This is a genomic window from Pseudomonas sp. ARP3 (assembly GCF_001029595.1).
Lineage (GTDB): Bacteria > Pseudomonadota > Gammaproteobacteria > Pseudomonadales > Pseudomonadaceae > Aquipseudomonas > Aquipseudomonas rhodesiae.
Genome location: NZ_LEKF01000015.1, coordinates 1 through 57,671 on the forward strand (window position 1 = coordinate 1; position 57,671 = coordinate 57,671).

The window sequence follows — 57,671 nt, forward strand, 5'->3', positions numbered from 1 at the left end:
GTTTTTGCCAAGTCAACCGAAACAGTCGTAAGCTGCATGAGGACGCTCCCTTCCGCTAAGTGTGGGTAACACTTTAACTTTGGCACATAGATGCCGTTAGGAAGGGGGCGTCCATTCCATTACCACAGGGAAGCGCGGTGCCACCAATCTTTGCTGAGTGGTTTCTTGTGCTGAGCGGTTTCTTTTGCCGCGCAGGCCTTTTGTGGTGAACAGAACTTTTGTGGTAAGCAGGACTTCTGTGGTGAACAGACCTTTTGTGGTGAGCGGGCTTGCCCCGCGCTGGGCTGCGCAGCAGCCCTCTCCCACCCACCGCGTCCTTTCAGGTCAAACCCACCGCCAGGCTTTGGGGGCCGCTGCGCAGCCCAGCGCAAGCAAGCTTGCTCACCGCAGGGTGGCGCGGTGCCACCAATCTTTATGCTGACCACAGGGAATCGGGGCAAGACACACTCATTGCGGCGAGCCTGCTTTTTTTGGTAAGCAAACTGCGCAAAAGGCTTATCGGATGGACACCGCCGCTCGCGCGCTATGCAGTTTTTTATAGCTGTCGATCAGGCGCAAATGCCGGTCCAGCCCTTCGAGCTTCATGCTGGTCGGGGTCAGGCCATGGAAGCGCACGCTGCCGTTGACCGAGCCGATCACAGCGTCCATGCGTTCGTCGCCGAACATGCGCCGGAAGTTAACTTCGTAGTCCGCCAGTTCCAGATCGTCGTCCAGTTCCATCTCCAGCACGGCGTTGAGCGCCTGGTAGAACAACCCGCGCTCGGCGGTGTTGTCGTTGTATTGCAGGAACATCTCCACGCACTCCTTGGCCTCTTCGTATTGGCGCAAGGCGAGGAAGATCAGCAGTTTCAGTTCCAGGATGGTCAGTTGGCCCCACGCGGTGTTGTCGTCGAACTCAATGCCGATCAGGGTAGTGATGTCGGTGTAATCGTCCAATTCGCTTTCGATCAAGCGCTCAACCAACGCCTCAAGCTCTGCGTCGTCCAAGCGGTGCAGGTTGAGGATATCGGCGCGGAAAAACAGCGCTTTGTTGGTGTTGTCCCAGATCAGATCTTCCACCGGATAGATTTCCGAATAGTCCGGTACCAGAATACGACAGGCCGTGGCGCCGAGGTGTTCGTACACCGCCATGTAGGACTCTTTACCCATGTTGTCGAGAATGCCGAACAACGTCGCCGCCTCCTCGGCGTTGGAATTTTCACCCTGGCCGGAGAAGTCCCATTCGACAAACTCGTAATCCGACTGCGCACTGAAGAAGCGCCACGACACCACGCCGCTGGAGTCGATAAAGTGTTCGACGAAGTTGTTCGGTTCGGTCACCGCCTGGGCTTCGAAGGTCGGCTGCGGCAGGTCGTTCAGGCCTTCGAAACTGCGGCCTTGCAGCAGTTCGGTGAGGCTGCGCTCCAGCGCCACTTCCAGGCTCGGGTGTGCGCCGAACGAGGCGAACACGCCGCCGGTGCGTGGGTTCATCAGGGTCACGCACATCACCGGGAATTCCCCCCCCAGAGACGCGTCCTTGACCAGCACCGGGAAACCCTGGGCCTCCAAACCTTGAATACCCGCCAGAATGTTCGGGTACTTGGCCAGCACCTCGGCAGGCACGTCCGGCAGGGCGAATTCGCCTTCGATGATTTCGCGCTTCACCGCCCGCTCGAAGATCTCCGACAGGCACTGCACCTGGGCTTCGGCCAAGGTATTGCCGGCGCTCATGCCATTACTGAGGTAGAGGTTTTCAATCAGGTTGGACGGGAAATACACCACCTCGTCATCGGAGCGACGCACGAACGGCAGCGATACGATGCCGCGCTCCTCGTTGCCGGAGTTGGTGTCGAACAGGTGCGAGCCACGCAGTTCGCCATCGCGGTTGTAGACCTTCAGGCAATAGGCGTCGAGGATTTCCGGCGGCAGTTCATCGTTCGGGCCGGGCTGGAACCAGCGCTCATCGGGGTAATGCACGAACGCCGCGTTGGCCAGCTCTTCGCCCCAGAACTGGTCGTTATAGAAGAAGTTGCAGTTCAGCCGCTCGATGAACTCGCCCAGGGCCGACGCCAGAGCGCTCTCTTTGGTCGCGCCCTTGCCGTTGGTGAAGCACATCGGCGAGTGCGCATCGCGGATATGCAGCGACCACACGTTCGGCACGATATTGCGCCACGACGCGATTTCAATCTTCATGCCCAGGTCAGCCAGGATGCCGGACATGTTGGCGATGGTCTGTTCCAGCGGCAGGTCCTTACCGGCGATATAGGTACCGCCGTCGGACAACGCGCTGGGCATCAACAAGGCCTGGGCGTCGGCGTCGAGGTTGTCTACTTCTTCGATCACGAATTGCGGCCCGGCTTGCACCACTTTCTTCACGGTGCAGCGGTCGATGGAACGCAGGATGCCTTGACGGTCCTTATCGGAGATGTCCGCCGGCAACTCGACCTGAATCTTGAAAATCTGGTTGTAGCGGTTTTCCGGGTCGACGATGTTGTTCTGCGACAAGCGGATATTTTCGGTGGGGATATTGCGCGTCTGGCAGTACAGCTTCACGAAGTACGCCGCACACAGCGCCGACGACGCCAGGAAATAATCGAAGGGGCCCGGGGCCGAGCCATCGCCTTTGTAGCGAATGGGCTGGTCGGCAATCACCGTGAAGTCATCGAACTTGGCTTCAAGTCGGAGGTTGTCGAGAAAGTTGACCTTAATTTCCATACGGGCACACCAGAATAACGGGCTAAACAAAAATGGCCGCCATTATGGGGTTTTTCCTCGGGAAGTTTCAGGCTTTTGACCAGCGGCGGATCAATTGCCAAATGAATATTAACTTTTTGTGACTTGCCGCCGATGGAGTGGGCGCAACCAGGGAGTAGTCCGAATGCGCAACAATCAGCCCGTAACACAACGCGAGATTTCCCTCGCGCCGCAGCAGAAACTCATCTCCGCCACCGATGTGCAGGGCATGATCACTTACTGCAACGATGCCTTTGTCGAAATCAGCGGCTTTGAACGTGACGATCTGATCGGTGCGCCCCAGAACATCGTGCGTCACCCCGACGTACCGCCGGCCGTATTCGCGCACATGTGGAGCGCGCTCAAACAGGGCTTGCCCTGGATGGGCATCGTCAAGAACCGCTCGAAGAACGGCGACCATTATTGGGTCAACGCCTACGTCACACCGATATTCGACGGCAGCCGGGTGGTCGGTTTCGAGTCGGTGCGGGTCAAGCCCACTGCCGATGAAATCCGCCGCGCCCAGGCCCTCTATCAACGGATCAGCCAAGGCAAAACCGCTGTACCGCGCCAGGACGCCTGGCTGCCCCATCTATTGAGCTGCGTGCCCTATATGGCCAGCGGTATTGCCGGCAGCCTGGCCGGGTTGTTTCTCAGTGCGCCAGTGGCGGTCGCGGTCGCCGTGGCGGTGGCGGTGCCCATCGGCCTGCTTTGTTCGAGCGCGCGCCAAGGCAGCACCTTGCGCCTGCTGCAAGGGGTCGAGCCGTCCACCTCGGATGCGTTGATCGCGCAGATGTACAGCGACGCTCGCGGCCCGCAGGCACGTTTGGAAACCGCCTTCCAGAGCCAGAACGCGCGCCTGAAAACGTGCCTCACCCGCCTGCAGGACAGTGCCGAAAAACTCAGCGCCCTGGCCGCTCAATCCGACCAACTGGCTTCCGCCAGCTCCCGGGGCCTGGACCGTCAGCGCGTGGAGACCGAACAGGTCTCGGCCGCCGTCAACCAGATGGCCGCCACCACTCAGGAGGTCGCCAGCCATGTGCAACGCACCGCCGACGCCACCCAGCAAGCCAACGTATTGACCGGCCGTGGCCGCGACGTGGCGCGCGATACTCGCCAGGCCATTGAGCGTTTGTCGGCGGTGGTCGGCGAGACCGGCGTCACCGTGGCGCAACTGGCCCGCGACAGCGATGAAATCGGCAGCGTGGTCGATGTGATCAAAGGCATCGCCGACCAGACCAACCTGCTGGCACTCAACGCCGCCATCGAAGCAGCCCGCGCCGGTGAACAGGGGCGCGGCTTTGCCGTAGTGGCCGACGAAGTCCGTCAGTTGGCCCAGCGCACTACGCAATCGACCACTCAGATCCATGGGCTGATCACGCAGTTGCAGGCGTCCTCCAACAACGCCGTGCAGAGCATGCAGAACGGCCAGCGCCAAGCCCAGGAAGGCGTGGCGTGGGTGCTGGAGGCCGACCAGGCGTTGGTAGGCATCAGTGAGGCGGTGTCCCATATCACCGACATGACCACCCAGATCGCCGCCGCCACCGAGGAGCAAAGCGCGGTGGCCGAAGAGATCAGCCGCAATATCACCACCATTGCCGAGCTGGCCGATCAGACCTCGGTGCAGGCCCGCCAATCGACAACCCTGAGCAAGGAGCTGACCGACACCGCGTCGACTCAGTACGCGTTGGTCGAGCGGTTCAATCGCTAGGCCAAACCTGTAGCGGTGCGCGGGGGTGTATCCAAGGCAGCGTCAAGGCTGCCGGCGATACATCCCCGTCAGGTAGTCTGGAAAGTCCGGCTCCGCGTTGTGCTTGATCACTGCAAAATCTCTTACCAACTGAATGTGGTACGGGCCAGTGCCTTTGGCGGCCAGGGGCGCGCGCACAATGATCAGGTTGTCGGTTTCCATCGGCACACGCTGTTGCGTGGTGACAATGGGTTTGCCGGTGCCGGTGTCGTTGAGGGTCACACTGAATTCAGCCACTTCCCGGCCTTGGGCGTCGCGCTGCGGCAGGATCTTCAGGTCGAGGTCACCGTCGCGGCCCAGGTAGTCGTTGCGCATCTGATAGTGGCCGCTGCGTTGGTCGCGGGCTACGTCGCCGTACTTGGCGTACTCCGGCTCTCGGTCCACGGCGTGCAATTGCACCGTCAGCTCAGACGCGCCCTTCTTGCCGCTGCTGACCCAGGTACCGCTGTAATCGAACGGTTCGACGCTAGCGCGGGTGATTTGCCAGGTGCCGCTCTGATGCCCATCCTCGGTCGATTCGTGCAGGTAAACGAAGGGTTTGTCCTCGTAGTCGCCCATAGACCCCACCAGTTTGATCGGCTTGCCATTGCCACTTTTGGTGTAGCGCACTTCGCCGATCAGTACCTCGCCTTGCTGCTGATACCAGAGCTGCACCGGGATCTTGCCGTTGAGGGTGCCGGCGAGCATCTGTGGGTCTTCGTTGACCGGCCCTTCCAACCGAGGGGTTTCGTGCCATTGGCCGTCCTTCCATTCGCCAGTGGTGCGCAGCATGTAGCCCTTGGGCATGCTGGTGTCGTCATCGTCGCTGGCGGGGACTTCTTGTTGCGTATAGGCGCTGAGTCGTACCAGCTCGCCGTTGCGCATTTGCCAACGGCTGGCGCGGGTCCAGCAGCAGCCACGGTCGGTCTGCGAATGGATGATGCCGTCCTTGGGGGTGACCGAGAACATGCCGCCGGAGGTCCCGTTAGCCAGGTCCGTAAGGGGGCGGTTGAGCACCCAGCGCGGTTGCTGGGGGTCTTGCAGGTACACATCGTAGTTCGACTGAAAGCCTGCATCGGCGCCGTCGCCGTTGCGAATCGCCAGGTCCTGGCGGCCGTCCTGGTCGATATCGGCGAAATACACCACGCCGTTTTCGCCGACCAGGCGCCAGTCCAGGGTCTTGCCGTCGCCATCGAGCGGCACTCCGGCGGCGGGTGTGGAAAATTGCTGGAGGATCGCCAGGGAGGTTTTGTCGCGCAGCGTAATCAGCGCCGGCGCCAGTTGCTGCAAGTCCTGCGGCACATCCGGGAACAGCACTTCGACAAGAAACTGGCCGCTGGGGTCATTCAGCGAAAACGAGCGGGGTTCGGCCATGGCCGTGGCCGCGAACATCGTAGAGACAAGCACTGCGCTGACGAGCGAACGCATGTAAAGCATCCTTGCTGAAATCCGGGGGCCGCAGTGTAAAGGCAAACCGTGAACAAATCGCTGATGGCGCGCGGTGCGCTGCTATGTTGCGTGTTTCTGACGCGAAGGGGATGCCATGGAACCGTTAGCCGACAACAAGCCCCACACAGATAAAACTGTGGGAGGGTCTTGCCCCCGATGGCGGCGTGTCAGTTGGCTTATCCATTACTGAGCCAGCCTGATCGGGGGCAAGCCCCCTCCCACATTGGGCTCTGTGCTGTCTGGGCTCATTGCGTTTCAAAGGCTAGGTTTGCAGCAGTCCAGCTCCGCCCAGCACCAAGCCAGATGCAGATAAAAACTGTGGGAGGGGGCTTGCCCCCGATGGCGGCGTGTCAGCTGGCTTATCCATGACTGAGCCACCTTGATCGGGGGCAGGCCCCCTCCCACCTTGGGCTCTGTGTAGGTCAGGATTCAGCAAGACACTTGCACCTCCACCACCCCACCCTTCAACCGCGCCGGCCATACCCGCAGGCGTTGGTGCGGGGTTTCCAGGCACTGGCCGTCCTGCAAGCGGTAATGCTGTTTGTAGATCGGCGCGGCCACCACCAGCTCGCCCTTGATGTTGCCCACCAGGCCACGGCCGATCACGTTGGCGCCGGACTCCGGGTCGTGGTTGTCGATGGCGTAGAGCGTCTGCGCTTCGGCGTCAGGCAGGTAGAACAGCGCGACTTGCGCGCCATCAAGCCACACCACCACGCCGGAATTGCGGACCAGGTCGCGCTCATGGCAGACGTTTTTCCAAGTGGCAAGTGTGCGTTGGGTATTGGACTGGCTCATCATGCAAGTTCCTCGGTGACAGCAATCAAGTTGAGTTCGGCGGCCATGATCGGGCGGCGCTGGCCGCGTTCCTGGACGAAGTGGATGTCCGGGTCTGGGCGCTTGTCGTTGACGAAGGTGCGGAAGCGTTTGAGTTTTTCCGGGTCCTTGAGGGCGTTGGCCCATTCGCATTCATAGCGGTCGACCACCAGTTGCATCTGCGCTTCCAGCTCGGCGCCCAAACCCAGGCTGTCGTGCAGGATCACGTCCTTGAGGAAATCCAGCCCGCCTTCCAGGCTTTCGCGCCAGACCGAAGTGCGTTGCAACTTGTCGGCGGTGCGGATGTAGAACATCAGGAAACGGTCGATGTAGCGGATCAGCGTGGCGTCGTCGAGGTCGGTGGCGAACAGTTCGGCATGGCGCGGGCGCATGCCGCCGTTGCCGGCGATGTAGAGGTTCCAGCCCTTCTCGGTGGCGATCACGCCCACGTCCTTGCTCTGGGCTTCGGCGCATTCGCGGGTGCAGCCGGACACCGCGAACTTGAGCTTGTGCGGCGAGCGCAGGCCCTTGTAGCGGTCCTCGATCAGCAGCGCCATTTTCACGCTGTCTTGCACGCCGTAACGGCACCAGGTGCTGCCGACGCAGGATTTGACCGTACGCGTGGACTTGCCATACGCATGCCCCGTCTCGAAACCGGCGGCGATCAACTCGCCCCAGATATCCGGCAGTTCGTGCAGTTGCGCGCCGAACAGGTCGATGCGCTGGCCACCGGTGATCTTGGTATAGAGGTTGTATTTCTTCGCCACCTCGCCGATCACGATCAGCTTCTCAGCAGTGATCTCGCCCCCCGGAATGCGTGGCACCACCGAGTAGGTGCCGTTCTTCTGCATATTGGCCATGAACGTGTCGTTGGTGTCCTGCAACGGCACCAGCGACGGGTCCATGATCGGCTGGTTCCAGCACGACGCCAGGATCGAGCCCACCGCCGGTTTGCAAACATCGCAGCCGGTGTGGCCACGGCCATACTTGGCCAGCAGTTCGTCGAACGTGATCACCCCTTCCACGCGCACCAGGGCGTACAACTCCTGGCGGGTATAGGCGAAGTGTTCGCACAGACTCTTGTCGACACTGACGCCACGGGCCACCAGCTCATGTTCGAACACCTGCTTAAGCAGCCCGGCGCAGCCACCGCAGCCGGTGCAGGCTTTGGTCTGCGCCTTGAGCACGCCGAGGTCGCCGCAGCCGCCATCGATGGCCGCACAGATCGCGCCTTTGGTGACGTTGTGGCACGAACACACCGTGGCCGATTCCGGCAACGCACCAGGGCCGAGGGTCGGTGCGCCGGCCGACGACGGCAGGATCAGGCTGGCGGGCTCGGCCGGCAAGGCGATGCCGTTCTGCAGATATTGCAGCAGGGTGTCGTAGTAGCTGTTGTCGCCGACCAACACCGCGCCGATCACCTGCTTGCCGGCCGCGTCCACCACCAGGCGGCGGTAGCTGGCGGTGGCCTCGTCGATAAACTGATAGCTGCGCGCGCCCGGTGTGTGGGCGTGAGCATCGCCGATGGAGCCCACATCCACGCCAAGCAACTTGAGCTTGGTGGACATATCCGCGCCTACAAACGGCTCGGCGCCCTGCCCGCACAGCAACGCCGCCACGCCACGGGCCATCTGGTAGCCGGGCGCAACCAGGCCGAACAGGCTGCCGTTCCACGAGGCACACTCGCCGATTGCATAGATATGCGGGTCGCAGCTCTGGCATTCGTCGTTGATCGCCACCCCGCCGCGCGGACCGATTTCCAGCCCGGCCTGGCGCGCCAGGGCGTCCTGGGCGCGGATACCGGCGGAAAACACGATAAGGTCGGTTTCCAGATATTCGTCGTTGGCGAAATTCATGCGATAGCGGTATTGCTCACCGGCGCTGATCGACTGCGTGGCACGGGACAAATGCACGCCGACGCCCAGCCGTTCGATCTGCGCCTTGAGCGCCAAACCGCCGAAGTCATCCAGTTGCACCGGCATCAGGCGCGGCGCGAATTCCACCACATGGGCTTCCAGGCCGAGGCTTTTAAGGGCGTTGGCCGCCTCCAGGCCGAGCAATCCACCGCCGACCACCACGCCGCGCCGCGCATTGGCAGCGGCGGCACGAATAGCGTCGAGGTCTTGCAGGGTGCGGTACACCAGGCGCGAGTCACCTTCGGCGCCTTCGATGGGCGGCACAAACGGGTACGAACCGGTGGCCAGCACCAGTTTGTCGTAGGTCACGCGGCCCTGGGCGGTGACCACCTGGCGCTGGGTGCGGTCGATGTCCAGCACTTGCACGCCAAGGTGCAAGGTCACCCCCGGGGTCTGGTACAACGCCGCGTCGGATAACGCCAGCGACTCGGCATCGCGGCCGGTGAAGTACTCGGACAAATGCACGCGGTCATAGGCACGCATCGGCTCTTCGCTGAACACATGCAGTTGGTAGTGATCCAGCGCGCCGCGTTCGATCAACTGCTCCACGCAGTGATGACCGACCATGCCATTGCCGACGACGATCAGGGTTTGCAGCTGGTTCAAACTGGCGTTATTGGCGTTCATATAAGCACCCGACAAAGCTCATCACGGTTTGAAAAAAAGCAAAAAAAAACGCCTGAAACCTTACGGTTCCAGGCGTCTTTGCCTGTTCTTATACGGTTGGCATCGGACGACTTCGCCGATTCCACCGCTATTGCCCATGTTGTCGATCGTCGTTGACCGAAGGGGGTTGTCGGGGATCTTGCAGGCTCTGTGCCAACCTGTCGTGACCCCGTACTCACGGCCTCAACGCCGGTTCAAGCCTTGCGACCACGCCTCCAACTGGTGCGCGGCGCGTCATAAAAGGGCACGGGACGCTTGCTCCCGCGCGTCGGCACAACGGCAGCAAGCGCCGTCGGCACCGTCAGTAAGGCCTGTGCAGGAACATGGCGCGCCGCTTGCTAGGTACAGCGCAACAGAGCAGTCAACGCTGATTGCCCATCCACGACAAAGGCGCCGTGTAATCCCCGTTTCCAACGGAGGGTTACGCGGCGCTTTTTTTTGCCGGGCAGAAAAGGTTCGAGGGTTATCGATGGCAAACCAACACGTACGCAGTGTGTGCCCCTATTGTGGCGTGGGCTGCGGCATCATCATGCAGGTCCAGGACAACACAGTGGTCAAGGTGATCGGCGACCCTGACCACCCCACCAACGCCGGGCGCCTGTGCACCAAGGGCACTACCTGCGGGCAAGCCATCGCCGAGTCCGGGCGCATGGAAAACGCTTACTTGCGCCAGGCCCGCGACCGCGACCCGGTACGCATCGCCATGGACGAGGCCATCGCCAAGACGGCCGGGCGCCTGCGCAACGTGCTGGAGCGACATGGCCCCGATGCCTTGGCGTTTTACGTCTCCGGGCAGATGTCACTGGAGGCCCAATACCTGGTCAACAAGTTGGCCAAGGGTTTTGTGGGCACCCGCCATATCGAATCCAATTCACGGCTGTGCATGGCCAGCGCCGGCAGCGGCTACAAACTGTCCCTGGGTTCCGACGGGCCGCCGGGCTCCTATGAAGACTTCGACCGCGCCGACCTGTTCTTCGTAATCGGCGCCAATATGGCCGACTGTCATCCCATCCTGTTCCTGCGCATGATGGACCGGGTCAAGGCCGGGGCGAAGTTGATCGTGGTCGACCCACGGCGCAGCGCCACCGCCGACAAGGCGCACCTGCACCTGCCGATCAACCCCGGCACCGACCTCGCATTGCTCAACGGCTTGCTGCACCTGCTGGTGAAAAACGGCCACACCGACCCGGCCTTTATCGCCACCTTCACCGAGGGTTGGGAGGCCATCCCCACGTTCCTGGAGGACTATTCGCCGCAGCAGGTCGCCGCCATCACCGGCCTGGCCGAAGCCGACATTCGCCAGGCCGCCACCTGGATCGGCGAGGCCGCCGAGTGGATGAGTTGCTGGACCATGGGCCTCAACCAGAGCACCCATGGCACCTGGAACACCAACGCGCTGTGCAACCTGCACTTGGCCACCGGCGCCATCTGCCGCCCGGGCAGTGGGCCGTTTTCCCTCACCGGCCAACCCAATGCCATGGGCGGGCGCGAGATGGGTTATATGGGGCCGGGCCTGCCGGGGCAACGTTCGATGCTGGTAGACGCCGACCGCGCCTTTATCGAAGACCTGTGGCAGATCCCCGCCGACCGCCTGCCGCGTCAGGCCAGCGACGGCACCGTGGCGATGTTCGAGCAAATGGCCGCCGGGCAGATCAAAGCCTGCTGGGTCATCTGCACCAACCCGGTGGCCAGCGTGCCGAACCGGCAAACCGTGATCGATGGGCTGCAGGCCGCCGACTTGGTGATTACCCAGGACGCGTACCTCGACACCGAAACCAACCGCTATGCCGACATCCTCTTGCCCGGCGCGCTGTGGGCCGAAGCCGAAGGGGTAATGATCAACTCCGAGCGCAACCTGACCCTGATGCAACCAGCCGTACAGCCGCCGGGCGACACCCTGGCCGACTGGCAGATCATCGCCCGGATCGCCTGTGCAATGGGCTATGCCGAGGGGTTCACCTACGCCGACGCCAGTGAGGTGTTCGAAGAACTCAAACGTGCCGGCAACCCCGCCACCGGCTATGACCTGCGCGGCGCCAGCTATAAGCGTCTGCGCCAGACACCGCTGCAATGGCCGCTGGCATCGGCCGAGTCGGCGCCACGCAACCCGATCCGCTACCTCGCACACGGCACGCTGCGCTTCGCCACCGCCAGCGGCAAAGGTCAGTTCTTCGCGCGCCCGCACATGCCACCGGCGGAGCTGCCCGACGATGTCTTCCCGTTCGTGCTCAACACCGGGCGCTTGCAGCACCAATGGCACACCCTGACCAAGACCGGCAAAGTCGCCACGCTGAACAAACTCAACCCCGGCCCCTTTGTCGAGATCCACCCCAATGACGCCGCGCGCCTGGGGCTTCAGACCAAGCAGCCAGTGCAAGTGCGTTCGCGGCGCGGCTACGCGGTATTGCCTGCGTTGATCAGCGACCGCGTGCAACCGGGCCAGTGTTTCGCGCCCTTTCACTGGAACGACGTGTTTGGCGAACATTTGGCGATCAACGCGGTGACTTCGGATGCGGTCGACCCGATGTCGTTGCAGCCGGAATTCAAGTGCTGCGCCGTCACCCTGGAACGTGTCGAGCTGATCGACCATCAGTTCCTCGACTCGCCCACCCAGGCGACCACCGACCTTCCCCTTTGCGCAAAGGAACCCGCCATGTCGCGCATCGACGCCTTCGCCGAAATCGCTGGCCTGCGTAGCGTCATCCCGCCGCCACTGAGCGACAGCGAACGCACCTACCTCGCCGGCTTTGTCAGCGGCCTGCGCGCCGACAACGCACGCCAGGCCGGTGGTGTGCCGGTGCTACCGCCCACGGCGCCGTTGGCCGACGAGGCGCGGCTGTGGGTCGACGGTTTGCTCGGCGGGCTGTTCAGTCGCGCCTCGCCGGCCAGTGTCGGCACACTGCCCGCCTCCCCCGCCGTGACCTTGCTGTGGGCTTCCCAGACCGGCAATGCCGAAGCATTGGCCGAGCGCTGTGCCCAGCGCCTGCGTGAGGCTGGGATCAGCGTCGAGCTGAGCGCAATGGCGGATTTCCCGGCGAGCCGACTGGCAAGCACCCAGAACCTGGCATTGATCAGCAGCACCTTCGGCGACGGCGACCCACCGGACAATGGCGAAGGTTTCTGGCACAGCCTCAGCCGTGTCGAGACGCGCCTGGAGTCCCTGCGGTTTGCGGTGCTGGCCCTGGGCGATCCGAACTACGAGCAGTTCTGCAAGCACGGCAAACGCCTTGATCAACGCCTGCTGGAGCTGGGCGCCACCCGCCTGTTGGAGCGCGTCGATTGCGACACCGAATTCCAAGCGCACGCCGATGCCTGGCTGCTGCGCTTGCAGCACAGCCTCAACCCGGCCAAGGCGCCGGCAGCCGCCACACCCGCCGGCAAGACCAAGCTGTACGGATCGCGCCTGCTGCTCAACCGCCATCTCAACCCCCATAGCCGCCATAAAGAAACCCGCCAGTTCGCCCTGGACCTGGCCGACTCCGGGCTCAGCTATGAAGCCGGCGATGCCCTCGGCGTACGGCCGCGCAACTGCCCCGAACTGGTCCACGAACTGCTCGAATTGACCGGCCTGAAGGCGTCGGCCAGCGTCACTATCGACACCTTCGGCGAGGTCTCGCTGCAACAGGCGTTGACCCAGCACTTCGAAATCGCCCGGCCCAGCAGCGAGACCCTGGCGTTTATTGCCGAGCGCAGCGCCGATGGAGGGCTTGAGCAGTTATTGCGGCCCGAGCACAAGGCCGAATTGAACGACTGGCTGTGGGGTCGGCAACTGGCGGACGTGCTACACGCCTACCCCATTGAGTGCTCGGCGGACGATTTGCTGAGCACCCTGCGGCGTCTGCAACCGCGCCTCTACTCGATTGCGTCCAGCGCCAAGGCCCACCCCGGTGAAGTCCACCTGACCGTCGCAGCCGTGCGCTATGGCAAACGCAAAGGCGTATCCTCGACCTTTCTCGCCGACCGCGTCGGCGACGGTGAAGTGCCGGTGTTCGTGCAGCCGTCCAAACATTTCCGCCCCCCCAGCGACGGCGATGTGCCGATGATCATGATCGGCCCTGGCACCGGCGTGGCGCCGTTTCGCGCGTTCTTGCAGGAGCGCCGCGCCCTCGGGCACCCGGGGCGTAACTGGCTGTTCTTCGGCGAGCAGTACGCCGCCAGCGACTTTTATTACCAAGACGAGCTGCAAGGTATGCAGCGCGACGGCCTGCTCACCCACCTGAGCCTGGCGTTCTCCCGCGATCAGGCGCAAAAAATCTATGTGCAGGACCGCATCCGCGAGCAAGGCGCCGAGCTGTGGCGCTGGCTGCAGGACGGCGCCAAGGTATACATCTGCGGGGACGCCAGCCACATGGCCAAGGATGTTGACCAGGCGCTACGCCAGATCGCGCAAACCCACGGCGGGCTGAGCCCGGAGCACGCCGTGGACTACTGGCGCCAACTGAGTGAGCAAAAACGCTATCTGCGTGATGTGTACTGATTGGATACAGAACAATCGTCGATTGTATTGTGTACAAAAACCCTAAAGGTTTACCAAGAGCGCGCCGAAACAGCAGTGATAGCAAATCGCCTCGCCTCGTTCAGGGGGCGTGGCGATTTGGCCGCCCTCCACGCTGATGGTCGTCTCGATGAAAATAAAAAATAAGCTTGTGCTGGCTTTTGTCTCGGTTGCGTTTATCCCAGTGAGCCTGGTGGCCGTGATCTCAGTGATGAACACCCGGACCCAGGCGGTGGATCAGTTCATCGACGGCAGTACCCGGGAAATCCGCCAGATCGATGGCAATATCCGCCAGTTCTTCGACGGCACGCTGCAGAACGTCGATCAAATGGCCACGGATTCTGTATACACCTCGGTCAACACTCTAAAAAATTACCAACCCGCCGACGCGGCCGCCCAACCGCTGCCCGCCGAAGCGCAAACGGTGATCGAGCGCTTCGCCCGCTATGGCGCCACCCACCCGGCGGCGGCGATCCTGTCCATCGGTCTGGAAGACGGCACCTACGCCAAATGGCCGGACGATCCGCAACTGGCCAAATACGACCCGCGCGCACGCCCCTGGTACAAAGCGGCGATGGCCAGCCCCGGCAAGACCGTGCGCACGCCGGCCTATTACTACGATAAAGACGACGTGGCCCTGGTGGGCACCGCGCGCGCCATGCTCGACAGCGCCGGCAAACCCAAAGGGGTATTCGTCGTCAGCGTGTCGCTGAAGAACCTGACCGAACTGGTCAAGAGCATCAAGCTCGGCGACAGCGGTTACGTGATGTTGATCGAGGACGGCGTGGTGCTGGTCGACCCACGGGACGCCGCCCACAACTTCAAACCGCTGAAAGATTTGGGTACGGCCTACGCGCAATTGGCGCAAACCACGCAAGGCTCCACCGAAGTTGAGATCGACGGCGTGCGCTACATGGCCAACGTGTGGACTTCTCCCGGCCTGGGGTGGCGTTATATCGGCCTGATCGAAAAAAGCGAAGTGATGGCCGAGGCCACGCGCATGACCTACCTCACCGCCATCATCGTCGGCGTGCTGGTGTTGATTTTCGGCCTGATCGCCGCAGCGTTCTCCAAAGTGATCGTCAAGCCGATCGGCCAGGTCAGCACGGGCTTGCAGTCGATTGCCGAGGGCGAAGGCGACTTGCGTCATGAGCTGCGGGTACACGGCAAGGACGAAACCGCCGAACTGGCCGGCTGGTTCAACAAGTTTCTCGCCGCCATTCGCCAGTTGATCCAGCACATCGGCGCGGCCTCGGCCAATTTGCATAACGCTTCGAAGGTCAACAGCGAGGTGGCCCAAAATATGAACGAGGCTGCCGGTCGCCAGCGCGAGGCGGTAGAACTGGTGTCCACCGCATTCAATGAAATGGTGGCCACCGCCAACGAAGTCGCCCGCTCCTGCAGCGGCGCGGCCGAATCCGCCGAGAATGGCCACCGCCGCGTGGCCGAGGGTAAACAGCAGATCGAAGCGACCACCGACAACGTCAACCGCCTGGGCCGCCGCTTGAGCGAATCGTCCCAGGCCATGGTCGAGCTGGAGGCCGGCAGCCGCAGCATCAACCAAATCCTCGGCACCATCCGCGCGATTGCCGAACAGACCAACCTGCTGGCACTCAACGCTGCCATCGAAGCGGCCCGTGCCGGCGACCAGGGCCGCGGCTTTGCCGTGGTGGCCGACGAAGTCCGCGCCCTGGCCAAGCGCACCTCCGACTCCACGGGCGAGATCGAGCACCTGCTCGGCACCCTGGAAACCAAAACCCAGGAAGTCACCCAGAAGATGGACAGCTGCATGGACCTGTCCAAGGCCAGCGTGTCGTCCATCGAAAACGCGCGGGACAGCTTCGAAGGCATCCAGACCTCGGTCAACGAAATCCGCGACCAGAACCTGCAAATCTCCGCCGCCGCCGAGGAACAACACAGCGTGGCCGAAGAGATCAACCGGCATATCCAGCAGATCTACGACGAAGCGCGTTTGGTGGAAAGCCTGGCCAACTCGGCCCAGGATGACTCAGGGCGCCTGTCGAAGCTGTCGGATGAGTTGAACGGATTGGTGGGGCGGTTTAAGTCCTGAGGAGGGTTTCGCGCTGGCGTGAAACTCGCCAGAACAGAAATACCCAGCGCATGCAGGAGCAGGCGGTCTTCTGCCCTGCTCCGACCCTGCGTGCAAAAACGTGCGACGCTGAGCGCTCTCCAAGTAAGTGAAAGTATTTGCTGGGTGACGTTTACTGCCCCGTCAACAGTATTTAGATCCATTCACCCTGCGTTTAGATTCAACAAAAGCATCAGTTATTTCGAAAAAAGCTTACACCCTGTCAACTATGACAGTAGTTGCAACCTTATAGATTGAGTACTTTACAAGGGACGAAAAAAATCGTCTCACCACTTAAAAACTCATGTTAAAAGGATAATTGCCATGACACTCTCAGCCCCCGTATTCGACCCGCCAGGTTATAAAAGAGACTGCGTTTACGTCCAAGGAAAGGGCACTCCCAGAACTAACATCGCTATCTTTCAGGCCAATAGCGGCAACCAACTCGCCAATGTTTTTTGCGATGAAAACGGGCACTTTTCGGCCATACTAAACATCAATGCCATCCCCGGTTTCACGAGCGGCGAACTGACTATAACTGCTAGATCGGCACTCGCCAGTGACCAATCAAACTGGGGACCAAACCAAACCTTAATCGTCAGATAATAACATCAACCAAAACCACCTGAATGGCGACTATCGTAGCCCTGCCTATGTCGATACGGGCCTTAGTTGTAAATTGTAGAGCCTGATTGTTAGCTGCATCTTCAAGGCAGAGCGTTTTATAGCTGAACGTTTTTTCATCAATCATACGGAGCCTTCAGCTTTCGTAGCCGCCATTCAACTTTCTGCTGGACAAATAGTACTGACTGTTGCGCCTTGAGTGATCCGACGCAGGCCTTATTTACATTCATACGAGGAGACTCTGTTATCTTCAAGTGGCCTGGGATTGCCAATACTCGTAGAACGCCAACGATGCCCTCGGCACCATCCGCGCGATTGCCGAACAGACCAACCTGCTGGCACTCAACGCTGCCATCGAAGCGGCCCGTGCCGGCGACCAGGGCCGCGGCTTTGCCGTGGTAGCCGCCGAAGTCAGCGCCCTGGCCAAGCGCACCTGCGACTCCACGGGCGAGATTGAGCACCTGCTCGGCGCCCTGGAAACCAAAACCCAGGAAGTCACCCAGAAGATGGACAGCTGCATGGACCTGTCCAAGGCCAGCGTGTCGTCCATCAAAACGCGCGGGACAGCTTCGAAGGCATCCAGACCTCGGCCAACGAAATCCGCGATCAGAACCTGCAAATCTCCGCCGCCGCCGAGGAACAACAAAGCGTGGCTGAAGAGATCAACCGGCATATCCAGCAGATCTACGACGAAGCGCGCTTAGTGGAAAGCCTGGCCAACTCGGCCCAGGATGGCTCAGGGCGCCTGTCGAAGCTGTCGGATGAGTTGAATGGATTGGTGGGGCGGTTTAAGTCCGGAGGGTTTCGCGCTGGTGTGAAACCAACCACTCCACAAATACCTGCAACCGCGCGCAGAACTGATCGCCCGCGGCGCCAGGGTTGCGCGCTTCAAACAGAAAGAACGCTACCTGGGTGACCATCGCCGGGTGGCTCTGGAGGAACATCGCCACATGCTCTTCCAGTGTTTGTGGCCACATTGTTGCCGCTTCCGAGCGCAATATCTGCGTCGCCCTGATCAGTTTGCGCGACGCTTCACGCTGCAAGCGCAGCCGATCCGCCTCGATAACCGTTTGCCCGATAGCGCAGATATAGGTGTTCAATACCGAATAGACGTCACCATTTAACGCCAGCGCGATTTCACGGCATGGGCGAAACCGCTCGAAATGGACGCAGAGGTCATTGCCCCAAATACAACGACACTGATGCTTGAGCCAGAACCCCCAAAGGTTGCGGTTTTCAACCGCCATTACCTGCGCACGCTCGCCGATATCGAAGTCGACTTTGGTGACGTGCGGGTGACGCCGTTCAAGTTCACGGCGAACGCGTTCCAATTGCTCTGCTACCTGCGGGGTCTGCGGCTCGCGCAGCACCAGTGTAAGGTCCAGGTCGGACTGACCGGGCGTCGCGTCACCCCGTGCGACGCTGCCGTAAACGTACAAGCCATCGAGCCCCAACGTTTGCTGGGACAGCAGTGAGCAGGCATCCGCCAGCACCGGCTGATACTCAGGCTGCACGGGCGCCTGCGCAACGGAGCGGATAAAGCCCTCGGCGTCCAGGCCTTGTGATACTGCAACGCTCACGGCCGATGCACCTCAATCACCAGCCCCTCGCCCTCGCTCGGCACACAGAAGTGCCGGGTGATCAGGTCAAACTCGGCGTCCGTGGCGGCAAAGTCGTGTTCGCCGCCGGCATTGCGCGCATGCAGGCGGGCGCGGCAGGTAGCGTCGTCGAGTTCCAGGTAATGCAGGCAGTGCGGCACTTGGGCGCTGTGGGCCAGGCTCAACAGCCATTCGCGATTGGCCAGGGTGTTGGCCGGAAAATCCAGCACCACATTGACGCCGGACTTGAGCAGGTCGATTACCAGTGGCCCCACCACCCCACGCATGCGTTGCGCACAGCGCAGGTAGTCAGCGATGGACAACACCTCACCGGGGTACAGTTGCGCCAGCCACGTGTCTTCGCTGAGCAGGATCGCACGGTGTTCAGCCACCAGGCGCCTGGCCAGTGTGGACTTGCCGGAGGCTATCTTGCCGCACAACAAGTGCAGAGTGGGCATGGGAGCAAACTCCTTTTTCTTCACGTGGCCTGGGATTGCCAGTACTCGTAGAACGCCAACGATGCCACGTTCTTATCCTTGGCCTCCAGCATGATGTCGAAGCGATCCAGAAACTGCAGGGCGTAGTCGTTGGTCCAGCGGTTCCACATCTGTTCGCTATGGGCGTACAGGTCGCGCTTGGACACCACCTGCAACAGCGCATCCATCTCCAGCTTGCGTTCGGCGTCGAACCCCAGGTCTTGCAGACGCTCCTGAGGCTGAGAGTAATGCATGGTCGGGCGCACGCCGCGCCAACTGTCGATCACTCGGGCGACCCGTGGGGAATCGGGGTCGATATAGGCCTGCTCATGAATCCAGCAATGGTGGATATCGAGTACCACCGGGGCCAGATCGGCAACTTGCAGGCAGTGGTCCAGGCCGTAGGTCTTTTCATCGTTTTCGAAGGTAATGCAGTGACGCGCCACCTCCGACAGCCGCGCCCACACCGCGCGTGTACCTTCCACGCCCAGGCGGCCGGCGATATGCACGTTGCATTTGAGATCCTGGAAGCGCCGGCCATAGCCCATCATGCGGATCATATCGGCGTGGTACTCAAATTCGGCCACGCTGTTTTCCACCACATTGGGGTTTTCCGAGCCGAGCACGCAATACTGGCCGGGATGAAACGACAGGCGAATGTCCGAGGCCCGCGCCAACTCGCCGATGGCGGCGAAGCCTTCGATCAGTTGCTGTTGGATGGCCGGGTCGTGGTAGACGGCCGCCACTTTGGGGTGGCTGTAAAACGGCAGCAGATCGCTGCTCAGGCGCAACATGCGCAGGGTCGGCGGCAGCGTGGCGACGTACGCCAACAGCTGCAATTGCGCCGCCAGGTTGTGGGTGACCACCTCCACCAATTTGTCCCGGGCGACGCTGGGGTCGACGCTGTCCATCCAGCGCAACGTAGTGGTGCGCGGGTTGAATGGGCCTTCGATAAGTTTCAGGGCGCCGGTCGAGAGCTGGCGGTCGGGGTGCTTGTATTGGCAGGCAAAGCCGATGCGAGGGTAGGTCATGGAAGGGCCTGGGCTGAGTGAGGGCGAGATCATAAGGGCTTGGGCCGAGGAACACGCAACGCGGTTCATAATATTTCGACACGTATCCTCGGCATAACATCTATGAACTTTCCTACAAATGACGTGCTCCTTTCCTATGCGAAGTCATCGCATCCCTGAGCCCAGGGCGCCGAACAAGTAAGGAGCCGCTTACCCCATGACTACCCTCCCCACCTACCCCGATAGTCGGCCAGGTCCGTTGCACGCGACCTTGCTGGCCGGCGGCGTGCCGCTATTTTTGGGCGCGTTGCTCAGTGACATTGCCTACGCCCAGACCTTTCAGATTCAGTGGGCCAACTTCGCGTCCTGGCTGATTGCCGGTGCGCTGGTTTTCTGTGGTTTGGCGCTGCTGTTCGCGTTGGTCAACCTGCTGCGCGCGCCCCACAAAGCCGGGCGGCCCGTCATTTATGTGCTGCTGCTGTTGGTCACTTGGGTGCTGGGGTTGATCGATGCGTTTCAGCACGCCAAGGACGCTTACGCCATGATGCCCGCCGGCCTAGTGCTGTCGTCCATTGTGACCGTGCTGGCGATCCTCGCCACCTGGACCGGCCTGCGCACCGGAGGTGCCCGATGAAAACCTGCTTCCCATTGACCGTGCTCAGCGCCGCCCTGCTGCTGAGCGCTTGCGGCGCCGAAGGCGACAAAACCCAGGCCCGCGGCCCCGATCCCAAACTGCCGGAACAACAGAGCAGCCTGCTGCCGAGCATGAAAATCGCCGAGCCAACCCCGTGGGGCGAGCAAAAACCCACCGTACCGGAGGGTTTCAGCATCACGGCGATCGCCACTGACCTTGCCATCCCACGCCAGACCCTGGTGCTGCCCAACGGCGATATCCTTGTCGCAGAAGGCCGTGGCGGCAGCGCGGCCAAGCTCAAGCCCAAGGACGTGATCGCCAGCGTGATCAAGGCCCAGGGCAACACCCAGGTCAAGAGCGGCAACCGCCTGACGCTGCTGCGCGACGCCGACGGCGATGGCACTTATGAACTCAAGACCGTGTTCGCCGACAACCTCAACGCGCCCTACGGCCTGGCCTTCGCCGACGGCAAACTGTACGTGGCCAACCAGGATGCGCTGGTGCGGTTCGACTACAGCGATGGCCAGACCAAGGCCAGCGGCGCGCCGGTCAAAGTCACCGACCTGCCGGCGCAGATCAACCACCACTGGACCAAATCCCTGGCCGTGAGCGCCGACGGTCGTCAGTTGTATGTGGGGATCGGTTCCAACAGCAACATCACCGAGCGGGGCATGGAAGTGGAGATCGACCGTGCCATGGTCTGGCAGATCGATGCCCAGACCGGCGCGCATAAACCCTACGCCACCGGTTTGCGCAACCCCACCGCGCTGACGATCCAACCGGATTCCGGGCAATTGTGGACCGTCGTCAACGAGCGCGACGAACTCGGCCCCGACCTGGTGCCGGATTACCTCACCTCCGTGCGTGAAGGCGCGTTCTACGGCTGGCCCTACAGCTACTGGGGCCAGAACGTCGACCCACGGGCGCAACCGCAGAACCCGGCTAAGGTCGCGGCGGCGATCAAACCCGACTACAGCCTGGGTTCCCATGTGGCCGCCCTGGGCGTGGACTTTTCCATCCCGGCCATGGGCGAACGCTTTGCCGACGGTGTGTTCGTCGGCGAGCACGGCAGTTGGAACCGCGATCAACCGGTGGGCTACAAGGTGATCTTCGTGCCGTTCAAGGACGGTAAACCGGCGGGCGAGCCCGTGGACTTCGCCACCGGTTTTCGCGGTGAAGATGGCAAAACCCGAGGGCGTCCGGTGGGGGTGACGGTGGATCCGAAAGGCGCATTGATCATCGCCGATGACTTGGCCAACACTGTGTGGCGGGTAACGCGCAACCGTTGATCGCGCACTGCCGGAGCGGTCCGATCGCTCCGGCAGGTTCACTTACAGGTCAGTGATTTCCTTGTGGCGCGGCACCAGCGCTTTCATCACGCTCCAAGCGGTGAGGTAAGCCAGGGCGCAGATCGCGAACATGATCATGTAGCCGGTGTGGATGTCATTGATGGACTTGTAATAGTCGAACACCCAGCCGCCGATCTTGGTCATCACCACCCCACCCAGCCCACCGGCCATGCCGCCGATACCGACCACGGAGGCCACGGTCTTTTGCGGGAACATGTCGGAAACCGTGGTGAAGATATTGCACGACCATGCCTGGTGCGCCGAGGCGCCCACGCCGATCAACAGCACCGGCACCCAGAAGCTGATATAGCCCAAAGGCTGCGCCAGCAACACCACCAGCGGGAACAGTGCGATCACCAGCATGGCCTTCATGCGGCCGTCATAAGGCGCGTCGCCACGGGCCATAAAGTAGCTGGGGAACCAGCCGCCGCCGATGCTGCCGACCATGGTCATGCTGTACAGCACGGCCAGGGGCATCACGATATCGGCGCCTTTCATGCCGTATTGCGCCGCCAGGTAGGTGGGCAGCCAGAACAGGAAGAACCACCACACGCCGTCGGTCATGAACTTGCCGAAGGCAAAGGCCCAGGTCTGGCGGTAGGTGAGCAACCTGAACCACGAGACTTTTTTGCCAGTGGCCGGTGCAGTGGCGAACGGCTGCACGGTCTGGTCGCTACGGATGTAACCCAACTCCTCGGCCGAAAGGCGCTTCTGATCCTCAGGCTTTTTGTACAGCCCGACCCAGACCGCCACCCACACGAAACCGAGCATACCGATCACCATGAATGTCGCTTCCCAGCCCCACAAACCGGCGATCAGCGGCACGCAGATCGGCGCCAGGATCGCACCGACGTTGGCACCGGAGTTGAAGATACCAGTGGCTAGGGAGCGTTCTTTCTTGGGGAAGTATTCGGCAGTGGCTTTGATCGCAATCGGGAAATTACCCGCCTCGCCAATGGCCAGTACCGCGCGGGACAGCATAAAACCGGCGATCGACACCGGGATCACTGCCAGGCCGATAGCACCGCTGATAGCGGCGATGCCCTCGCCCATCGGCACGGAAAACGCATGCATGATCGCGCCGGTGGACCAGATGCCGATGGCAATCACGTAAGCGGCCTTTGTGCCGATCTTATCGACGAAGCGCCCGGCGAAGAGCATCGAAATCGCGTACACGAACTGGAACACGGCGGCGATGTTGGCGTAATCGGTATTGCTCCAGCCGAACTGCGTCGACAACTGCGGGGCCAGAAGGCTCAGCACCTGGCGATCGAGGTAGTTGACGGTGGTGGCGAAAAACAACATCGCGCAGATGGTCCAACGATAGTTGCCGACGGCCTGGCCGACACGATGGGCGTTGATGGGCTCGCTTAGATTCATGGCATCACTTTTTATTTTTGTTAGATAGGACATATGTAACGTCATATGTCGTCGTACAACTGCGACTTTTATATCGGGCCGTGTGGATGCTGTCAACGTGGTTTTGCGGGTAGAGGAGTCGGTCTCGCGCAGGCAAAGTCATATGATGACGAGGCTGATAATCACCGTTTCAACCTGTTTAGGCGATTCTCAGGGTTGCGGACGCCTTGGGCATCGCCAGCGGGAGAAACGCGGTGTGCTGTCGAGGGTCTGCTGCGCAGCCCAGCGCAGGGCAAGCCTGCTCACCACAACGTTATGTGTCAGCCTCTGCGCCTCTGATATGCCCTTATCCGAGCATCGGTATCCACACATCCTCGGTGAAACATAACCTGAGAAAATGCGATTTTTGTGGTGAGCGGGCTTGCCCCGCTCTGGGCTGCGAAGCGGCCCCAAAACCAAGCCCCTCGGTGTGCCCGATAAAACCACAGAGTCTGAAGTGGGGCCGCTTCGCAGCCCAGCGCAGGGCAAGCCTGCTCACCACAAATGAGTGTGGCGTGTATATGACCCCCTGCTGCATAGCGCCGCGGGGTTCAACAGGGTCGCCGAAGATCGCGAATAATCCCTGCACACTGTTACGGCCTGACTCGCAGCGGGGCATTCGGTGCCTGCTGCTGAGGGGTAAGGCCGCCGACCTCATCCATAAAAAAACCCAAATAGCGGTGAATTATTTCGCATGCACTTGTATCTGAATTGACAGAGCGGTGCTGTCGCAGTGATAGCACCTCCCCTGTTCTGTTTTAGAGTGATCCGCATGAAATCACGTAAGAAAAGCGTCAATCCCATCGGATTGAATGACATCACCATTGTCGATGACACCAAGATGCGCAAGGCGATCACCGCCGCTGCACTGGGTAACGCCATGGAATGGTTCGACTTTGGCGTCTACGGGTTTGTCGCCTATGTGCTGGGCAAGGTGTTTTTCCCGGACGCTTCGCCCAGTGTGCAAATGATTGCCGCACTGGCTACCTTCTCGGTGCCGTTCCTGATCCGTCCTTTGGGTGGCCTGTTCTTCGGCGCCCTGGGGGACAAATACGGACGACAGAAGGTGCTGGCGGCGACCATCGTGATCATGTCGCTGAGTACCTTCGCCATCGGTCTGATCCCCGGCTACGCCACCATCGGTATCTGGGCGCCGATCCTGTTGCTGCTGTGCAAAATGGCCCAAGGTTTCTCGGTAGGCGGTGAATACACCGGCGCGTCGATCTTTGTTGCCGAGTATGCGCCGGACCGCAAGCGCGGCTTTCTCGGCAGTTGGCTGGACTTCGGTTCCATCGCCGGTTTCGTGCTCGGCGCGGGTGTGGTGGTGCTGATTTCCAGCATCCTCGGCGAAGAACAGTTTGAATCCTGGGGCTGGCGCCTGCCGTTCTTCCTCGCCCTGCCCCTGGGCATCATCGGCCTTTACCTGCGCCACGCGCTGGAAGAAACCCCGGCGTTCCAGCAACACATGGACACCCTCGAACAAGGCGACCGCGAAGGTCTGTCCCACGGCCCGAAAGTGTCGTTCAAGGAAGTCGCCACCAAGCATTGGCGCAGCCTGTTGACCTGCATCGGCATTGTGGCGGCCACCAACGTGACGTACTACATGCTGCTCACCTACATGCCGAGCTACCTGTCCCACAACCTGCACTACAAAGAAAACAGCGGTGTATTGATCATCATCGCAATCATGGTCGGCATGCTGTTCGTGCAACCGTTCATCGGTTTTGTCAGTGACAAAATCGGCCGCAAGCCGTTCATCATTGCCGGCAGCGTAGGTTTGCTGTTGCTGGCCATTCCAGCCTTTATGCTGATCACCAGCGGCAAGATCGGGCTGATCTTCGCCGGCCTGCTGATCCTGGCCGTTGTGCTGAACTTCTTTATCGGCGTGATGGCGTCGACATTGCCGGCGATGTTCCCTACGCACCTGCGCTATAGCGCTCTAGCCAGCGCCTTTAACGTCTCGGTGCTGATCGCCGGCTTGACCCCGACCGCCGTCGCCTGGCTGGTGGAAACCACCAATGACCTGTACATGCCCGCCTACTACTTGATGGCGTTTGCAGTGGTCGGCCTGATCACCGGGGTGACCATGAAAGAGACCGCTAACCGCCCCCTGCGCGGCGCGGCACCGGCGGCCTCGGACATGGAAGAAGCCAAGGAGCTGCTGCAAGAACACCATGACAATATCGAGCAGAAGATCGAAGATATCGACGCCGAGATCGCCGAACTAGAAGCCAAGCGCGAAAACCTGGTGCAACAGCATCCTCGTATCAACTAAGACCTGTCCGCGCGCGGTGGCCCCAGCCACCGCGCCTTTGGAGTGTTCAGCATGCTTTCCAGCGTCACCGCACCACTGTCATTGCTCAGCCCAGAAGAACGCGCCGCCATCGCCGAAATCGAAGCCACTACCAGCATCCTGCAACTCGTCACCCGCCTGACCGGCATGCGCTTTGCCGGCATCGCCAAATTCACCGACCTGGAATGGGTCGTGTGCTCGGTGCATGACCCTTTCGACATGGGCATCCACCCGGACGACGTGCTCGATCTGGAAACCACCCTGTGCAGCGAGTTCTGCATCAACCCGCAGACCCTGTTCATTCCCCAGGTCAGCCAGAACGGCCGCTTCGCCGCGCGCCCGGTGGTCAAGCAGTACGCCATCGAAAGTTACGCCGGCACGCCCATCTTCCTACCCGATGGCCGCCTGTTCGGTGCGCTGTGTGCGCTGGACTCCAAGGCGATGCTGTTCGACGACCCCAACCTGGCCGAAACCCTTAGCCTGTTTGCCCGCCTGATCGGCTGCATCTTCTTCGCCAACCTGACGGCCCATGAGCGCTAGTCGAAGCTGCGCCTGAGCGGCTAAATATTTCGCCGAGGGCGCCGATAGCCTGTCATATCCATGACTTGCAGCGACGCTCTGCGGGAAATAATGCCGAATACTCTCGCCCCTATCGTCCGTACCCTGTCCACCCGCACCAGCCTGTCGCTGACCCGCACGTCACTGCTCAATTTCATGGCCTTGCTGGCCTGTGTATTCGCGGCGGCGGCTTACTCGCTGGTGTACATCGCCCACGATCTGGACCACACCGAACAGTCGGAAAGCGCTTTTTATACGCGCAAAGCCGTGCAATCGATGGAGAAGTCCCTGCGCCTGACCGTCAAGGACTATGCGTTCTGGAGCGATGCCTACAAGAACCTGCACGTCACGGTAGACACCGATTGGGCCTTCGTGCGTGAAAACGTCGGGCCGACGCTGTATCAGGACTTCGGCTTCCAGGGGCTGTTTGTGGTCGACGATGCAGACCGCACGGTGTATGCGGTGGTCGAGGGCCAGATGCAACACCTCGAACTGAGCCAATGGCTGGAGCAGCCTATGGCCCAGATTCTGGAACAGGCCCGCACCGGCGCCGATGAAGAAATCCCGGTGACGCGGTTTATAAATGTGCGTGGCACCCCAACACTGATAGCCGCTGCGGCGATTACCCCCGGCACCGACCCCACCGTGGAAAAAGACGGCCGAAAGCCTTCTGTACTGGTGTTTGTAGACCTGCTCACCGCCGACAAACTGGCCCTGATCGGCAATGAGTTCGGCATTCACAATCTGCACATCGCCACGCCTGACGACATCGGCAATGTGTTGCTGGTGCCCCTGGGTAACAACGGCGACGCCGGCAGCCTGCATTGGGAGCCGGAGCGCCCCGGCCTGCGGCTGATGGCGGTCGGTCTGCCGCTGCTGGGCCTGGCGGCGCTGCTGGTGTGTCTGATGGCCTGGGTGATTTCCCGCCGGGCCACGGCGGCGGCGCAGGCGCTGGACGCCAGCCACGCCTCGCTGCAAGACAGCCAGAATGCCTTGGCCACCAGCGAAGCGCGATTTCGCGATGTGGTGGAGGCCAGTTCCGATTGGGTCTGGGAGATCGATGGCCACTGGCGGTTCACCTACCTGTCGGAACGTTTTCAGAGCGTCACCGGCCTGGACCGTCACGCCTGGATCGGCGCGCCCATGCTCGACCTGCTTGGCTCCGAGGCCGGCGTGCTCTCGCAATGGCTGGGCAGCCCGGACCGGCATCCAGACCTCAGCGTGCAGTGTCGTTACCTAGACGCTCAGGGCCAGGAACGCATGACGCGCCTGGCCGCGCGACAAATGCCTTGCGGCGGCTTCCGTGGCACCGCCACCGACGTCACCGAAGAGGTCGAGGCCCGGCGGCGCATCGAGTTCCTGTCCCAACACGACGCCCTCACCGGGCTGGCCAACCGCACGCGGCTGCAAGCCTTCCTCAATGGCAAGCTCAAGACCCTGCCGTCGCCTGACCACCCGCTGGTAATGCTCAGCCTCGACCTGGACCGCTTCAAACCGGTCAACGACCTGCTGGGGCATGCCGCCGGCGACCGGGTGCTCAACGAAGTATCCCGGCGCCTGGCCGATTGCGTGCGCCACGGCGACTTGGTGGCCAGGGTCGGCGGTGACGAATTCGTGCTGATCCTCAGCGATGCCGGCAACCAGGACGAAGTCGAGAACCTGTGCCGGCGCCTGATTGCCTCCATCGAACAAGCCGTGCGTATCGATGAGCAGGAAGTGTTTATCAGCGCCAGCATCGGCATCGCGCTGGCGCCCAACGACGCCAAAGACGTTACCGAACTGCTGCGCTATGCAGATATCGCGCTGTACGAAGCCAAGTCCGCCGGGCGCAGTACTTGGCGCTTTTATTCCGGCGAAATGAACACGCGGATCATCGAGCGGCGCCGCCTGGAAAGCGATCTGCGGTTCGCGATCAAGCATGCAGAACTGCGTTTGCACTTCCAGCCGCGCTATCGCATCGCCGACGGGCAAATGGTCGGGGCCGAAGCCCTGGTGCGCTGGCAGCACCCGGTGCGCGGCCTGATCGCGCCGGACACGTTTATTCCGATTGCCGAAGAGTCCGGGCTGATCCTGGCGCTGAGCGACTGGGTCTTGGAAACCGCCTGCGCCTATGCTGCGCGCTGGCCCGACCTGTTGTTTGTGTCGGTCAACCTGTCGCCCACCGAGTTCCGGCGCGGCAACCTGGTGGAACGCGTGAGCCTGGCGTTGCAGGCGTCGGGGATCGACCCGGCGCGGGTCGAGCTCGAAATTACCGAGAGCGTGATGCTCGAAGATGCCGCCGTTGCGCTGGAGGTGATGCACGCCCTCAAGCAGCTCGGCGTGCGCATCGCCATGGATGATTTCGGCACCGGCTATTCGTCCCTCAGCTACCTGCGCGCGTTCCCGTTCGACGGGCTGAAGATCGACCGCAGCTTCCTCAATCGTCTGGAAGAAAGCGAGGACGATAAAGCCATTATTCAGGCCATCGTCGGCCTGGGTCGCGCGCTGTCGTTGACGGTGACCGCCGAAGGCATCGAGACCGCCGAGCACTTGGCGATGCTTAAATCGGTGGCCTGCGACGAAGGCCAGGGCTACTACCTGAGCCGCCCGCTGGATATCACTGCGTTCCATGGTTTGCTGGGCTGACCCGCCGAGCTAGGTGAAAAACTGACTCGGCGTCTTGCCGAATTGCTTTTTGAACATGCTGGTAAAGGCGCTGGGGCTTTCGTAGCCCAGCGTCAGGGCCACGTCGATAATCTTCTCGCCCAGCGCGATGCGCTCCAACGCCAACAACAGGCGCGCCTGTTGGCGCCATTGGCCGAAGGTCATGCCGGTGTCCTTGCGGAACAGACGCTGGATGGTTTTCTGGTCCAGCGCCAGGCGCGCGCTCCAGTCGGCCACGGTGGATGCATCGCCCGGATCGTGTTGCCAGGCCGCGCAGATCTGCTGGATACGCGAATCGGCCGGCTGCGGCAGCGACAGCGGCAAGGCCGGTAACAGGGCCAGTTCATCCAGAATCAGGTGCATGATGCGCGCATCCCGCGAATCCTCGGCGTACGGCGGTTTAAGGCTGACCGATGCCTTGATCAGCTCGCTCAGCAGTGGTGAGATGCTCACCGCTTTGGTCTCGCTCGGCAAATTCGGGAAGCTGCCGGGGCGCACGAATACGCTGCGCATTTTCAGCGCGCCCACACAGCGCAGGGAGTGAACGTGGCCGCTGGGCATCCAGAAACCGCGATGGGGCGGTACCGTCCACTGGTTGTGCGCCGAACGCACGACCATCACGCCCTCGGTGGCGTACAGCAGTTGGTGCTTCTCATGACTGTGGTCGGGGATCACCCAGTTTTCCGGGTAGTCGGTGGCCGAACTGATGACGGCCCAGTCGCCTTCATCGATCTCCCGCAAGAATGTATCCAGTGATTTGATCATTTCGCCCTTTTTGCGATGATTGCTGCCCCAATTTCGCGAGACAGGCATTTGCGCCGAATCTAGCATAAACACCGCGTCTAGATATGGAGCAGCGGTTCATAGCACCGCTGCCCGCTTTCACTGTTTGCTGCCTTGTATGGAATGCCTGCATGTCGACCCTGACCGCCTCACCTGCCGCCGCCTCAAGCCCACCCCAAGCCAGCCCACTGGTGTTGCGCGTTATTGGCGCGTGCGCCCTGGCGCACTTGATCAATGACCTGATCCAGGCCGTGCTGCCGTCGATCTACCCGATGCTCAAGGCCAACTATGGGCTGAGCTTTACCCAGGTGGGCATGATCACCCTCACCTTCCAACTCACCGCGTCGCTGTTGCAGCCGTGGATCGGCTACCACACCGACCGGCATCCCAAGCCATGGCTGCTACCGGCCGGCATGGTATGCACCTTGGTCGGCATCCTGCTGCTGGCGTTTGTCGGCAGCTTCCCTGCAATCCTGCTCGCCGCCGGCCTGGTAGGCGTAGGCTCATCAACCTTTCACCCGGAAACCTCGCGCGTCGCGCGCCTGGCCTCGGGCGGGCGCTACGGCCTGGCGCAATCGACCTTCCAAGTCGGCGGCAATACCGGCAGCGCATTCGGCCCGCTGCTGGCGGCCGCGATTATCATCCCCTACGGCCAGGACCATATCGCCTGGTTCGGCCTGTTTGCCGTATTCGCCATCGGTGTGCTGTATGGCTTGAGCCGCTGGTACCGCAACCACCTCAACTTGTTCAAGCTCAAGCAAGGCAGCCAGGCCACCCATGGTCTGTCCAAAGGCCGCGTGACCTTCGCTTTGGTGGTGTTGGCGGTACTGGTGTTTTCCAAGTACTTCTACATGTCCAGCCTGACCAGCTACTTCACCTTCTACCTGATCGAAAAATTCCAGCTGTCGGTGGCCAACTCCCAGTTGTACCTGTTCCTGTTCCTCGGCGCGGTGGCGGCGGGCACGTTCTTCGGCGGGCCGATCGGCGACCGCATCGGGCGTAAGAAGGTCATCTGGTTCTCGATCCTCGGCGCCGCGCCGTTCACCTTGGCCCTGCCCTACGTCGACCTGTTCTGGACCGCCGTGCTCAGCGTGGTGATCGGCTTTATCCTGGCCTCGGCGTTCTCGGCCATCGTGGTGTTCGCCCAGGAACTGGTGCCGGGCAATGTGGGCATGATCGCCGGTATCTTCTTTGGCCTGATGTTCGGCTTCAGTGGGATCGGCGCAGCCTTGCTCGGCCTGCTGGCGGATAACCACGGTATCGAATACGTCTACAAGCTGTGCTCGTTCCTGCCGCTGGTGGGGATACTCACGGTGTTGCTGCCGTCGACCAAAGGGGTCTGACCGCCGGCCATCGGATGGCGGTATGCCATTACGGTTTGTGTTCTGAAAAACCTGTGTGTGCGCTTACAATTCGCGTTTAAACGCACACCAGGCAGTTCTGCACGATATGACGCTCGACCCTCCCACGATTCTGGCACTGACCGTCGCCCTGGCGGCCGCGGCTGCGCTTTACCTGTTGATTGAATGGCGCAGTGTGCGCGAACCGTCCTTGCTGTATTGGAGCGCCGGTTTCGCCACCATCACCGTCGGCTCCACCCTGGCGCTGCTGCGCATAAACGGCTACCTGGTGATCGGCATCTGGTTCGCCAACGGTTTGCTGGTGAGCGCACATTTTCTGTTTTTGCTCGGGGTGGCGCGGTTCACCCAGGTGCGCCTTTCACCGCTTTGGGCACTGATGCTGGTGGTGTGGCTTGGCATGCTGATGCTCCCGGCCGACCTGCCGTGGTCCAAAGCCATGTTGGCGGTGCAGTCGCTGTTGGTGGCCTTGCCGACCTTGCGCGCCAGTTTCCTGCTGCGTCCCCATGGCAAATCCCTGAGTGTCGGTGCGGTGCAACTGCGCTATGTGCTGCTGATTCATGGCGCCTTCTACGTGGCCAAGGCCGTGTCGGTGGTGATCCCCGGCACGTTGATCGACCTGGCGGCGTTCAAGGGCGAAATCATCCAGGTGTCGCTGGTGGAAGGCGCCATGGCGATCATGCTGATCGCGTTGTCCATGACCGGCTCGGAACGCTACCGCCGCGAACAGCACATCGCCCGCCTCGCCGCCCGCGACCCACTCACCGCCCTCTACAACCGCCGCGCCCTCGACCTGCGCGCACCACGCCTGCTGGCCCAGGCCTCGGCGGCGCAACCGGGGGCGTTGCTGCTGATCGACATCGATCATTTCAAAGGCGTCAACGACTTGCACGGCCACACCGCCGGTGACCGGCTGTTGATAGCATTGAGCGAAATGATCCGCAGCGTCACCCCCGACGGCGCCCTCGCCGCGCGCCTGGGCGGCGATGAATTCGTCATCCTGCTCAACGCCACCAGCGCCGAGCGGGTCGTCGACCTGGGCAACCGCCTGCGCGGGCAATTCCAGCAACTGGCCGGCCAACACTTCGCCACGCCGCAACCGGTCACGCTGAGCATCGGTGCCCTGCTCTTCGAGCAACCACCGGCCAGCCTGGCGGCGTTGATCGAACAGGGGGATGCCACGCTGTATGAATCCAAGCGAGGTGGGCGTGACCGGATTCAGTTGGTGAGTGGGACGGGGGCTGGCGCTTGAAGCGCCGACTGTTGTGCTGAGCCTGTTCGCTACCGCAAGCAGCATCTGCCAGACCGGAGCTATCTGCGCGCCGGCGGAGTAAAACCCTTCACCACGAGATACAACAACGGCCCCACCGATACGAATACCGCCGTCAGCAGCCAGTACGGCAGCACCGACATCATCGGCCGCCCACGCCGACGCGTATCGCGATACATCCACACGCACGCCAGCACCGCCATCAAGTACAGGTCAATAACCACCTGCGCCGTGTCCGGGCGCGACAGCAGTTCCCGGCCAAAAGCCCATAGCGATTGCTCGGCAGTGAGCAGAATCACAAGGGTATACAGGGAAAACCCCAGCAACGCGGCGAGGGCAGTGAAAGGTTTGTGCATGGTCTGCTCCTTGATGTGATCGAGCATTACCCTAGTGATAAGGTGACGCTCCTCGCAATGACCAAGGAGGTCATGAATTGTCCATGGACACCCCGTTGACTGCCGGCGCACAGCTGCGCCAATTACGCCGCCGCGCCAAGCTAAGCCAGTTGGAACTGGCGCTGATCACCGGAGTGTCCCAGCGCCATCTCAGTTGCGTCGAAACCGGTCGCGCCAAAGCCAGCCCCGGCACTTTGCATAACCTGCTGACCGCGCTGGACGTACCGCTGGAGCAGTGCAACCGCGTGTTCCTGGCCGCCGGCTACGCACCTCGCTACAACGCCACCCCGCTTGCCGCGCCCGGCATGGCGGCGATTCGCGAAGCCGTCAGCCATGTGCTGCACGCCAACAACCCCGCGCCGGCGATCCTGTTAGGCAGTCATTGGGAGGTACTGGCCGCCAATGCAAGCACCGGAGTGTTGTTTGAACTGGTCGGGATCGCGCCCCCAGCCACTGACGGCCTGAACCTGCTGGCCACCCTGCTACAACCGGGCGGCCTGGGCGACCACTTGATCAATGCCGAAGAGATCCGCAACGTGGCTTGGCAACGCGCCAGTCGTGAAGCAATGGGTAACCCGGGGTTGGCCGCGGTGCTGGACGGTTTGCCGGCGCCGGACGTCACCGAATTGCCAGCGTCTATGCCGCCGCTGGTGTTGACGCGCATCCGTTCGCGTCGGGGCGGGTTGAACTTTCTATCGACCTTCACCACCTTCGGCATGCCCCAGGACATTACCCTCACCTCCTTACGCATCGAACACCTGATCCCCGCCGATGCGCACACTTGGGAAGTAATGCGCGGCGCCTATGCGCACTATTCCGCGCTGGTTTTGTGAAATATCTGTCCGTAGACTGCCGCCATACCTCCCATCTGAAGGCGGCGAAAAAACGTGATGCAAGTTACCGAAGTTTCCATTGCCCAACTGCGCGCGGCGCTTGAATCCGGCCAGACCACTGCCGTTGAACTGGTCAAGGCTTACCTGGCGCGGATCGATGCCTATGACGGCCCGCAAACGGCTACCGCACTTAACGCTGTGGTGGTACGCAATCCCCAGGCTCTGGAAGAGGCCCAGGCGTCCGATGCGCGCCGGGCCAAGGGCGAAACACTCGGACCGCTGGATGGCATTCCTTACACGGCCAAGGACAGTTACCTGGTCAAAGGCCTGACAGCGGCCTCCGGCAGCCCGGCGTTCGCCAAGTTAGTGGCCTATCGCGACGCGTTCACCATCGAACGCCTGCGCGCCGGGGGGGCGATCTGCCTGGGCAAGACCAATATGCCGCCGATGGCCAATGGCGGCATGCAGCGCGGTGTGTACGGCCGCGCTGAAAGCCCCTACAACGCTGACTACCTCACCGCGCCGTTCGCCTCCGGTTCGTCCAATGGCGCCGGCACCGCGACAGCAGCCAGTTTCGCCGCGTTCGGCCTGGCTGAAGAAACCTGGTCGAGCGGCCGCGGCCCGGCCTCCAACAATGGCCTGTGCGCATACACGCCTTCCCGTGGGGTGATTTCGGTGCGCGGCAACTGGCCGTTGACCCCAACCATGGACGTGGTGGTGCCGTTTGCGCGCACCATGGCTGACCTCCTGGAAGTGCTTGATGTGGTGGTCGCCGAAGACCCCGATACCCGTGGCGACCTGTGGCGCCTGCAACCCTGGGTGCCGATCCCCAGCGTCGCCTCGGTGCGCCCAGCGTCCTACGCACAATTGGCCGCCAGCCCGTCGGACCTGGCCGGCAAGCGCTTTGGCGTGCCGCGCATGTACATCAATGCCGACCCGGACGCCGGCACCAGCGAAAAACCCGGCATCGGTGGCCCGACCGGGCAGAAGATCCACACCCGTGCCAGCGTGATCGATCTATGGCAGGCCGCGCGCCAAGCCTTGGAAGCCGCCGGCGCGGAAGTGGTCGAGGTGGATTTCCCGCTGGTCTCCAACTGCGAAGGCGACCGCCCGGGCGCACCCACAGTGTTTACCCGTGGCCTGGTGTCCAAGCAGTTCCTGCACGATGAACTGTGGGAGCTTTCCGCCTGGGCCTTTGACGATTTCCTGCGGGCCAATAACGACCCGGCACTCAACCGCCTGGCGGACGTAGATGGCCCGCAGATCTTCCCCCACGACCCCGGCACCTTGCCCAACCGCGAAGACGACCTCGCCGCCGGCATGGACGAGTACGTACGCATGGCCCAGCGCGGCATCACGCCATGGAATGAAATCGCCAGCGTGCCCGACGGCCTGCGCGGCCTGGAACAAACCCGGCGCATCGACTTGGAAGACTGGATGGACAACCTCGGCCTCGACGCGGTGCTGTTCCCCACCGTGGCCGACGTTGGCCCGGCGGACGCGGATGTCAACGAAACCAGCGCCGACATCGCCTGGAGCAACGGCATCTGGGTGGCTAACGGCAACCTCGCCATCCGCCACCTGGGCGTGCCCACCGTCACCGTGCCGATGGGCGTGATGGCGGATATCGGCATGCCGGTGGGGCTGACATTTGCCGGGCGGGCGTACGATGACTCGGCGTTACTGCGCCTCGCCTCGGCCTATGAAGCAACCGGCAGCAAACGCCTGATCCCGCCGCGCACCCCACCACTGAACACACACTAACGGGTTCGATGCCTCGAACGCATTTCACGTCAGGCCACGTAGGGCACGGCAATCAGCAGGATTGCCGTGCCATGGCAGGTGGTTGCAGGCACTACCCCATAACGCATGCGCACCAGGGCACAGGCCAACCCTTCCACAAGGGTAAACAGCAGCACCGGCCATCCCAGTTGGGTCACGCTAAGGGCCAGGAAACTATGGCACGCGGCGAAGGCCACGCCGCTGATCAAGGCCGCACGAATCGGCTCGACCTGCTGCTCCAGGTGGCCCTGTAAAAAACCGCGAAACAGCACTTCCTCCAACGCGTTGGCGCCGTAAGCCAACACGATCATGCCCGGCAACCACAGCCAATAGCCTGGGATCTGTTGGGCGTCGATCCCTTGGTAGGCACGCAATGGCACGCCGATCAGACATCCCACCGCCAACCCCATCAACAACCCCGTTAAGCGGGTTCCTCGGTACCACACCACCAGTGCCCACAACTGCGGGGCCACGCGCGCAAGGCCTGCGATCAGCAGCAACGACAGCCCGCCTAACGTCGCGAGCACGACCGGGTTCGCGCTGAACGCGATCTGCATCTCGCTGCCAAGGGCCCACATGCGCAGCGGCGTCATTGCATCGCGCATCAGCACAAATGCCGCCAGCAGAATCAGGATGCGCATAGCCACCAGCGTTCTGGGGGTGAGCGCGAACCACAAGCCGAATAACAAAAGGCCTGGCGCCAGGTACGCTCCAAAGTCCAGCAGAACCACGATTGCCTGGGCGATCATCGGTTCTCAAGCGCCGACCTGTTCACATCGTGCAAACGACACCACTGATCGGCTACGTCGCCCAAGGTGCTGGGTTCGCCGTTACGAAGCCACGCCATAAAGGCCCGGTCGAACTTAAACGTCGGCCCACACTGATCACGCATAAAACGCCGAACGTTCTGGGTGCTTTTGTATTGCGCGGTGATGGGGGTGGCGCGGGTGAGAACGTCACGATGCCAGTCAATGTCCATTTTGAATCTCGGCTGAGTGATATTAAGGCGCTAGCATAACGGTGCGCGGTCCGCACAGGAAAGCACCAAGCCCTGAAAACCTTTCGACACCCACTGTTAGGACGTCACATAAATAAATCCCCTCATACATCTCTCTATTTCTCTAGATAACCCAAATTTTACTTTCCATCCCAAGCTGATTTATTGCATGGTTGTACGACGACTTAATCGTCGTCTCGCCTCCATAAGAATAAGGACCTCTCCATGCAAAACATCAAAGTGCTGATCGGCTTTCTATGTCTGTTCAGCGGCTACGTCGCCGCCGGCCCTGCCGCCGACGACCAGGATGTAGCCCAAGCCGTCGACCACCTGACCCAAGCCATGCTGCATAAAGACATCAAGCAATTGCAGGCCCTCACCGCCGAGAAGCTGACCTACGGCCACTCCAGCGGCAAGATCCAGAACAAACAGGAATTTATCGCCGACATCGAAACCGGCCGCAGCGGCTTCAAGACCCTGGAAATGCAGAAGCAGACCATCACCTTGAACGGCGATACGGCACTGGTACGCAACCACTTTCACGCCCAAGCGGTGAACAGTGGCGTTGAGGTGCCGACCGATATCGAAAACTTCCAGGTTTGGCAGAAGCAAAAAGGCCACTGGCTGCTGATCGGTCGCCAAGCGTTCAAGTTCTGACGCACCCGGTGAGCCCAGCGCGGCTCACCACGCGACGATGTTGCGCACCTTGAGCAACGCCTCGCGCAGCGCCGGCATGTCCACCGACCCCAGGGCCAGGCGCAGCGCATGGGGCACATGGGTCGAGACCGCGAACGGCTCGGCGGTGGACACCGACACGCCCTGGCGCTGCAAAGCCATTGCCACTTGATCGGCACGGGCATCTTCGGCCAGCGGTAACCACAAAAAATACGAAGACGGATGACAGGTGTAATCCAACCCCTTGAGCACCTGTGCCGCCAACGCCTGCCGCGCCTTGGCGTCCTCGCGCTTTTGCGCTTCCAACTGCGCCACAGTGCCGTCTTCGAGCCAGCCCACGGCGATGGCGCTCATGATGCCGGGCACATTCCAGGTCGTGGCCATCACCCTGCGCTCCAGCGCGCCGACCCACGCCGGCGGTGCCGCGACAAATCCAACGCGCAAACCGGTAGCGACACTCTTGGATAACCCGCCGACATATACCGTGCGCTCCGGCGCCAGGCTGGCAACCGGCGGCGGTGCGTCTTCGGCGAGAAACGCGTAGGCCGCATCCTCGATGATCATCAGATTGTGCTGGCGGGCGATGTCCACCAACCGCTCGCGCTGCGCCAGGTCCATCACCCAACCGAGTGGGTTATGCAGGGTCGGCATGCTGTACACCGCGCGCACCGGGCGGCGGCGACACAACTGTTGCAGAGCGTCCAGGTCCGGACCGTAGGCGGTGACCGGCAGGGCAAGGATTTCCAGATGCAGGGTTTCGGCCAGCACCTTGAACCCCGAGTACGTCAGCGCATCGACGGCAATCACATCGCCCGGTTTGAGCAGCGCCATCATGGTCACCGCCAGGCCATGTTGCGCACCGCTGACCACCAGCACCTGTTCGGCCGCCACCGTTAAACCGCGACTAAGCAAGTGCCGAGCGACGGCGGCGCGCTCATGTATACGGCCGGCGTGGGGCTGGTAACGCAGTAATGCTTCCAGGTCGCCGGACAGCGCCAATTGGCGCAGAGCCGTGCGCAGCAAATCAGCCTGGCCGGGCAAGGACGGATAGTTGAAATTCAGATCGAGCAGGCCCGCCGCCACGTTCATCTGCCCACTGCCCTGCCCCGGTGGCAAGGCGATTTCACGGACAAAAGTGCCCCGTCCCGTTTCGCCACTGACCAGGCCCATGGCCTCCAACTCAGTGTACACGCGGCTCGCCGTTGCCAGCGCCAAGCCATGTTCGGCGGCCAACTGACGGTGCGTAGGCAGCCGGGTTCCGGGCGCCAACGCACCTGAGCGGATGGCGTGGGCGAAGCGGTCGACCAGCAGTTTGTAACGGGCTCGCGGCATGGCGGCTGTATCCATGACAATTTTTTGATTGTCCCAATCCTCGCTCCTAGGATGACGCCCACGCAACTTCTCTTTTTCAGGCAGACCTCATGGAACGTTCCCTCGACACCCCGCACACCCGCACCCAGGGCTGGATCAACGGTTTTATCGGCGTGGTGATCTTCAGTGGTTCACTGCCGGCCACGCGCCTGGCGGTGATGGAATTCGATCCAGTGTTCCTGACCATGATCCGCGCCACCCTCGCCGCGCTGCTGGCGGTGTTGCTGCTACGGGTATTCAAGGAGAAACGCCCCACCCGCCAGCAGTGGCTGCCTCTGGCGATCGTCTCGCTGGGCGTGGTGATCGGTTTCCCCCTGCTCACCGCCATGGCGTTGCAATACGTGACCTCCGCCCACTCCATCGTGTTTATCGGCTTGTTGCCGCTGGCCACTGCGGTGTTTGCGGTGTGGCGCGGTGGGGAGCGGCCGCGCCCGGTGTTCTGGTTGTTTTCGCTGCTGGGCAGCGCATTGGTGGTGGGTTACGCCTGGTCGCAGGGCCTGACCGCCGCTCCGGCCGGCGATTTGCTGATGCTGCTGGCGGTGCTGGTGTGCGGCCTGGGGTATGCCGAGGGCGCCACGCTGTCGCGCAGCCTCGGCGGTTGGCAGGTGATCTGTTGGGCACTGGTGGTGGCACTGCCAGTGGTGGCGCCGCTGAGCCTTTTACTGGCGCCGTCGAGCGTCTCCGGGATCAGCCTGTCGGCGTGGCTGAGCCTGGGCTACGTGGCGTTGTTCAGCATGCTGATCGGCTTCGTATTCTGGTATCGCGGCCTCGCCCAGGGCGGTATTGCGGCTGTCGGCCAGTTGCAGTTGCTGCAACCGTTCTTCGGCCTGGCGCTGGCGGCTGGGTTGCTGCATGAACAGGTCAGCCTGGGCATGCTGCTGGTGACGCTCATGGTGATCGCATGTGTGGCGGGCGCCAGGCGCTTTGCGCGGTGATCCGTCGTCGCGCAACAGCACCATTAGCTCAGCGTTCTGTTCCCATTCGTCGTTTGTCCTGCTAAACAGAGCTATCGCCACAGAATAAAAGGATGCGACATGCACGCCCCTTCACTGCAGGACACTACCGCGCCGGAAGGCGTCTGCTACGGCTGCGGCAGCAGCAACCCCCATGGTCTGCACATCAAGAGCCGCTGGGACGAAGACCGCATCCATGTGATCGCCGAGCATCAGCCCGACGCTCGCTATTGCGGCTGGCCGGACCTGGTCTATGGCGGCCTGATCGCCATGCTGGTGGACTGCCACTCCAACTGGACCGCCATGGCCTATCACTATCAGGCCGAACAGCGCGAACCCGGCAGCCTGCCGCGTATCGACTGCGTCACCGGCAACCTGGGTATCAAATTCATCAAGCCCACCCCCATGGGCGTGCCGCTGACGTTGCGTGCGCGGGTCGAGGGCGAAGTCGGGCGCAAAACCCAGGTAATCTGCGAGGTGTACGCCGGCGATGTGCTCACGGCCATCGGTGATTCGGTGTTCGTGCGCGTCGATACCGGCCAATTGGCTGCCGCTGCCCACGGTCGCAACGACTGAACCTGGGCTACCCTCACTGCCATCGCTTATTGAGGACTGCACTAATGGAACGTCTGACCGCCAAAGACTTCGCTCCCGAACTGCTGGAACTCTATGACGGCTATGCCCACGGCACGATCAACCGCCGCGAATTTCTCGACCGCGCCGCGCTGTTCACCTTGGGCGGGCTGACCGCATCGGCGCTGCTGGCGGCGCTTAGCCCCAACTATGCCCTGGCCGAACAGGTGAAATTCACTGACCCGGCCATCGTCGCCGACTACATCACCTACCCCTCGCCCCAAGGCCACGGCACGGTACGCGGCTATCTGGTGCGCCCGGCCAATGCCAGCGGCAAACTGCCGGCGGTGGTGGTGGTGCATGAAAACCGCGGCTTGAACCCTTATATCGAAGACGTGGCGCGACGCCTGGCCAAGGCCGGTTTCATCGCCCTGGCGCCGGACGGTCTCACATCGGTCGGCGGCTACCCCGGCAATGACGAAAAAGGCAAAGCGCTGCAAGAGAAAATCGACCCGACCCGACTGATGAACGACTTCTTCGCCGCCATCGACTGGCTGATGAAACAAGACAGCAGCACCGGCAAAGTCGGCATCACCGGTTTCTGCTACGGCGGCGGCGTGACCAATGCGGCGGCGGTGGCCTACCCCGACCTGGGCGCGGCGGTGTCGTTCTACGGGCGCCAACCGGACGCCAAGGACGTCGCGCTTATCAAGGCGCCGATCATGCTGCACTTCGGCGAGCTGGACACGCGAATCAACGAAGGCTGGCCGGCCTATGAGCAAGCGTTGAAAGCGGCCGGGACGACCTATGAGGCGTATATCTACCAGGGCGCCAACCATGGGTTTCACAACGATTCGACACCGCGCTATGACGAAGCGGCGGCGAACCTGGCGTGGGAGCGCACCTTGGGGTGGTTTCGCAAATACCTGGCGTGAGATCGACTGTCAGCGGGGGCTGCCTGCCGAAAGCTAGCACATGCAACGCTTGTGATGAGCAGGCTTGCCCTGCTCATCACGGCACGCTGAGGATCAGTGTTCCAGAGCATATCGCCGGCAATGGTTGAGGTAGCCTTGTTCATGGCTGCCCACCAGTTGCACCACGCTCGTCCATAGCCATGACGGCGCATCCAGTTGTCGGGTGCGGTTTTCCTGGAGCACTGCCATCCATGCTTTGCGGGTGGCGCGATCCATCTGGCGGGCGTGGGCGATGCCGACTACGCGGGCCAGATAACCGGCAGCGTGCATGGCATCGGTTTCGCTCAGTTCATCCAGCTCCAACTTCATGTCCTGGGGCAGCAGTTCCCGGATAAAAAAGCCGTGATCCAGAAAACGCGTCGCCACCATGCGCTCGCCCAATCCTGGCGATAGATGGCGTGCGCCTTCGACCACGCGACGACCATTGTCCCGAGGCATCTTCGCCCGCGGCGCTCGAGGTGCGGCTGCGCCCACGGCTTCCTTGATATCGATCAGGCAGTATTCCTGATCATCTTTGTCACCCACGCCGAGCAATACCGCATAGCGCATCAGGCCAAGGGAACTGCAGCCTTTTACCCAATACGCGGAGTCCAGCAGTTCAACCTTGGCATCCTTTGGCCGACCTTTGAGCGAGGTGACCAACTGTTGAATGTCATCCGAGGCGCAGACGTGCTCCAACGCGCTTTTTTCCGCGCGCGACAGCGACCAGAAGTGTTTGCCCAAGGGGATCGTCGGCCGCACGCTTTCGATCCGTTCCCGCGCCAGATTCTTCCAGGTGCGCGCCACTGCGCTGCGCATGCCGGCCTTGACCTGGGAGGGGCGCGGCGGGGCTTCATCCGGCTTGTCTTTGAAGGCTTGCTCGTAACCCAGCATCATTTCTTCGAGCATGCGCGCAGTGGTCACACCTGGCAGGTCCGAACCCCGCGCGGCGGTGGCCAGGGACAGGGCCAGGCGCACCAGATCATGGGCTGGGTTGCCGATCACCGTTTGGTCGAGGTCGCGGATATGCATGTCGATACGGCCGTTGTTGTCGCCGGTCGGGCCCAGGTTGCCGGCGTGGCAGTCGCCGCAGATCCAGATCGCCGGTCCATGGGGCAAGCGGCGCCCCGGCAGGCTGTGCAGCCACTCGTAAAACTGTACGGTGCTGCCGCGCACATAGGCGTGAGCCGAGCGCGCCATCTTCAGATTGCGCAGTTGAGTCAGGTGCGGCATGCGAGCGGAGGGGCGTGGAATTTTCATGAACAGCCTCAGGTGGGGCCACAGTAGATCGCAGCGCCCGGGAGAATGTTTCATTTTGTTTCAAGATAATGGCATTAGGACAGCTCAGACGTCGCCGGATTGCACTTGCAACCACTCCTTGAACGCCAACATTGCCGAGGTTTCGGCCCGCGATTGCAGGCGCGTCAGCCAGTAACTGCCTGTGTTGATGCCGACATCGAAAGGCTGGCGGATCAGATCGTTCTCCAGTTGCCGCGTGAACATCAGCGCCGGTGCCAACGCAACGCCGATGCCTTGCAGCGCCGCATCCATCATCGCCAGGGAGGAGTCGAACACGATGCTGCGCGGCACCAGGGTGTCGACGGGCAAACCCGCAGCGTGAAACCACAGGCTCCACTCATCGGCGCGATAGGAGCGCAGTAGAGTGTGTTTCAACAGGTCGTGTGGCGTATGCAGTTGCTCGGCAATCGCGGGAATGCACAGCACCGTCAGCGGCGCTTCCAGCAGATGGCAGGCATCGGTGCCATGCCAGGCGCCGGCACCGAAACGTACTGCGTAGTCCAAGCCTTCGGCGGCCACGTCGACACGGTTGTTATGGGTGGACAGGCGCAGGTCGATAAGCGGGTAGCGGGCCTGGAAGTCGGCCAGGCGCGGCAACAACCAGCCTACCGCGAAGGTGCCCACCGCGCCCACGGTCAGCACTTCGCGGTAATGCCCGCCTTCGAACTGGCCCAAAGTCTGGGCAACGCGATCGAAGGATTCACGCAGCACCGGCAGCAGGGTTTCGCCTTCGCGGGTGAGCATCAGCCCGCGCGGCAAGCGTTTGAACAAAGTCACATTGAGTTGCGCCTCCAGGCTTTTTACCTGATGGCTGACCGCCGCCTGGGTCACGCACAGTTCAATAGCGGCGCGGGTGAAGCTCAAGTGCCGGGCCGAGGCTTCGAAGGCACGCAAGGCATTGAGGGGCAGATGGGAACGCAACATGGGTTTGAGCCCCAATTTTTCTAATGGCAGGTGCGAGATATGATCGTTTGTCGACCGAATGAAATCCACCTAGATTTGCGGCGCCTGCGCAGGCCTTTATTGTTATCGCGACACTTATAGGGAAGCCAACCACCATGCGTCACTACGCACACACCCTCGTTCTTTCTGCACTGCTGCTCGGCGCGGGCAGTTGCATCGCCAGTACCGACCTGCGCCCCGTGGTCAACGCCAGCATCGAGCCGCTGATGCGCCAGCAAGGCATCACCGGCCTTTCGGTCGCCGTGATTCACCAAGGCCAGGTGCAATACTTTAATTACGGCCGTGCCTCCCGAGAAACCCAACAGCCGGTCAGCGAAAACACGCTATTTGAAGTGGGCTCGGTCAGTAAAACCTTCGCCGCCACCCTGGGCGGCTACGCCCAAGCCACCGGCAAACTCACGCTATCGGACAAGGCCAGCCAGCACCTGCCGGCCCTAAAGGGCAGCGCTTTCGAGCAGATCAGCCTGTTGCAACTGGCCACCTACACCGCCGGCGGTTTGCCGTTGCAGTTCCCCCAAGCCGCTGACACTGCAGGCGGCATGCTCAACTACTTCCAGCACTGGAAACCCACCTATGCGCCCGGCGCACAGCGGCTGTATTCCAACCCCAGCATCGGCCTGTTCGGGTATCTGGCCGCGCAAAGCCTAGAGCAGCCGTACAACGTCGCCATGGAGCAAACACTGCTGCCCAAACTGGGCCTGAAACACACCTATGTGAACGTGCCAAAGGCGCAAATGGCCCTTTACGCCCAAGGCTATGACAAACAGGACAAGCCCGTGCGCGTCAGCCCCGGCGCGCTGGACAGCGAAGCCTATGGCATCAAGACCAGCGCCCACGACCTCGCACGCTACGTCCAGGCGAACATGCACCCGCAAACCCTGGAACAGCCGCTGCAACAGGCCATCGCCACCACCCATAGCGGTTATTACCGCGTGGACGGCATGACCCAGGCCCTGGGCTGGGAGTACTACCCCTACCCCATTTCGCTGCAAGCGTTGATCGACGGCAACTCCACGCCCATGGCCCTGCAACCCCATGCAGCCAGCTGGTTCACACAGCCCCAGGCGCAACCGGCCAATGTGCTGTACAACAAAACCGGCTCCACCAGCGGGTTTGGCGCGTACGTGGCGTACGTACCGAGCCAGGACAAAGGCGTGGTGATCCTGGCGAACAGGAACTACCCGAACGCCGAACGGGTGAAAGTGGCACATGCCATTTTGAGTGCCCTGGCCCCATAACGCACTCAGGCGGGCGTGGTTCTGCGGGTTATTCGGCGTACGCCCAGGTCATGCGAAACGACGCCCCGCCCCATTCCGAATCCCGCACCTCGACCTGCCCGCCGTGCCACTGTGACACCCGCTGCACCAAGGCCAGCCCCAGGCCGAAGCCGCCGGTGCGGCGGTCGCGGCTGGCGTCCAGGCGCATGAAGGGTTGGAAGATTTTCGCGCGGCCGCCCTCAGGCACGCCGGGGCCGTCGTCACACACGCGCACTTCATAACCGTTACCGAATGCGAGCAATGACACGTGCACCCGGCGTTCGGCGTAACGAATGGCGTTGCGCAACAGGTTGATCACCGCGCGGGCCATAAAGCGCGGTTCGATCTGGATAAAATCCACCTCGCACACGCGCAACGATAACTGCACACCGGCCGCCTCGGCCTCCAGCGCCACGCTGCCGATCACGCTGTCGAGCCAGCTGTGGGCTTCGATGCGCTCGCGGGTGACCTGGGTGGCGCCGCGTTCCAGGCTGGCGTAGGTGAGCAACTCCGAGACCATCTCTTCCAGTTCGCCGAGGTCTGCGTACATGTCGGCAATCAGTTCGCCGCGTTGGCGCGGGTCGGCCTGTTGCTTGAGCTGGTCGAGCTCGAACGACAACCGCGCAATCGGTGTACGCAATTCGTGGGACACGGCGTTGGTGAGTTCGCGCTGATTGGCGATCAGGCTTTCGATGCGTTCGGCCATCTGGTTGAAGTGGCCGGCCAGCTCGCGCACGGTGGAGCGGCGCGGCAGCAGGATGCGTGAGCCCAGGTCGTTATCGCCGAAACGCTGGGCAGCCAGGCGGATGTGTTCCAGGTCGCGCCAATGCGGGCGTACCCAAAAATACAGCACAAGGGCCAGGCACACCCCGAGAAGACCATAGGCCCACAGGTACAGCCATTTGGGTTCTTCCGGCAGTTTGATCTCCAGCAACTGCGGGCCAGCGTCGATAGCGGCGAGGAACTCCTTGAAGTCGCCACGCACCACCAGCAGGCCCTGAGCCAGCAGCGCTTGCTCTCGGGAGGTTAGCGCCTGGGTGTCTTTGTGCACCAATTGCAGACGCAGCCCATAGTGCGGTTGCAGCTCGGCGAGCCGGGCCTGGCGCTGTGCACTGGGTAATGGCCGCAGTTGTTCGACCACGCCATACGCTGGGCCACGCATGGCCTCGCGGTTGTAGGTTTCGTTGGCGTCGGGCAGCAGCTCGTCGAAGGTGTAGTTGACCAGCCAGATTGCGCCTGCCAGGCCCAACGCCAGGATCAGATATAAACGCAGGTACAGCCGCAGCACCTAGACCTCCCACGCAAATGGATTGAACAGGTAGCCCTTGCCCCAGATGGTCTTGATGCACACCGGTTCGCGAGGGTTGTCGTTGAGCTTGGCGCGCAGCTTGCTGATGTACACGTCGACACTGCGGTTGAGGCCATCGAAGGCGATGCCGCGCATGCGGTTGAGGATGTCATCGCGCGACAGGATGCTGCCAGCGTTACTGGCCAGCAGCCAGAGCAGCTCGAACTCCATGGTGGTCAGGTCGATGCGCTCTTCCCCCAGGCTAACCACCCGGCAACTGCGGTCGATGGCCAACCGGCCGAACGCTAGGGCTCCGCGCACCGTAGGCTCCGGCGCCTGGCGGCGTTGCAATGCACGCAGGCGCGCCAGCAGCACCGGTGGTTTGATCGGTTTGATCACGTAGTCGTCGGCACCGGACTCCAAGCCCAAGATATGGTCCAGATCGTCCTCTTTGGCGGTGAGGATCACGATGGGCGAGTCCGACACCCGGCGGATCTCGCGGCACACCTGCAAGCCACTCTGGCCCGGCAGCATCAAATCGAGCACCACCATCTTTGGCATGAAGTCTAGAAAGGCCGCCAGGGCCTTGTCGCCCCGGTGTACCACGCGCACGTCAAAGCCATGCTGCGACAAAAAATGTGCGATCAGCCCTGCCAGCCGCTCGTCGTCCTCGACAAGCAGGACCTTGCCCAGCCCCAGGTTTTCCATAGGTTCTCAGTTGCAAACGGCGATTGATTGAAGAGCGCGCAGTATAGGTGGCAAGCTGCACCACTTGAGCGGCCGGCCGGCATCGATGGGCCAAGCTTCATGCTTTTAAGAGTTTTTAACAAATAGCCCGCAGTTTTTTACGCCATCTACAGGGAGTTGTATGCGCAAGGATTACCTGGCGTTCTTCGTGTCGCTGTTCTTGTCGCGGCTGGCGGACCAGATTCTGTTGTTTATCGTGCCGCTGCTCGTGTTCCAGACCACCGGCAGCGTGGCGTGGGCGGGCCTTGCGTTTTTTGTCGAGTCCCTGCCGCGCTACCTGGCATTCCCGGTGTGCGGCGCGTTGTGCGACAAGTTTTCGCCGCTGCGGATGTTGCATATCAGCCAGGTCTATCGGGCATTGGCATGTGCGATCGCGGTGGTGCTGTTTGGGTTGTTTGATGGGATTTATTGGTTGGTGATCCTGTCGGCTCTGTGCGGGGTGCTGACGACCCTAGGCATTATGGCGCGGGAAGTCGTGATGCCCCATGGCTTCGCACAGTACAGCTACGCCAAGACGTTGTCCTATTCACAGATTGCCGATCAGAGCGGCCTGGTGCTCGGCCCACTGCTGGCGGCGTTGCTGCTGGAAATATGGAGCTGGCCGTGGGTGGTAGCAGGCGTGGCCGGGCTGTTCGTGCTGGCCGATCTGGCCATGCTGATCTGGCAACGCCACACCTCGATGGGCCTGCCCAGTCATGCACAGCATTCCGACATCTGGCTGCAACCGCTGCGTATCGCCTTGGGCCACATCGGCCGCCTGGCGGCGTTGAAGCGCATCATTATTCTGGCGGTCGGCGTCAACCTGATCGTCGGTGTCACGCTGGCGACCTCGGCGGCGTTGGTCACCGGCCAGTTCGCCGCCGGCAAGGACGCCTACGCCCTGCTCCAGGCTGGCGGGGCGTTGGTCACCATTGCGATTCTGTTCTACCTGGCCCGCGCCACTTTACCCTTGAAGCTGATGGGTGGGCTGGGGTATTCGATGATTGCAATCGGTGCGCTGATCACCGCGATCAGCCCTGCTGTGTGGGTCTATACCGTGGGTTTCCTGCTGATCACCGGCTTCGACAAGATGTTCAACGTGTACCTGCGCAGCACCCGCCAGCGGGTCATCCCGGTTCAGGACTTCGGCAAGACGGTGGGGGTGATTACCCTGCTCAACAACCTGGCGCAACCCCTGGCGGGGTTGGCGATTGCGCTGTTGGCCACGCCCCTGGGCACACAAACGGTGATCCTGTTATTAACCGGGATCACCGCGCTGATCGGCCTGGCGGTCGCCTCAGGCTGGCACGCCACTGTGAAAGCGGAACTCGACGTCGGGTGACTCGATCAGCTCTTGCTCGGCCGCCCTTACCCGCTCGATCACTTGGGCGATGTCCTTGGCGTCGCCATATTGGTAGGCCAGCTTCAAGTACCCCTGAAAGTGCCGGGCCTCGCTTTTGAGCAGACCGAAGTAGAACTTGCCGAGCTCGTCGTCCAGATGGGGCACCAGCGCTTCGAAACGCTCGCAACTGCGCGCCTCGATAAACGCGCCGACCACCAGGGTATCCACCAATTTGACCGGCTCATGGCTACGCACCACTTTGCGCAGTCCCGAGGCATAGCGCCCGGCGTGCAGCTGGCGCAGTTCGACCTTGCGCTTTTTCATCAGGCGCATGACTTGCTCGTGATGCACCAACTCTTCCCGGGCCAGGCGCGACATCATATTGATCAGGTCGACATGGGCGTGGTACTTGGCCATTAGGCTCAGTGCCGTACTGGCGGCCTTGAATTCACAGTTCTTGTGGTCGATCAACAAGGTGTCCTGATCGGCCAATGCGGCCTGGACCCAGGCGTCAGGGGTACGGCAACCGAGGAATTCGTGGATTTCGGGCAGGTTCATCGGGCTCACGGGCAAAGGATCACAAAAGGGCGCCGATTATACCGACCGTGCCGCAGACCACCAGCCACCGGGCTTGATGTGCATCAACATGACGCCCGGCGCGGAGCAACTATAGTTGTGACACCCCCCTTGTTTCCGGAGTAACCGACCATGCAAGACGTCCGCAGCATCCTGGTGGTCCTTGAAACCGAACATTCCGAGAGCCTGGCCCTCAAGCGCGCCAAGCTGATCGCCGGGGTGACCGGGGCGCATCTGCATCTGTTGGTGTGCGACCGCAAACACGAGCACTCCGCGCTGCTCAGCGTACTCAAAGCGAGCCTGACCGAAGAAGGCTACAGCGTGACCACCGAACAGGCCTGGAACGATAGCCTGCATGACACCGTCATCGCGGTGCAGCAGGCTGAAGGCTGTGGCTTGGTGATCAAGCAGCACTACCCTGATAGCCCGCTGAAAAAGGCCCTGCTGACACCGACAGACTGGAAATTGCTGCGCTACTGCCCCGCGCCGGTGCTGCTGGTCAAAACCGCCACACCCTGGGCCGGCAAAGTGATCCTGGCCGCCATCGATGTGGGCAACAGCGATGTGGAGCACCGCTCGCTGCACCATTCGATCATCGACCATGGTTTCGACATCGCCTACCTGGCCAAGGCCCAGTTACATGTGATCAGCGCCCATCCCTCGCCGATGCTGTCGGCGGCGGACCCCACGTTCCAGCTCAAGGAAAGCATCGAGGCACGGTATCGCGAGCAGTGCCAAGCCTTCCAGGCCGAATTCGATGTGGACGATACCCACCTGCATATCGAAGAAGGCCCGGCGGATGTGCTGATTCCTCATATGGCCAGCAAGCTGCAAGCGGCGGTGACCATTATCGGCACCGTGGCGCGCACCGGCCTGACCGGCGCATTGATAGGCAACACCGCGGAGGTGGTGCTGGATAAAGTGGAAAGCGATGTGCTGGTGCTCAAACCGGAGACGTTGATGGATCAGTTGCAAGAGCTGGCTGCCAAGGACTGACGCCAACTTCCAACACAACTGAGATCCAAAGTGGGAGGGGGCAAGCCCCCCTCTCATATTTGGAATTGCGCTGTCAGTCAGCCAGCGCATCGTTCAGGAAAGCCGGCGCGATATAGCGCTGGTAGTGAGCCTCGGACAGGATAAAAAACTCACGGTCGATAGCATCGCGCAGTTCCGGCAGGGCCCAGTCACGAAACTCCGGCAACAGCACCATGCCATAGGCCTCCAAATTGGAAATCACCCGCGCTCCGCGAGCAATCAACTGATACGCCCAGCAGTACTCGGACTGGTGCGGCACGAAACGGATCTTGCGCTGTTCCAGTTGCCAACGCAGTTTCTGCGGGTCGAATACTTCAAGCTTGCCGGCCATCACCTGTACCAGCAACTGCTCCAAGCGCAGCCATACCGCGCGCTTTGCCTCCTCGTCGTAGCCGTTCCACTGGATCACTTCGTGATGGAAACGCTTGCAGCCGCGGCACACGAGATCGCCGTAGACCGTGGAGCACAGACCAACGCAGGGAGTCTTGATGGTTGAATTGGACATGGGCGGCAACACGCAAATCAGCGAAACAGTGCGCCATGTTAGCCCTTTGTCTAAGCTCGATCACCCGGCAAACGTGACACGGCAACTTACCTTTAGTTTTTTTTTGCCGTAGAATCATCCGGCCTTGTAAGGCGCCAATAATCCGCTGGAAGCTGTTTTCAAAGCGTCACGAGCACAGTCGTTCCTTCAGAACGGTGTTGGCGATGGTGAATGACCCGGTAGGTCGAGCATCAGCGCCAACCCTCATCAGCTCCGTTCTGCAGGCGTAAAACTTTGAAAGCAGCTTCTGTAAGGAATGCCGGCAGCGCTGGCTTTGCGGCCCAAAAAGCCCCCGAGCGCATGCGTGCCGTTCATTTCTGGATGAGCGTCCCGTGGGACCACTGATGAGGGTAATAACTGTGCTTGAAGCCTACCGCAAACATATCGAAGAGCGTGCAGCCCTGGGTATCGTTCCCCAGCCGCTTAACGCCGAACAAACCGCAGGCCTGGTCGAGCTGCTGAAGAATCCTCCGGCTGGCGAAGAAGAATTCCTCGTTGACCTGATCACCAACCGCATTCCACCAGGTGTTGACGAAGCTGCCTACGTCAAGGCCGGTTTCCTGTCTGCCCTGGCCAAGGGCGAAGCCACTTCCCCCCTGATCGACAAGAAGCGCGCCGTTGAACTGCTTGGCACCATGCAAGGCGGCTACAACATCGTGACCCTGGTCGAGCTGCTTGACGATGCCGAGCTGGCACCTGTTGCCGCCGCTCAACTCAAGCACACCCTGCTGATGTTCGATGCGTTCCACGACGTGGCAGAAAAAGCCAAGAACGGTAACGAACACGCCAAAGCGGTGCTGCAGTCCTGGGCCGACGGCGAGTGGTTCAAGAACCGCCCGACCCTGGCCGACAAGATCAGCCTGCGCGTGTTCAAGGTCACCGGCGAAACCAACACCGACGACCTGTCCCCTGCCCCGGACGCTTGGTCCCGCCCTGATATCCCGCTGCACGCCCTGGCCATGCTGAAAATGGCGCGCGAAGGCATCGTGCCGGACGAGCAAGGCAAGACCGGCCCAATGAAGCAGATCGAAGAGATGCGCGGCCAAGGCTTCCCGATCGCCTACGTCGGTGACGTGGTCGGTACCGGTTCGTCGCGTAAATCCGCCACCAACTCCGTACTGTGGTTCTTCGGCGACGACGTTCCTTACGTACCGAACAAGCGTGCCGGTGGTTTCTGCTTCGGCAGCAAGATCGCTCCGATCTTCTACAACACCATGGAAGATGCCGGCGCACTGCCAATCGAGTTCGACGTCACCAACATGCACATGGGCGACGTGATCGACCTGTACCCGCATGCTGGCAAAGTCTGCAAGCACGGCACCGATGAAGTCCTGACCACCTTCGAAATGAAGACCCCAGTGCTGTTGGACGAAGTCCGCGCCGGCGGCCGTATCCCGTTGATCATCGGCCGTGGCCTGACAGACAAGGCCCGTGCCGAGCTGGGCCTGGGCCCGACCGATCTGTTCAAGCTGCCAGAAGCCCCGGTCGACACCGGCAAAGGCTTCACCCTGGCACAGAAGATGGTCGGCAAGGCGTGCGGCCTGCCGGAAGGCAAAGGCGTGCGTCCAGGCACCTACTGCGAACCGAAGATGACCACCGTAGGTTCTCAGGACACCACCGGTCCGATGACCCGTGACGAACTGAAAGACCTGGCGTGCCTGGGCTTCTCCACCGATCTGGTGATGCAGTCTTTCTGCCACACCGCGGCCTATCCAAAGCCGATCGACGTGACCACCCACCACACCCTGCCTGACTTCATCATGACCCGTGGCGGTGTATCCCTGCGTCCAGGCGACGGCATCATCCACAGCTGGCTGAACCGCATGCTGCTGCCGGACACCGTCGGCACCGGCGGCGACTCCCACACCCGCTTCCCGATGGGCATTTCGTTCCCAGCCGGTTCCGGTCTGGTCGCGTTCGCCGCCGCCACCGGCGTCATGCCGCTGGACATGCCGGAATCGATCCTGGTGCGTTTCAAAGGCAAAATGAAACCTGGCATCACCCTGCGTGACCTGGTTCATGCCATTCCTTACTACGCGATCCAGGCTGGCCTGTTGACCGTAGAGAAGAAAGGCAAGAAAAACGCCTTCTCCGGCCGCATCCTGGAAATCGAAGGTCTGAACGACCTGACCCTGGAGCAAGCGTTCGAACTGTCCGACGCCTCGGCCGAACGTTCGGCTGCCGGTTGCACCATCAAGCTGTCCAAAGAGTCCATCACCGAGTACCTGAACTCCAACATCACCCTGCTGCGCTGGATGATCGGTGAAGGCTACGGCGATGCACGCACCCTGGAACGTCGCGCCCAAGCGATGGAAGCCTGGGTCGCCAACCCGGAGCTGATGGAAGCCGATGCCGACGCCGAATACGCCGAAATCATCGAGATCGACCTGGCCGAGATCAACGAGCCGATCCTCTGCGCACCGAACGACCCGGACGATGCCCGTCTGCTGTCCAGCGTTGCCGGCGAGAAGATCGACGAAGTGTTCATCGGTTCTTGCATGACCAACATCGGTCACTTCCGCGCTGCCGGTAAGTTGCTGGAACAGGTCAAGGGTCAGCTGCCAACCCGTCTGTGGCTGTCGCCGCCGACCAAGATGGACGCTCACCAACTGACCGAAGAAGGCTACTACGGCATCTATGGCAAGGCTGGCGCACGCATGGAAATGCCGGGCTGCTCGCTGTGCATGGGTAACCAGGCACGGGTAGAACCGAACTCCACCGTGGTGTCGACGTCGACCCGTAACTTCCCGAACCGTCTGGGTGACGGCGCGAACGTCTACCTGGCTTCGGCTGAGCTGGCGGCTGTCGCTTCGACCCTGGGTCGCCTGCCGACCGTCGAGGAGTACATGGGCTACGCGGCCAAGCTGGACACCATGGCCAGCGACGTCTACCGCTACCTGAACTTCGACCAGATCGCCGAGTTCCGCAAGATCGCGGCCAGCGCCAACATCCCGGTGCTGCAAGCTTAACGGTGTGTTGATGTGAAAAACGCCGCGTATCGCAAGATACGCGGCGTTTTTTTGTGTCTGGAATAAGCCATTAGTGGCAAGACAAAACAATGACGGGAGAGGACAAGCCCCCTCCCACACCACTTAAGCCATCAGCGAATACACCAACGCCGTAATCGCCACCAGACCAACCGCCGTGACAAACACGTTGGACGCCTGCCCACGGTATTTGGCCATGGCCGGCACTTTGCGGATGGCGTACATCGGCATCAGGAACAGGATTGACGCAATCACTGGGCCGCCGAGGGTCTCGATCATACCGAGGATGCTGGGGTTGAGCGTGGCGACGATCCAGCACACCACCAGCATGAAGGCGGCAGTCATGCGGTCCAGGGTCTTGGCGGCCGGGCGGCGACCGGTTTTAAGCACCAAGCCCTTGAGGCCTTCACTGGCACCGATGTAGTGGCCCAGGAACGACTTGGCGATTGCCACGAACGCGATCAGCGGCGCGGCGAACGCGATGGTCGGGTTGTTGAAGTGGTTGGCCAGGTACGACAGGATCGACAGGTTCTGCGCCTTGGCTTCGGCCAACTGGGCCGGCGACAGGGTCAGCACGCAACTGAACACAAAGAACAACACCATTGCCACCATCAATAGGTGCGCGCGGGACAGGATCTGCGAGCTGCGCTCATCGGCATTGGCGCCGTATTGGCGCTTCTGATCCACCGCGAACGCCGAAATGATCGGCGAGTGGTTGAACGAGAACACCATCACCGGAATCGCCAGCCACAGCGTATTGAGCAACGCCGACGGCGCCGGCAGCTCGCGGGCGGTGCTGAGGATGCCGCCGGTCCAGTGCGGCACCAGGTACACCGCCAGGAACAGCAAGGCGACGATAAACGGATACACCATCAGGCTCATGGCCTTGACGATCACCTGCTCGCCGCAGCGCACCACGGCCAGCAGGCCCAGGATCAGCACGAACGACAGAATCGCCCGTGGCGGCGGCAGGATATGCAGCTGGTGTTCCATGAAGCTGCCGACGGTGTTGGTCAGCGCCACGCTGTAGATCAGCAGGATCGGGAAAATCGCGAAGAAGTACAGCAACGTGATCAACGCCCCGGCCTTGATACCGAAATGCTCTTCCACCACGTCGGTAATGTCGGAGCCTTCACGACCGGACAGCACGAACCGCGTCAGGCCACGATGGGCGAAGAACGTCATCGGGAATGCCAGCAGCGCCAGGATCACCAGGGGCCAGAAGCCGCCCAGCCCTGCGTTGATCGGCAAGAACAAAGTACCGGCGCCAATGGCGGTGCCGAACAGGCCGAGCATCCAGGTGGTGTCCTGGCGGCTCCAGCGCGTGAGGGTTGCAGGTGTCGTTGCATAGCGTTCGTCGACGCTATTGGCCTGATCATTCATCCAGTCGGATCTCCGCATTTACACAGCCGGGACGAGTCAGAAAAACCTGACAGGCAGCGTCCCGACCATAGAAGGGGCCGGATTGTCCGGGATTCTCGTGAAGAAGCAAAGACTTAGCTGAGGAATGGTTGACCGGTGCAGCCGCAGACAATCACGAACTTGCCCGACCCACGAGCAGTAAATTTTCCTTCCCGATAAAACGCTCTGTCTTACAAATCCAGCATACTGGTCCTGTCTACCCTCCAAGGAAGAGCCTTGCGATGACCACCACTGTTCTGGTCCTGGTTGAAACCATCAACGACTACCTGCCCATCATCGAAAGCAACGACTTTCATGTGATCCTGGCGCCGACGCCCGCCGAACGCGCCCACGCCATCAAAGCCCACGGCGGGCAGATCCAGGCCGTGCTGACCCGTGGCCCATTGGGCCTGTACGCCGAAGAAATCGCCGCCTTGCCACAGCTGGAGATCATCTGCGTGATCGGCGCCGGTTATGAACACGTCGACCTGCAAGCCGCCAGCAATCGCGGGATCGTAGTCACCAACGGCGCCGGCGTGAATGCACCGTCGGTGGCCGACCACGCCATGGCGCTGTTGCTGTCACTGGTACGCGGCATCCCACAGAACGACGCCGCCGTGCGGCGTGGCGAGTGGCCCAAAGTGATGCGCCCGTCCCTGGGCGGCAAGCACCTGGGCATTCTCGGGCTTGGCGCCGTCGGCCTGGAGATCGCCAAGCGCGCAGCCCTGGGTTTTGGCATGGAGATCAGTTACCACAATCGCCAACCACGGGATGACGTGGACTACACCTACTGCGCCACGGCTCTGGATCTGGCGCGCAGCGCGGACTTCTTGATTCTGGCCACGCCCGGCGGCGACGGCACCCGGCACCTGATTGACCGACGCGTACTGGACGCCCTCGGTCCCCATGGCTACTTGGTGAACATCGGGCGTGGCAGCGTGGTGGTCACCGCCGACCTGATTGCCGCCCTCGAACAGCGGCGCATCGGCGGTGCGGCGCTGGATGTGTTCGACGACGAACCCAAGGTGCCCGACGCCCTCAAGCGCCTGGGCAATACCGTACTCACCTCCCATGTCGCCGGGCTGTCGCCCGAGGCCGCCCATGACACCGTGCAGCGCGTGGCCGACAACCTGGTGGAGTATTTCGCCGGGCGCCCGGTGCTCACCCCGGTCGCCCTGCCCCCGCCCGTAAAATGACCGATCAGGCACGTTGATCATCCTGCAACACGCTAACCTATTAAACCGCCCCGACCTTGTGGCTGGGCGGTGGCGCGCATTAGATTAGCCAATAGTCCGAGGCCTTTAGAATAAGCAGAAGGGATAAGCATGGCGCTGAACGACCAATCCACCCAGATTCGCCCCGGCGAGGAACTCGATGCCGGCCTGATCGATCCCTACCTCAAGGCCCACATCCCGGGGTTGAGCGGCACGCCCACCATCAGCCAGTTTCCCGGTGGCGCCTCCAACCTGACTTACCTGCTGGAATACCCCGATCAGGAATTCGTACTGCGCCGCCCACCTTTTGGGCACAAAGCCAAGTCCGCCCACGACATGGGCCGCGAGTTCCGCATTCTCAACCAACTGAAGGATGGCTTCCCCTACTGTCCCAAGGCCTACGTGCATTGCACCGATGAGTCGGTGATCGGCGCCGAGTTTTATGTGATGGAGCGCGTCAACGGCATCATCCTGCGCTCCGACCTGCCCGCCGAGCTGGGCCTGGATGCAGCGAAGACTCAAGCACTGTGCAAAAGCTTTATCGACAAATTCGTCGAACTGCACCAAGTGGACTACACCGCTTGCGGCCTGGCCGACCTGGGCAAGCCCGAAGGCTACGTGGCGCGGCAGATTCGCGGCTGGAGCGACCGCTACGAAAAAGCCCTGACCCCCGATGCGCCAAAATGGGAGGCGGTACGCGCCTGGCTCAACGACAAGATGCCGGCCGATCACCCCACCTCCAGCATCGTGCATAACGACTACCGCTTCGACAACGTGATCCTCGACCCGCATAACCCGATGCAGATCATCGGCGTGCTGGATTGGGAACTGACCACCTTGGGCGATCCGCTGATGGACCTGGGCAACACCCTCGCCTACTGGATCGAAGCCGCCGACCCGGCGCCGGTGCAATTGATGCGCCGCCAGCCGAGCAACGCGCCGGGCATGCTCACCCGCCGAGAATTCGTTGACTACTACGCCGAACGCGCGGGCATCCGGATCGATAACTTCGATTTCTATTACACCTACGGCCTGTTCCGCCTGGCCGGCATCGTGCAGCAGATCTACTACCGTTTCTTCCATGGTCAGACCCAGGACAAACGCTTCGCGCAGTTCATTCAGATGAACGCACTGCTTGAGCAAATGAGCCTGAATGTCATCAGCAAATCAGCCCTTTAAGGAATCCCCATGTCCAAGACCCACCTGTTCGACCTCGACGGCAAGATCGCATTTGTCTCCGGCGCCAGCCGTGGCATCGGCGAGGCCATCGCCAAGTTGCTGGCCCAGCAAGGCGCCCATGTGATCGTGTCCAGCCGCAAGCTCGAAGGCTGCCAGCATGTGGCCGATGCGATCATCGCCGACGGCGGCAAGGCCACAGCGGTGGCCTGCCACATCGGTGAAATGGAGCAGATCAGCCAAGTATTCGCCGGTATTCGCGAGCAGTTCGGGCGCCTGGATATCCTGGTCAACAACGCCGCCACCAACCCGCAGTTCTGCAATGTGCTGGACACCGACCTCGGCGCGTTCCAGAAAACCGTGGACGTGAACATCCGTGGCTACTTCTTCATGTCGGTGGAAGCCGGCAAGCTGATGCGCGAAAACGGCGGCGGCAGCATCATCAACGTGGCCTCGATCAACGGCATCTCGCCCGGCATATTCCAGGGCATTTACTCGGTGACCAAGGCCGCGGTGATCAACATGACCAAGGTGTTCGCCAAGGAATGCGCCGAGTTCGGTATACGCTGCAACGCGCTGCTGCCGGGCCTGACCGACACCAAATTCGCCTCCGCACTGGTCAAGAACGACTCGATCCTGAAAATGGCCCTGGCGCAGATCCCCCTCAAGCGCGTGGCCGACCCGAGCGAGATGGCGGGTGCAGTACTGTTCCTGGCCAGCGACGCCTCCAGCTACACCACCGGCGTGTCGCTGAATGTGGACGGTGGCTTCCTGTCCTGAGTGCCGGCGCAGCGGTACAGATCGATTTACGAGTAATCTTGGCGCCGATCGATCTGTCTCAGGATGAAACATGGAACTCCACATCGTCATCAACGGGCGTAAGGACCTGGCGGCGCAGCTTTATCAGCAGTTGCGCGAAGCCATCGCCGCCGGGCGTCTCATGGCAGGTGCCCAACTGCCGCCCAGCCGCTTGCTGGCCGAGCAATTGGGCATATCGCGCAAGACGGTGTCCGATACCTACGCCACGTTGACCTATGAAGGCCTGCTGGTGGGCAGGATTGGCCGCGGGACCTTCGTCAACGCCTGGGCACCACAACCTGATCGCGTACAAACCGCTACAGATCTGGCCTGCTCCGCCAACCTGGCGAAATGGCAAGCGCTGCCCTCGCCCATGCATCACCCCGCCAACGACAAGCGCCTGCGCTACGAATTTATCGGCGGCGCCACCAGCCGCCAGCAGTTCCCCCAGGATGAATGGCGGCGCTGCACCCAGCATGCCCTACGGCGTATCGCCGAGCACAGCGGCTTCTACAGTCAACCCGAAGGGCTGCCGGCGTTGCGCAGTGCCATCGCCGGGCATATCGCGTTTTCCCGAGGGGTCAAATGCCGCGACAGCGACATCGTGGTCACCAACGGCGCGCAACAGGCACTGGACTTGCTCGCCCGCGTGGTGTTGGAACCGGGCAGTA

Annotated in this window: 45 protein-coding genes and 2 pseudogenes (1 of these 47 running past the window's edge); 26 read left to right on the top strand and 21 right to left on the bottom strand. The window is 61.7% G+C overall.

The genetic code is table 11. From position 1 onward, the window contains the following. Positions 1-495: 495 nt before the first annotated feature. The gene (locus ABX75_RS17395) at positions 496-2,694 is read right to left on the bottom strand and encodes an OsmC domain/YcaO domain-containing protein (RefSeq protein ID WP_047882330.1); all 2,199 of its coding nucleotides are present in this window, start codon (positions 2,692-2,694) and stop codon (positions 496-498) included. Between the two features lie 163 nt (positions 2,695-2,857). Here ABX75_RS17395 and ABX75_RS17400 point away from each other — a divergent pair, with 163 nt between their 5' ends. Then, positions 2,858-4,423, top strand: a complete 1,566-nt coding sequence (locus ABX75_RS17400; RefSeq protein ID WP_034098124.1) for a PAS domain-containing methyl-accepting chemotaxis protein — start codon at positions 2,858-2,860, stop codon at positions 4,421-4,423. Between the two features lie 42 nt (positions 4,424-4,465). Here the strand turns inward: ABX75_RS17400 and ABX75_RS17405 are convergent, their stop codons facing one another. From ABX75_RS17405 to nirB, 3 genes are all read right to left on the bottom strand, one after another. Continuing rightward, positions 4,466-5,869 (bottom strand): hypothetical protein, encoded by a 1,404-nt coding sequence (locus ABX75_RS17405; protein WP_047882331.1) that lies wholly within the window; start codon positions 5,867-5,869, stop codon positions 4,466-4,468. A 450-nt stretch (positions 5,870-6,319) separates the two neighbouring features. After that, positions 6,320-6,685, bottom strand: coding sequence for a nitrite reductase small subunit NirD (gene nirD, locus ABX75_RS17410; protein ID WP_034098127.1), 366 nt, complete (start codon positions 6,683-6,685; stop codon positions 6,320-6,322). Beyond that, the gene (gene nirB, locus ABX75_RS17415) at positions 6,685-9,246 is read right to left on the bottom strand and encodes a nitrite reductase large subunit NirB (protein ID WP_047882332.1); all 2,562 of its coding nucleotides are present in this window, start codon (positions 9,244-9,246) and stop codon (positions 6,685-6,687) included. Before nirB ends, nirD begins: the two co-directional genes overlap by 1 nt. Positions 9,247-9,754: 508 nt before the next feature. Here nirB and ABX75_RS17420 point away from each other — a divergent pair. The 3 genes and pseudogenes from ABX75_RS17420 to ABX75_RS30040 all read left to right on the top strand — a co-directional run bounded on the left by ABX75_RS17420 (position 9,755) and on the right by ABX75_RS30040 (position 15,851). Next, positions 9,755-13,762, top strand: coding sequence for a bifunctional nitrate reductase/sulfite reductase flavoprotein subunit alpha (locus ABX75_RS17420; RefSeq protein ID WP_047882333.1), 4,008 nt, complete (start codon positions 9,755-9,757; stop codon positions 13,760-13,762). A 229-nt stretch (positions 13,763-13,991) separates the two neighbouring features. Then, positions 13,992-14,996 (top strand): annotated as a pseudogene (locus ABX75_RS30035) (cache domain-containing protein); the annotation flags it as partial. Between the two features lie 87 nt (positions 14,997-15,083). Then, complete coding sequence (locus tag ABX75_RS30040) at positions 15,084-15,851, top strand: methyl-accepting chemotaxis protein (protein ID WP_371263998.1); 768 nt, start codon at positions 15,084-15,086, stop codon at positions 15,849-15,851. Between the two features lie 616 nt (positions 15,852-16,467). Here the strand turns inward: ABX75_RS30040 and ABX75_RS29450 are convergent. Further along, positions 16,468-16,620: a hypothetical protein gene (locus tag ABX75_RS29450; RefSeq protein WP_158231122.1), complete on the bottom strand. Its 153-nt coding sequence runs from the start codon at positions 16,618-16,620 to the stop codon at positions 16,468-16,470. Positions 16,621-16,798: 178 nt separating this feature from the next. Between ABX75_RS29450 and ABX75_RS29860 the strand changes: the two are divergent. Continuing rightward, positions 16,799-17,286 (top strand): annotated as a pseudogene (locus ABX75_RS29860) (methyl-accepting chemotaxis protein); the annotation flags it as partial. On the opposite strand, the gene ABX75_RS17440 reads toward ABX75_RS29860, so the two are convergent. Genes ABX75_RS17440 through ABX75_RS17450 form a run of 3 tightly spaced genes read right to left on the bottom strand, consistent with a single transcriptional unit; the run spans position 17,282 to position 19,598 of the window. Then, on the bottom strand, positions 17,282-18,073 hold the full coding sequence (locus ABX75_RS17440) for a nucleotidyltransferase domain-containing protein (protein ID WP_047882336.1): 792 nt from the start codon (positions 18,071-18,073) through the stop codon (positions 17,282-17,284). The pseudogene ABX75_RS29860 and the gene ABX75_RS17440 overlap by 5 nt on opposite strands. Then, the gene (locus ABX75_RS17445) at positions 18,070-18,549 is read right to left on the bottom strand and encodes an ATP-binding protein (RefSeq protein WP_047882337.1); all 480 of its coding nucleotides are present in this window, start codon (positions 18,547-18,549) and stop codon (positions 18,070-18,072) included. The genes ABX75_RS17440 and ABX75_RS17445 overlap by 4 nt, the downstream gene beginning before the upstream one ends. A 20-nt stretch (positions 18,550-18,569) precedes the next feature. Continuing rightward, positions 18,570-19,598: a UV damage endonuclease UvsE gene (locus ABX75_RS17450; protein WP_047882338.1), complete on the bottom strand. Its 1,029-nt coding sequence runs from the start codon at positions 19,596-19,598 to the stop codon at positions 18,570-18,572. A 196-nt stretch (positions 19,599-19,794) separates the two neighbouring features. Between ABX75_RS17450 and ABX75_RS17455 the strand changes: the two genes are divergently transcribed. Both ABX75_RS17455 and ABX75_RS17460 read left to right on the top strand, forming a co-directional pair. After that, positions 19,795-20,211: a DUF2231 domain-containing protein gene (locus ABX75_RS17455; protein ID WP_047882339.1), complete on the top strand. Its 417-nt coding sequence runs from the start codon at positions 19,795-19,797 to the stop codon at positions 20,209-20,211. Further along, a complete protein-coding gene (locus ABX75_RS17460; RefSeq protein WP_034138282.1) occupies positions 20,208-21,500 on the top strand; it encodes a sorbosone dehydrogenase family protein in 1,293 nt (430 codons plus the stop codon). The genes ABX75_RS17455 and ABX75_RS17460 overlap by 4 nt, the downstream gene beginning before the upstream one ends. Before the next feature lie 42 nt (positions 21,501-21,542). Here ABX75_RS17460 and ABX75_RS17465 read toward each other — a convergent pair whose 3' ends face one another. Then, positions 21,543-22,940 (bottom strand): MFS transporter, encoded by a 1,398-nt coding sequence (locus ABX75_RS17465; RefSeq protein WP_047882340.1) that lies wholly within the window; start codon positions 22,938-22,940, stop codon positions 21,543-21,545. A 790-nt stretch (positions 22,941-23,730) separates the two neighbouring features. Between ABX75_RS17465 and proP the strand changes: the two genes are divergently transcribed. The 3 genes from proP (at position 23,731) to ABX75_RS17480 (ending at position 28,434) form a co-directional block, all read left to right on the top strand. Next, positions 23,731-25,233, top strand: coding sequence for a glycine betaine/L-proline transporter ProP (gene proP / locus ABX75_RS17470; protein WP_034098154.1), 1,503 nt, complete (start codon positions 23,731-23,733; stop codon positions 25,231-25,233). A gap of 51 nt (positions 25,234-25,284) precedes the next feature. Further along, on the top strand, positions 25,285-25,791 hold the full coding sequence (locus tag ABX75_RS17475) for a GAF domain-containing protein (protein ID WP_034098156.1): 507 nt from the start codon (positions 25,285-25,287) through the stop codon (positions 25,789-25,791). 90 nt (positions 25,792-25,881) lie between these two features. After that, the gene (locus ABX75_RS17480) at positions 25,882-28,434 is read left to right on the top strand and encodes an EAL domain-containing protein (RefSeq protein WP_047882341.1); all 2,553 of its coding nucleotides are present in this window, start codon (positions 25,882-25,884) and stop codon (positions 28,432-28,434) included. 9 nt (positions 28,435-28,443) lie between these two features. Here the strand turns inward: ABX75_RS17480 and ABX75_RS17485 are convergent, their stop codons facing one another. After that, a complete protein-coding gene (locus ABX75_RS17485) occupies positions 28,444-29,265 on the bottom strand; it encodes a helix-turn-helix domain-containing protein (protein ID WP_034098160.1) in 822 nt (273 codons plus the stop codon). Positions 29,266-29,366: 101 nt separating this feature from the next. On the opposite strand from ABX75_RS17485, the gene ABX75_RS17490 reads away from it, so the two are divergent. Both ABX75_RS17490 and ABX75_RS17495 read left to right on the top strand, forming a co-directional pair. Continuing rightward, complete coding sequence (locus ABX75_RS17490) at positions 29,367-30,578, top strand: MFS transporter (protein WP_034098162.1); 1,212 nt, start codon at positions 29,367-29,369, stop codon at positions 30,576-30,578. A gap of 106 nt (positions 30,579-30,684) precedes the next feature. Beyond that, complete coding sequence (locus ABX75_RS17495; protein WP_034098163.1) at positions 30,685-31,845, top strand: GGDEF domain-containing protein; 1,161 nt, start codon at positions 30,685-30,687, stop codon at positions 31,843-31,845. A 59-nt stretch (positions 31,846-31,904) separates the two neighbouring features. Here ABX75_RS17495 and ABX75_RS17500 read toward each other — a convergent pair whose 3' ends face one another. Then, positions 31,905-32,219, bottom strand: a complete 315-nt coding sequence (locus ABX75_RS17500; RefSeq protein ID WP_034113880.1) for a DUF2834 domain-containing protein — start codon at positions 32,217-32,219, stop codon at positions 31,905-31,907. Between the two features lie 83 nt (positions 32,220-32,302). Here ABX75_RS17500 and ABX75_RS17505 point away from each other — a divergent pair, with 83 nt between their 5' ends. Beyond that, the gene (locus tag ABX75_RS17505) at positions 32,303-33,091 is read left to right on the top strand and encodes a helix-turn-helix domain-containing protein (RefSeq protein WP_047882342.1); all 789 of its coding nucleotides are present in this window, start codon (positions 32,303-32,305) and stop codon (positions 33,089-33,091) included. Positions 33,092-33,145: 54 nt separating this feature from the next. After that, positions 33,146-34,855, top strand: coding sequence for an amidase (locus ABX75_RS17510; RefSeq protein WP_034098168.1), 1,710 nt, complete (start codon positions 33,146-33,148; stop codon positions 34,853-34,855). Between the two features lie 29 nt (positions 34,856-34,884). Here ABX75_RS17510 and ABX75_RS17515 read toward each other — a convergent pair whose 3' ends face one another. After that, positions 34,885-35,622 (bottom strand): CPBP family intramembrane glutamic endopeptidase, encoded by a 738-nt coding sequence (locus tag ABX75_RS17515; protein ID WP_047882343.1) that lies wholly within the window; start codon positions 35,620-35,622, stop codon positions 34,885-34,887. Next, positions 35,619-35,852 (bottom strand): DUF6434 domain-containing protein, encoded by a 234-nt coding sequence (locus ABX75_RS29735; RefSeq protein WP_047882344.1) that lies wholly within the window; start codon positions 35,850-35,852, stop codon positions 35,619-35,621. Before ABX75_RS29735 ends, ABX75_RS17515 begins: the two co-directional genes overlap by 4 nt. 243 nt (positions 35,853-36,095) lie before the next feature. On the opposite strand from ABX75_RS29735, the gene ABX75_RS17525 reads away from it, so the two are divergent. Further along, on the top strand, positions 36,096-36,527 hold the full coding sequence (locus tag ABX75_RS17525; protein ID WP_034113885.1) for a nuclear transport factor 2 family protein: 432 nt from the start codon (positions 36,096-36,098) through the stop codon (positions 36,525-36,527). Positions 36,528-36,551: 24 nt separating this feature from the next. On the opposite strand, the gene ABX75_RS17530 is transcribed toward ABX75_RS17525, so the two are convergent. Further along, entirely contained in the window at positions 36,552-37,877 is a 1,326-nt protein-coding gene (locus tag ABX75_RS17530; RefSeq protein ID WP_047882345.1) for a PLP-dependent aminotransferase family protein, read from the bottom strand. A gap of 89 nt (positions 37,878-37,966) precedes the next feature. On the opposite strand from ABX75_RS17530, the gene ABX75_RS17535 reads away from it, so the two are divergent. From ABX75_RS17535 to yghX, 3 genes are all read left to right on the top strand, one after another. Beyond that, complete coding sequence (locus ABX75_RS17535; protein WP_047882346.1) at positions 37,967-38,851, top strand: DMT family transporter; 885 nt, start codon at positions 37,967-37,969, stop codon at positions 38,849-38,851. 99 nt (positions 38,852-38,950) lie between these two features. After that, positions 38,951-39,445 (top strand): PaaI family thioesterase, encoded by a 495-nt coding sequence (locus ABX75_RS17540; RefSeq protein WP_047882347.1) that lies wholly within the window; start codon positions 38,951-38,953, stop codon positions 39,443-39,445. Between the two features lie 44 nt (positions 39,446-39,489). After that, positions 39,490-40,377 carry a YghX family hydrolase gene (yghX, locus tag ABX75_RS17545; protein ID WP_047882348.1) on the top strand — a complete coding sequence of 296 codons (888 nt, stop codon included), beginning with the start codon at positions 39,490-39,492 and terminating at the stop codon, positions 40,375-40,377. Positions 40,378-40,470: 93 nt separating this feature from the next. Here the strand turns inward: yghX and ABX75_RS17550 are convergent, their stop codons facing one another. Next, positions 40,471-41,655 (bottom strand): DUF2252 family protein, encoded by a 1,185-nt coding sequence (locus tag ABX75_RS17550; RefSeq protein ID WP_034098185.1) that lies wholly within the window; start codon positions 41,653-41,655, stop codon positions 40,471-40,473. 84 nt (positions 41,656-41,739) lie between these two features. Continuing rightward, a complete protein-coding gene (locus ABX75_RS17555) occupies positions 41,740-42,618 on the bottom strand; it encodes a LysR family transcriptional regulator (RefSeq protein ID WP_047882349.1) in 879 nt (292 codons plus the stop codon). Between the two features lie 134 nt (positions 42,619-42,752). Here ABX75_RS17555 and ampC point away from each other — a divergent pair, with 134 nt between their 5' ends. Further along, positions 42,753-43,895, top strand: a complete 1,143-nt coding sequence (ampC, locus tag ABX75_RS17560; protein WP_047882350.1) for a class C beta-lactamase — start codon at positions 42,753-42,755, stop codon at positions 43,893-43,895. A gap of 28 nt (positions 43,896-43,923) precedes the next feature. Here ampC and ABX75_RS17565 read toward each other — a convergent pair whose 3' ends face one another. Then, positions 43,924-45,201, bottom strand: coding sequence for an ATP-binding protein (locus tag ABX75_RS17565; RefSeq protein WP_034098192.1), 1,278 nt, complete (start codon positions 45,199-45,201; stop codon positions 43,924-43,926). Next, positions 45,202-45,909, bottom strand: coding sequence for a winged helix-turn-helix domain-containing protein (locus ABX75_RS17570; RefSeq protein ID WP_047882351.1), 708 nt, complete (start codon positions 45,907-45,909; stop codon positions 45,202-45,204). 160 nt (positions 45,910-46,069) lie between these two features. On the opposite strand from ABX75_RS17570, the gene ABX75_RS17575 reads away from it, so the two are divergent. Then, positions 46,070-47,269 (top strand): MFS transporter, encoded by a 1,200-nt coding sequence (locus tag ABX75_RS17575; protein ID WP_047882352.1) that lies wholly within the window; start codon positions 46,070-46,072, stop codon positions 47,267-47,269. On the opposite strand, the gene ABX75_RS17580 is transcribed toward ABX75_RS17575, so the two are convergent. Continuing rightward, positions 47,225-47,827: a tRNA-(ms[2]io[6]A)-hydroxylase gene (locus tag ABX75_RS17580; protein WP_034113894.1), complete on the bottom strand. Its 603-nt coding sequence runs from the start codon at positions 47,825-47,827 to the stop codon at positions 47,225-47,227. The two genes, ABX75_RS17575 and ABX75_RS17580, sit on opposite strands and share 45 nt — an antisense overlap. A 150-nt stretch (positions 47,828-47,977) precedes the next feature. On the opposite strand from ABX75_RS17580, the gene ABX75_RS17585 reads away from it, so the two are divergent. Then, positions 47,978-48,841, top strand: a complete 864-nt coding sequence (locus tag ABX75_RS17585; RefSeq protein ID WP_034098198.1) for a universal stress protein — start codon at positions 47,978-47,980, stop codon at positions 48,839-48,841. Positions 48,842-48,914: 73 nt separating this feature from the next. Here the strand turns inward: ABX75_RS17585 and ABX75_RS17590 are convergent, their stop codons facing one another. Beyond that, the gene (locus ABX75_RS17590; protein ID WP_034098199.1) at positions 48,915-49,385 is read right to left on the bottom strand and encodes a DUF1289 domain-containing protein; all 471 of its coding nucleotides are present in this window, start codon (positions 49,383-49,385) and stop codon (positions 48,915-48,917) included. A 398-nt stretch (positions 49,386-49,783) separates the two neighbouring features. Here ABX75_RS17590 and acnB point away from each other — a divergent pair, with 398 nt between their 5' ends. Next, the gene (gene acnB / locus ABX75_RS17595) at positions 49,784-52,393 is read left to right on the top strand and encodes a bifunctional aconitate hydratase 2/2-methylisocitrate dehydratase (protein ID WP_034098200.1); all 2,610 of its coding nucleotides are present in this window, start codon (positions 49,784-49,786) and stop codon (positions 52,391-52,393) included. Positions 52,394-52,516: 123 nt separating this feature from the next. Here acnB and ABX75_RS17600 read toward each other — a convergent pair whose 3' ends face one another. After that, positions 52,517-53,794 (bottom strand): serine/threonine transporter, encoded by a 1,278-nt coding sequence (locus tag ABX75_RS17600; RefSeq protein ID WP_034113895.1) that lies wholly within the window; start codon positions 53,792-53,794, stop codon positions 52,517-52,519. Positions 53,795-54,054: 260 nt separating this feature from the next. Between ABX75_RS17600 and ABX75_RS17605 the strand changes: the two genes are divergently transcribed. From ABX75_RS17605 to ABX75_RS17620, 4 genes are all read left to right on the top strand, one after another. Further along, positions 54,055-55,008: a 2-hydroxyacid dehydrogenase gene (locus ABX75_RS17605; protein ID WP_034098202.1), complete on the top strand. Its 954-nt coding sequence runs from the start codon at positions 54,055-54,057 to the stop codon at positions 55,006-55,008. Between the two features lie 129 nt (positions 55,009-55,137). Then, positions 55,138-56,205 (top strand): phosphotransferase family protein, encoded by a 1,068-nt coding sequence (locus tag ABX75_RS17610; protein ID WP_034098205.1) that lies wholly within the window; start codon positions 55,138-55,140, stop codon positions 56,203-56,205. Positions 56,206-56,214: 9 nt separating this feature from the next. Beyond that, entirely contained in the window at positions 56,215-56,982 is a 768-nt protein-coding gene (locus ABX75_RS17615; RefSeq protein WP_034098207.1) for an SDR family oxidoreductase, read from the top strand. Between the two features lie 70 nt (positions 56,983-57,052). Next, positions 57,053-57,671, top strand: the start of a protein-coding gene (locus ABX75_RS17620) for a PLP-dependent aminotransferase family protein (RefSeq protein ID WP_047882353.1). It continues 815 nt past the right edge of the window; only the first 619 of its 1,434 coding nucleotides appear in the window; it begins with the start codon at positions 57,053-57,055; its stop codon lies off the right edge, out of view.

Coding starts and splice junctions, on each gene's coding strand:
- ABX75_RS17530 (WP_047882345.1), bottom strand. CDS start 37,877: ATGCCGCGAGCCCGTTACAAACTGCTGGTCGACCGCTTCGCCCACGCC.
- ABX75_RS30040 (WP_371263998.1), top strand. CDS start 15,084: ATGAACGAGGCTGCCGGTCGCCAGCGCGAGGCGGTAGAACTGGTGTCC.
- ABX75_RS17605 (WP_034098202.1), top strand. CDS start 54,055: ATGACCACCACTGTTCTGGTCCTGGTTGAAACCATCAACGACTACCTG.
- ABX75_RS17400 (WP_034098124.1), top strand. CDS start 2,858: ATGCGCAACAATCAGCCCGTAACACAACGCGAGATTTCCCTCGCGCCG.
- ABX75_RS17450 (WP_047882338.1), bottom strand. CDS start 19,598: ATGACCTACCCTCGCATCGGCTTTGCCTGCCAATACAAGCACCCCGAC.
- yghX (WP_047882348.1), top strand. CDS start 39,490: ATGGAACGTCTGACCGCCAAAGACTTCGCTCCCGAACTGCTGGAACTC.
- ampC (WP_047882350.1), top strand. CDS start 42,753: ATGCGTCACTACGCACACACCCTCGTTCTTTCTGCACTGCTGCTCGGC.
- ABX75_RS17475 (WP_034098156.1), top strand. CDS start 25,285: ATGCTTTCCAGCGTCACCGCACCACTGTCATTGCTCAGCCCAGAAGAA.
- ABX75_RS17610 (WP_034098205.1), top strand. CDS start 55,138: ATGGCGCTGAACGACCAATCCACCCAGATTCGCCCCGGCGAGGAACTC.
- ABX75_RS17420 (WP_047882333.1), top strand. CDS start 9,755: ATGGCAAACCAACACGTACGCAGTGTGTGCCCCTATTGTGGCGTGGGC.
- ABX75_RS17575 (WP_047882352.1), top strand. CDS start 46,070: ATGCGCAAGGATTACCTGGCGTTCTTCGTGTCGCTGTTCTTGTCGCGG.
- ABX75_RS17525 (WP_034113885.1), top strand. CDS start 36,096: ATGCAAAACATCAAAGTGCTGATCGGCTTTCTATGTCTGTTCAGCGGC.
- ABX75_RS17485 (WP_034098160.1), bottom strand. CDS start 29,265: ATGCCTGTCTCGCGAAATTGGGGCAGCAATCATCGCAAAAAGGGCGAA.
- ABX75_RS17405 (WP_047882331.1), bottom strand. CDS start 5,869: ATGCGTTCGCTCGTCAGCGCAGTGCTTGTCTCTACGATGTTCGCGGCC.
- ABX75_RS17600 (WP_034113895.1), bottom strand. CDS start 53,794: ATGAATGATCAGGCCAATAGCGTCGACGAACGCTATGCAACGACACCT.
- ABX75_RS17480 (WP_047882341.1), top strand. CDS start 25,882: ATGCCGAATACTCTCGCCCCTATCGTCCGTACCCTGTCCACCCGCACC.
- ABX75_RS17515 (WP_047882343.1), bottom strand. CDS start 35,622: ATGATCGCCCAGGCAATCGTGGTTCTGCTGGACTTTGGAGCGTACCTG.
- ABX75_RS17540 (WP_047882347.1), top strand. CDS start 38,951: ATGCACGCCCCTTCACTGCAGGACACTACCGCGCCGGAAGGCGTCTGC.
- ABX75_RS17455 (WP_047882339.1), top strand. CDS start 19,795: ATGACTACCCTCCCCACCTACCCCGATAGTCGGCCAGGTCCGTTGCAC.
- ABX75_RS17570 (WP_047882351.1), bottom strand. CDS start 45,909: ATGGAAAACCTGGGGCTGGGCAAGGTCCTGCTTGTCGAGGACGACGAG.
- ABX75_RS17505 (WP_047882342.1), top strand. CDS start 32,303: ATGGACACCCCGTTGACTGCCGGCGCACAGCTGCGCCAATTACGCCGC.
- ABX75_RS17580 (WP_034113894.1), bottom strand. CDS start 47,827: ATGAACCTGCCCGAAATCCACGAATTCCTCGGTTGCCGTACCCCTGAC.
- ABX75_RS29450 (WP_158231122.1), bottom strand. CDS start 16,620: ATGATTGATGAAAAAACGTTCAGCTATAAAACGCTCTGCCTTGAAGAT.
- ABX75_RS17495 (WP_034098163.1), top strand. CDS start 30,685: ATGACGCTCGACCCTCCCACGATTCTGGCACTGACCGTCGCCCTGGCG.
- ABX75_RS17460 (WP_034138282.1), top strand. CDS start 20,208: ATGAAAACCTGCTTCCCATTGACCGTGCTCAGCGCCGCCCTGCTGCTG.
- ABX75_RS17490 (WP_034098162.1), top strand. CDS start 29,367: ATGTCGACCCTGACCGCCTCACCTGCCGCCGCCTCAAGCCCACCCCAA.
- ABX75_RS17445 (WP_047882337.1), bottom strand. CDS start 18,549: ATGCCCACTCTGCACTTGTTGTGCGGCAAGATAGCCTCCGGCAAGTCC.
- ABX75_RS29735 (WP_047882344.1), bottom strand. CDS start 35,852: ATGGACATTGACTGGCATCGTGACGTTCTCACCCGCGCCACCCCCATC.
- ABX75_RS17585 (WP_034098198.1), top strand. CDS start 47,978: ATGCAAGACGTCCGCAGCATCCTGGTGGTCCTTGAAACCGAACATTCC.
- ABX75_RS17535 (WP_047882346.1), top strand. CDS start 37,967: ATGGAACGTTCCCTCGACACCCCGCACACCCGCACCCAGGGCTGGATC.
- nirD (WP_034098127.1), bottom strand. CDS start 6,685: ATGAGCCAGTCCAATACCCAACGCACACTTGCCACTTGGAAAAACGTC.
- ABX75_RS17500 (WP_034113880.1), bottom strand. CDS start 32,219: ATGCACAAACCTTTCACTGCCCTCGCCGCGTTGCTGGGGTTTTCCCTG.
- ABX75_RS17555 (WP_047882349.1), bottom strand. CDS start 42,618: ATGTTGCGTTCCCATCTGCCCCTCAATGCCTTGCGTGCCTTCGAAGCC.
- proP (WP_034098154.1), top strand. CDS start 23,731: ATGAAATCACGTAAGAAAAGCGTCAATCCCATCGGATTGAATGACATC.
- ABX75_RS17590 (WP_034098199.1), bottom strand. CDS start 49,385: ATGTCCAATTCAACCATCAAGACTCCCTGCGTTGGTCTGTGCTCCACG.
- ABX75_RS17465 (WP_047882340.1), bottom strand. CDS start 22,940: ATGAATCTAAGCGAGCCCATCAACGCCCATCGTGTCGGCCAGGCCGTC.
- ABX75_RS17615 (WP_034098207.1), top strand. CDS start 56,215: ATGTCCAAGACCCACCTGTTCGACCTCGACGGCAAGATCGCATTTGTC.
- ABX75_RS17550 (WP_034098185.1), bottom strand. CDS start 41,655: ATGAAAATTCCACGCCCCTCCGCTCGCATGCCGCACCTGACTCAACTG.
- ABX75_RS17395 (WP_047882330.1), bottom strand. CDS start 2,694: ATGGAAATTAAGGTCAACTTTCTCGACAACCTCCGACTTGAAGCCAAG.
- nirB (WP_047882332.1), bottom strand. CDS start 9,246: ATGAACGCCAATAACGCCAGTTTGAACCAGCTGCAAACCCTGATCGTC.